At 51.1% G+C, this 57,088-nt stretch carries 65 protein-coding genes, 5 tRNA genes and 1 rRNA gene (1 of these 71 cut by a window edge); 7 read left to right on the top strand and 64 right to left on the bottom strand.

What is annotated here, in order from left to right:
- The 3 genes in view from AB4876_RS18415 to lpxL are tightly spaced (at most 4 nt apart) and all read right to left on the bottom strand, a layout consistent with a single transcriptional unit that may run on beyond the window.
- On the bottom strand, positions 1–67 hold the 5' end (the start) of the coding sequence (locus tag AB4876_RS18415) for a glycosyltransferase family 4 protein (RefSeq protein ID WP_368383160.1). The gene continues 1,055 nt to the left of window position 1, outside the view; the window shows 67 of its 1,122 coding nt (coding positions 1–67); it begins with the start codon at positions 65–67; its stop codon lies beyond the left edge, outside the window.
- Between the two features lie 4 nt (positions 68–71).
- Entirely contained in the window at positions 72–983 is a 912-nt protein-coding gene (locus AB4876_RS18410; protein WP_368383159.1) for a mitochondrial fission ELM1 family protein, read from the bottom strand.
- Complete coding sequence (lpxL, locus tag AB4876_RS18405; RefSeq protein WP_368383158.1) at positions 983–1,879, bottom strand: LpxL/LpxP family Kdo(2)-lipid IV(A) lauroyl/palmitoleoyl acyltransferase; 897 nt, start codon at positions 1,877–1,879, stop codon at positions 983–985. The genes AB4876_RS18410 and lpxL overlap by 1 nt, the downstream gene beginning before the upstream one ends.
- A 168-nt stretch (positions 1,880–2,047) precedes the next feature.
- Here lpxL and AB4876_RS18400 point away from each other — a divergent pair, with 168 nt between their 5' ends.
- Positions 2,048–2,422: a diacylglycerol kinase gene (locus AB4876_RS18400; protein ID WP_438273424.1), complete on the top strand. Its 375-nt coding sequence runs from the start codon at positions 2,048–2,050 to the stop codon at positions 2,420–2,422.
- 116 nt (positions 2,423–2,538) lie between these two features.
- Positions 2,539–2,811: a 30S ribosomal protein S20 gene (gene rpsT / locus AB4876_RS18395; RefSeq protein ID WP_184464405.1), complete on the top strand. Its 273-nt coding sequence runs from the start codon at positions 2,539–2,541 to the stop codon at positions 2,809–2,811.
- 152 nt (positions 2,812–2,963) lie between these two features.
- On the opposite strand, the gene proB is transcribed toward rpsT, so the two are convergent.
- The 4 genes from proB to rplU form a co-directional block, all read right to left on the bottom strand.
- On the bottom strand, positions 2,964–4,091 hold the full coding sequence (gene proB, locus AB4876_RS18390; RefSeq protein ID WP_368383157.1) for a glutamate 5-kinase: 1,128 nt from the start codon (positions 4,089–4,091) through the stop codon (positions 2,964–2,966).
- An 11-nt stretch (positions 4,092–4,102) separates the two neighbouring features.
- Positions 4,103–5,305: an Obg family GTPase CgtA gene (cgtA, locus tag AB4876_RS18385; protein ID WP_368383156.1), complete on the bottom strand. Its 1,203-nt coding sequence runs from the start codon at positions 5,303–5,305 to the stop codon at positions 4,103–4,105.
- Between the two features lie 98 nt (positions 5,306–5,403).
- Positions 5,404–5,661 (bottom strand): 50S ribosomal protein L27, encoded by a 258-nt coding sequence (rpmA, locus tag AB4876_RS18380; protein WP_008248239.1) that lies wholly within the window; start codon positions 5,659–5,661, stop codon positions 5,404–5,406.
- 18 nt (positions 5,662–5,679) lie between these two features.
- On the bottom strand, positions 5,680–5,991 hold the full coding sequence (gene rplU / locus AB4876_RS18375; RefSeq protein ID WP_008248242.1) for a 50S ribosomal protein L21: 312 nt from the start codon (positions 5,989–5,991) through the stop codon (positions 5,680–5,682).
- 285 nt (positions 5,992–6,276) lie between these two features.
- Between rplU and AB4876_RS18370 the strand changes: the two genes are divergently transcribed.
- Positions 6,277–7,236, top strand: coding sequence for a polyprenyl synthetase family protein (locus AB4876_RS18370; RefSeq protein ID WP_368383155.1), 960 nt, complete (start codon positions 6,277–6,279; stop codon positions 7,234–7,236).
- Positions 7,237–7,395: 159 nt separating this feature from the next.
- Positions 7,396–9,063 (top strand): glucose-6-phosphate isomerase, encoded by a 1,668-nt coding sequence (gene pgi / locus AB4876_RS18365; RefSeq protein ID WP_368383154.1) that lies wholly within the window; start codon positions 7,396–7,398, stop codon positions 9,061–9,063.
- 73 nt (positions 9,064–9,136) lie between these two features.
- Here the strand turns inward: pgi and AB4876_RS18360 are convergent, their stop codons facing one another.
- Positions 9,137–10,486, bottom strand: a complete 1,350-nt coding sequence (locus tag AB4876_RS18360) for a phosphohexomutase domain-containing protein (RefSeq protein WP_368383153.1) — start codon at positions 10,484–10,486, stop codon at positions 9,137–9,139.
- Positions 10,483–11,319 (bottom strand): UTP--glucose-1-phosphate uridylyltransferase GalU, encoded by an 837-nt coding sequence (gene galU / locus AB4876_RS18355; protein WP_368383152.1) that lies wholly within the window; start codon positions 11,317–11,319, stop codon positions 10,483–10,485. Before galU ends, AB4876_RS18360 begins: the two co-directional genes overlap by 4 nt.
- 228 nt (positions 11,320–11,547) lie before the next feature.
- On the opposite strand from galU, the gene fabA reads away from it, so the two are divergent.
- A complete protein-coding gene (gene fabA / locus AB4876_RS18350) occupies positions 11,548–12,069 on the top strand; it encodes a bifunctional 3-hydroxydecanoyl-ACP dehydratase/trans-2-decenoyl-ACP isomerase (RefSeq protein ID WP_368383151.1) in 522 nt (173 codons plus the stop codon).
- A gap of 53 nt (positions 12,070–12,122) precedes the next feature.
- Positions 12,123–13,346 carry a beta-ketoacyl-ACP synthase I gene (gene fabB, locus AB4876_RS18345; RefSeq protein WP_368383150.1) on the top strand — a complete coding sequence of 408 codons (1,224 nt, stop codon included), beginning with the start codon at positions 12,123–12,125 and terminating at the stop codon, positions 13,344–13,346.
- Between the two features lie 80 nt (positions 13,347–13,426).
- Here fabB and AB4876_RS18340 read toward each other — a convergent pair whose 3' ends face one another.
- The 5 genes from AB4876_RS18340 to AB4876_RS18320 form a co-directional block, all read right to left on the bottom strand.
- Positions 13,427–14,626, bottom strand: a complete 1,200-nt coding sequence (locus tag AB4876_RS18340) for a molybdopterin molybdotransferase MoeA (RefSeq protein WP_368383149.1) — start codon at positions 14,624–14,626, stop codon at positions 13,427–13,429.
- A 2-nt stretch (positions 14,627–14,628) separates the two neighbouring features.
- On the bottom strand, positions 14,629–15,156 hold the full coding sequence (gene moaB / locus AB4876_RS18335; protein ID WP_368383148.1) for a molybdenum cofactor biosynthesis protein B: 528 nt from the start codon (positions 15,154–15,156) through the stop codon (positions 14,629–14,631).
- Positions 15,153–16,007 (bottom strand): sugar nucleotide-binding protein, encoded by an 855-nt coding sequence (locus AB4876_RS18330; RefSeq protein WP_368383147.1) that lies wholly within the window; start codon positions 16,005–16,007, stop codon positions 15,153–15,155. Before AB4876_RS18330 ends, moaB begins: the two co-directional genes overlap by 4 nt.
- Positions 16,008–16,232: 225 nt before the next feature.
- Positions 16,233–16,769, bottom strand: a complete 537-nt coding sequence (ssb, locus tag AB4876_RS18325; protein ID WP_368383146.1) for a single-stranded DNA-binding protein — start codon at positions 16,767–16,769, stop codon at positions 16,233–16,235.
- An 84-nt stretch (positions 16,770–16,853) separates the two neighbouring features.
- Positions 16,854–18,218, bottom strand: a complete 1,365-nt coding sequence (locus AB4876_RS18320; RefSeq protein WP_368383145.1) for an MFS transporter — start codon at positions 18,216–18,218, stop codon at positions 16,854–16,856.
- 152 nt (positions 18,219–18,370) lie between these two features.
- On the opposite strand from AB4876_RS18320, the gene uvrA reads away from it, so the two are divergent.
- Complete coding sequence (gene uvrA / locus AB4876_RS18315; RefSeq protein ID WP_368383144.1) at positions 18,371–21,217, top strand: excinuclease ABC subunit UvrA; 2,847 nt, start codon at positions 18,371–18,373, stop codon at positions 21,215–21,217.
- Positions 21,218–21,337: 120 nt separating this feature from the next.
- Here uvrA and rplQ read toward each other — a convergent pair whose 3' ends face one another.
- The 50 genes from rplQ to rrf all read right to left on the bottom strand — a co-directional run bounded on the left by rplQ (position 21,338) and on the right by rrf (position 57,005).
- A complete protein-coding gene (gene rplQ / locus AB4876_RS18310) occupies positions 21,338–21,721 on the bottom strand; it encodes a 50S ribosomal protein L17 (RefSeq protein WP_301030158.1) in 384 nt (127 codons plus the stop codon).
- A gap of 63 nt (positions 21,722–21,784) precedes the next feature.
- Complete coding sequence (locus AB4876_RS18305) at positions 21,785–22,786, bottom strand: DNA-directed RNA polymerase subunit alpha (RefSeq protein WP_368383143.1); 1,002 nt, start codon at positions 22,784–22,786, stop codon at positions 21,785–21,787.
- Positions 22,787–22,819: 33 nt separating this feature from the next.
- Positions 22,820–23,440 carry a 30S ribosomal protein S4 gene (gene rpsD, locus AB4876_RS18300; RefSeq protein WP_368383142.1) on the bottom strand — a complete coding sequence of 207 codons (621 nt, stop codon included), beginning with the start codon at positions 23,438–23,440 and terminating at the stop codon, positions 22,820–22,822.
- Positions 23,441–23,463: 23 nt separating this feature from the next.
- Entirely contained in the window at positions 23,464–23,859 is a 396-nt protein-coding gene (rpsK, locus tag AB4876_RS18295) for a 30S ribosomal protein S11 (protein WP_008248301.1), read from the bottom strand.
- Between the two features lie 72 nt (positions 23,860–23,931).
- Positions 23,932–24,288, bottom strand: a complete 357-nt coding sequence (gene rpsM, locus AB4876_RS18290) for a 30S ribosomal protein S13 (RefSeq protein ID WP_368383141.1) — start codon at positions 24,286–24,288, stop codon at positions 23,932–23,934.
- 126 nt (positions 24,289–24,414) lie between these two features.
- Complete coding sequence (rpmJ, locus tag AB4876_RS18285; RefSeq protein WP_219045114.1) at positions 24,415–24,531, bottom strand: 50S ribosomal protein L36; 117 nt, start codon at positions 24,529–24,531, stop codon at positions 24,415–24,417.
- Between the two features lie 36 nt (positions 24,532–24,567).
- Entirely contained in the window at positions 24,568–25,896 is a 1,329-nt protein-coding gene (secY, locus tag AB4876_RS18280; protein ID WP_368383140.1) for a preprotein translocase subunit SecY, read from the bottom strand.
- Positions 25,897–25,908: 12 nt separating this feature from the next.
- Positions 25,909–26,343: a 50S ribosomal protein L15 gene (gene rplO, locus AB4876_RS18275; RefSeq protein WP_008248315.1), complete on the bottom strand. Its 435-nt coding sequence runs from the start codon at positions 26,341–26,343 to the stop codon at positions 25,909–25,911.
- 12 nt (positions 26,344–26,355) lie between these two features.
- Positions 26,356–26,532, bottom strand: coding sequence for a 50S ribosomal protein L30 (gene rpmD, locus AB4876_RS18270; protein WP_008248318.1), 177 nt, complete (start codon positions 26,530–26,532; stop codon positions 26,356–26,358).
- Positions 26,533–26,551: 19 nt separating this feature from the next.
- Entirely contained in the window at positions 26,552–27,064 is a 513-nt protein-coding gene (rpsE, locus tag AB4876_RS18265; protein WP_008248319.1) for a 30S ribosomal protein S5, read from the bottom strand.
- Between the two features lie 11 nt (positions 27,065–27,075).
- The gene (gene rplR / locus AB4876_RS18260; protein ID WP_368383139.1) at positions 27,076–27,426 is read right to left on the bottom strand and encodes a 50S ribosomal protein L18; all 351 of its coding nucleotides are present in this window, start codon (positions 27,424–27,426) and stop codon (positions 27,076–27,078) included.
- A 10-nt stretch (positions 27,427–27,436) separates the two neighbouring features.
- The gene (gene rplF, locus AB4876_RS18255) at positions 27,437–27,970 is read right to left on the bottom strand and encodes a 50S ribosomal protein L6 (RefSeq protein ID WP_368383138.1); all 534 of its coding nucleotides are present in this window, start codon (positions 27,968–27,970) and stop codon (positions 27,437–27,439) included.
- 25 nt (positions 27,971–27,995) lie between these two features.
- Complete coding sequence (gene rpsH, locus AB4876_RS18250) at positions 27,996–28,391, bottom strand: 30S ribosomal protein S8 (protein WP_008248322.1); 396 nt, start codon at positions 28,389–28,391, stop codon at positions 27,996–27,998.
- Positions 28,392–28,446: 55 nt separating this feature from the next.
- Entirely contained in the window at positions 28,447–28,752 is a 306-nt protein-coding gene (gene rpsN, locus AB4876_RS18245) for a 30S ribosomal protein S14 (RefSeq protein WP_368383137.1), read from the bottom strand.
- 14 nt (positions 28,753–28,766) lie between these two features.
- Positions 28,767–29,306, bottom strand: coding sequence for a 50S ribosomal protein L5 (gene rplE / locus AB4876_RS18240; protein WP_301030165.1), 540 nt, complete (start codon positions 29,304–29,306; stop codon positions 28,767–28,769).
- A gap of 13 nt (positions 29,307–29,319) precedes the next feature.
- A complete protein-coding gene (gene rplX, locus AB4876_RS18235; RefSeq protein WP_301030166.1) occupies positions 29,320–29,637 on the bottom strand; it encodes a 50S ribosomal protein L24 in 318 nt (105 codons plus the stop codon).
- Positions 29,638–29,670: 33 nt separating this feature from the next.
- The gene (gene rplN / locus AB4876_RS18230) at positions 29,671–30,039 is read right to left on the bottom strand and encodes a 50S ribosomal protein L14 (protein WP_008248339.1); all 369 of its coding nucleotides are present in this window, start codon (positions 30,037–30,039) and stop codon (positions 29,671–29,673) included.
- A 59-nt stretch (positions 30,040–30,098) separates the two neighbouring features.
- The gene (gene rpsQ, locus AB4876_RS18225) at positions 30,099–30,365 is read right to left on the bottom strand and encodes a 30S ribosomal protein S17 (RefSeq protein ID WP_008248341.1); all 267 of its coding nucleotides are present in this window, start codon (positions 30,363–30,365) and stop codon (positions 30,099–30,101) included.
- A gap of 2 nt (positions 30,366–30,367) precedes the next feature.
- Entirely contained in the window at positions 30,368–30,559 is a 192-nt protein-coding gene (gene rpmC, locus AB4876_RS18220; protein ID WP_008248343.1) for a 50S ribosomal protein L29, read from the bottom strand.
- Complete coding sequence (gene rplP, locus AB4876_RS18215; protein WP_344936708.1) at positions 30,559–30,972, bottom strand: 50S ribosomal protein L16; 414 nt, start codon at positions 30,970–30,972, stop codon at positions 30,559–30,561. Before rplP ends, rpmC begins: the two co-directional genes overlap by 1 nt.
- 11 nt (positions 30,973–30,983) lie before the next feature.
- Positions 30,984–31,658 (bottom strand): 30S ribosomal protein S3, encoded by a 675-nt coding sequence (gene rpsC, locus AB4876_RS18210; RefSeq protein ID WP_368383136.1) that lies wholly within the window; start codon positions 31,656–31,658, stop codon positions 30,984–30,986.
- Positions 31,659–31,672: 14 nt separating this feature from the next.
- A complete protein-coding gene (gene rplV / locus AB4876_RS18205; RefSeq protein WP_008248347.1) occupies positions 31,673–32,011 on the bottom strand; it encodes a 50S ribosomal protein L22 in 339 nt (112 codons plus the stop codon).
- A gap of 25 nt (positions 32,012–32,036) precedes the next feature.
- Complete coding sequence (gene rpsS, locus AB4876_RS18200) at positions 32,037–32,312, bottom strand: 30S ribosomal protein S19 (protein WP_008248348.1); 276 nt, start codon at positions 32,310–32,312, stop codon at positions 32,037–32,039.
- A 37-nt stretch (positions 32,313–32,349) separates the two neighbouring features.
- Positions 32,350–33,174: a 50S ribosomal protein L2 gene (rplB, locus tag AB4876_RS18195; RefSeq protein ID WP_301030169.1), complete on the bottom strand. Its 825-nt coding sequence runs from the start codon at positions 33,172–33,174 to the stop codon at positions 32,350–32,352.
- A 17-nt stretch (positions 33,175–33,191) separates the two neighbouring features.
- Positions 33,192–33,488 (bottom strand): 50S ribosomal protein L23, encoded by a 297-nt coding sequence (rplW, locus tag AB4876_RS18190; protein WP_368383135.1) that lies wholly within the window; start codon positions 33,486–33,488, stop codon positions 33,192–33,194.
- Positions 33,485–34,102 (bottom strand): 50S ribosomal protein L4, encoded by a 618-nt coding sequence (rplD, locus tag AB4876_RS18185; protein ID WP_301030171.1) that lies wholly within the window; start codon positions 34,100–34,102, stop codon positions 33,485–33,487. The genes rplW and rplD overlap by 4 nt, the downstream gene beginning before the upstream one ends.
- Before the next feature lie 11 nt (positions 34,103–34,113).
- Entirely contained in the window at positions 34,114–34,758 is a 645-nt protein-coding gene (gene rplC, locus AB4876_RS18180; RefSeq protein ID WP_368383134.1) for a 50S ribosomal protein L3, read from the bottom strand.
- Positions 34,759–34,878: 120 nt separating this feature from the next.
- Complete coding sequence (rpsJ, locus tag AB4876_RS18175) at positions 34,879–35,190, bottom strand: 30S ribosomal protein S10 (RefSeq protein ID WP_008248372.1); 312 nt, start codon at positions 35,188–35,190, stop codon at positions 34,879–34,881.
- Between the two features lie 233 nt (positions 35,191–35,423).
- Positions 35,424–36,647, bottom strand: a complete 1,224-nt coding sequence (gene tuf / locus AB4876_RS18170; protein WP_368383126.1) for an elongation factor Tu — start codon at positions 36,645–36,647, stop codon at positions 35,424–35,426.
- 30 nt (positions 36,648–36,677) lie between these two features.
- Positions 36,678–38,786, bottom strand: coding sequence for an elongation factor G (fusA, locus tag AB4876_RS18165; protein ID WP_368383133.1), 2,109 nt, complete (start codon positions 38,784–38,786; stop codon positions 36,678–36,680).
- A gap of 33 nt (positions 38,787–38,819) precedes the next feature.
- Entirely contained in the window at positions 38,820–39,290 is a 471-nt protein-coding gene (rpsG, locus tag AB4876_RS18160; protein WP_008248375.1) for a 30S ribosomal protein S7, read from the bottom strand.
- A gap of 109 nt (positions 39,291–39,399) precedes the next feature.
- Positions 39,400–39,774 carry a 30S ribosomal protein S12 gene (gene rpsL / locus AB4876_RS18155; RefSeq protein ID WP_008248376.1) on the bottom strand — a complete coding sequence of 125 codons (375 nt, stop codon included), beginning with the start codon at positions 39,772–39,774 and terminating at the stop codon, positions 39,400–39,402.
- 136 nt (positions 39,775–39,910) lie between these two features.
- On the bottom strand, positions 39,911–44,122 hold the full coding sequence (gene rpoC, locus AB4876_RS18150; RefSeq protein WP_368383132.1) for a DNA-directed RNA polymerase subunit beta': 4,212 nt from the start codon (positions 44,120–44,122) through the stop codon (positions 39,911–39,913).
- 80 nt (positions 44,123–44,202) lie between these two features.
- On the bottom strand, positions 44,203–48,279 hold the full coding sequence (rpoB, locus tag AB4876_RS18145) for a DNA-directed RNA polymerase subunit beta (RefSeq protein ID WP_368383131.1): 4,077 nt from the start codon (positions 48,277–48,279) through the stop codon (positions 44,203–44,205).
- Between the two features lie 193 nt (positions 48,280–48,472).
- Positions 48,473–48,850, bottom strand: coding sequence for a 50S ribosomal protein L7/L12 (gene rplL / locus AB4876_RS18140; protein ID WP_368383130.1), 378 nt, complete (start codon positions 48,848–48,850; stop codon positions 48,473–48,475).
- A gap of 54 nt (positions 48,851–48,904) precedes the next feature.
- Complete coding sequence (gene rplJ / locus AB4876_RS18135; RefSeq protein WP_368383129.1) at positions 48,905–49,432, bottom strand: 50S ribosomal protein L10; 528 nt, start codon at positions 49,430–49,432, stop codon at positions 48,905–48,907.
- Positions 49,433–49,718: 286 nt separating this feature from the next.
- The gene (rplA, locus tag AB4876_RS18130; RefSeq protein WP_368383128.1) at positions 49,719–50,417 is read right to left on the bottom strand and encodes a 50S ribosomal protein L1; all 699 of its coding nucleotides are present in this window, start codon (positions 50,415–50,417) and stop codon (positions 49,719–49,721) included.
- A 2-nt stretch (positions 50,418–50,419) separates the two neighbouring features.
- Positions 50,420–50,851 (bottom strand): 50S ribosomal protein L11, encoded by a 432-nt coding sequence (gene rplK, locus AB4876_RS18125; protein ID WP_184464460.1) that lies wholly within the window; start codon positions 50,849–50,851, stop codon positions 50,420–50,422.
- Positions 50,852–50,990: 139 nt separating this feature from the next.
- Positions 50,991–51,521, bottom strand: a complete 531-nt coding sequence (gene nusG, locus AB4876_RS18120) for a transcription termination/antitermination protein NusG (protein WP_301030181.1) — start codon at positions 51,519–51,521, stop codon at positions 50,991–50,993.
- Positions 51,522–51,530: 9 nt separating this feature from the next.
- A complete protein-coding gene (gene secE / locus AB4876_RS18115) occupies positions 51,531–51,896 on the bottom strand; it encodes a preprotein translocase subunit SecE (RefSeq protein WP_368383127.1) in 366 nt (121 codons plus the stop codon).
- Between the two features lie 71 nt (positions 51,897–51,967).
- Positions 51,968–52,043: transfer RNA gene (locus AB4876_RS18110), tRNA-Trp, on the bottom strand.
- Between the two features lie 49 nt (positions 52,044–52,092).
- Complete coding sequence (gene tuf / locus AB4876_RS18105) at positions 52,093–53,316, bottom strand: elongation factor Tu (RefSeq protein WP_368383126.1); 1,224 nt, start codon at positions 53,314–53,316, stop codon at positions 52,093–52,095.
- An 82-nt stretch (positions 53,317–53,398) separates the two neighbouring features.
- A tRNA-Thr gene (locus AB4876_RS18100) sits at positions 53,399–53,474 on the bottom strand.
- A 30-nt stretch (positions 53,475–53,504) separates the two neighbouring features.
- A tRNA-Gly gene (locus tag AB4876_RS18095) sits at positions 53,505–53,578 on the bottom strand.
- Positions 53,579–53,613: 35 nt separating this feature from the next.
- Positions 53,614–53,697: transfer RNA gene (locus AB4876_RS18090), tRNA-Tyr, on the bottom strand.
- Between the two features lie 92 nt (positions 53,698–53,789).
- Positions 53,790–53,865 (bottom strand) — tRNA-Thr (locus AB4876_RS18085).
- A gap of 35 nt (positions 53,866–53,900) precedes the next feature.
- Positions 53,901–54,605: a hypothetical protein gene (locus AB4876_RS18080; protein WP_368383125.1), complete on the bottom strand. Its 705-nt coding sequence runs from the start codon at positions 54,603–54,605 to the stop codon at positions 53,901–53,903.
- Between the two features lie 13 nt (positions 54,606–54,618).
- On the bottom strand, positions 54,619–55,389 hold the full coding sequence (locus AB4876_RS18075) for a type III pantothenate kinase (protein WP_368383124.1): 771 nt from the start codon (positions 55,387–55,389) through the stop codon (positions 54,619–54,621).
- Entirely contained in the window at positions 55,361–56,329 is a 969-nt protein-coding gene (gene birA / locus AB4876_RS18070) for a bifunctional biotin--[acetyl-CoA-carboxylase] ligase/biotin operon repressor BirA (protein WP_368383123.1), read from the bottom strand. Before birA ends, AB4876_RS18075 begins: the two co-directional genes overlap by 29 nt.
- 560 nt (positions 56,330–56,889) lie before the next feature.
- A 5S ribosomal RNA gene (rrf, locus tag AB4876_RS18065) occupies positions 56,890–57,005 on the bottom strand.
- Positions 57,006–57,088 lie beyond the last annotated feature (83 nt).

The raw sequence follows: 57,088 nt of genomic DNA, 5'->3' as shown, positions 1-57,088 counted from the left end.
CTACTCCACCGGAGTTTAGCGCCGGCAAAACTTGCACAATTTTTAAGGGCAGACTTTTATCGGCCATGCGCTCAGACGCTCCCATTCAATTTCAATAACCAATCCGCAGCGCGATCTGCTTCCCACAGGGGGTAGGCCGCTTCGGGCAAAGGCTGACTTAAATTTGCCGCGGCAAAGCCCGTTGCCAAGCCTTCGGCAAGTACATTAGCCATGCTCTTGGTCACCCGCGATTCGCGCAACGGCGCCAGTGCCAACAAACCGGTGCGTGCGCCAGAACTAATGCTTTCATAAACCATCGACACGCTGTCGCAGCTCACCCACGCCTGCCCCACTGCCGTCAAATTAGCTTGTAACCAACCCGCTCCAGCTTGCTGGTAAGCAATGGTCTGCACATTAGGCAGGCCTAAAGCGGCAATACGGTTGAGCAAACTGGCGGGGGTTCGCGGCGAATCAGACACCAACCAAGCCACATCAACCGACGCCTGAGCGACGGCCTGCACTTGCCGCAATACCGCGTCGTCATCCCAGCTAAAGTGTTTGTTTAATCCACCCAGCAAAATCAAACCTCGGCCCGCATCGCGGCCAGCGCCAACCGGCACTATATGATTTATCACCCCTTGGGTGGCAAGTACATTGGGCCGAACTGGCGGCGAGTCGTGGTGAGGCATACACACCGCATCAAACAAAAATAACGGCAAACTAGGGCGCATCAACACCAGCGCCCGCCCACCCGTGAGGCACTTAGTCCACAACAGCGGCATATGGCTGCGACTGCCTGCGCCAATAATCCAGTGAGGTAACTGCTCACAGGCAAATTGTGCTTTTAAACCATTGCGGCCGGTATAGGCAAAACTTTGCTCGGCAATATTGAGCCAAGCCACATTGCACTCGACCTTTGCTTGCAGGCGCGCCACCAAACCCCTGAGCTGATTGAGGTGCCCAAGCCGACCGTCGGTAATAATCCACAGCTGCAAAACCGCCATCAATACACCCTGGCCTCGCCCTCTGGGCGAGTTTTAAAGCGGCGATGCACCCACATATACTGATCTGGCACCATGCGAATATTATCTTCAAGTAGGGCATTGATCGCCCTAGCGTCAGCGGCGGGATCACCGCTGGGAAAATTATCCATAGGAATTATTTCCACCCGATAGCCTTCGCCATGGGGCAGGCGCTGCTGCTGGGCAAACACTACCCGCGCGCGCCCGCCTTTTGCCAAGGTACTGGTGCCGATTGTCGTCGCGGCTAGCACCCCAAAGAAAGGCACAAACTCCGCCGACTTGCGGCCATAATCTTGGTCGGGCAAATAATAGAGCCTCCGCCCCTCGCGCAAGCGACGCAGAGCACGTTTGATGTCGCGGCGATGAATCGGTTCGCCGTAGCGTCCCCGCGAGCGACTGAGAATATATTCAAAAACCGGATTTTTGTGCTTGCGATAAAACGAGTCTGCCGGATAGCGAAAACCAATTAAGGTGCCGCACACATCCAGCGAAGTGAAGTGGGTACCCAGCACAATGATACCTTTACCATCGTCGCCGACCTCTAGATGCTCACTGCCCACTAGCTCAAAGCCAACATCGAGTTTGTCTGGGGCCAAAAACCAAACGCGCAAGGTCTCCATAAGACCAACGCCCTGATTGCGCATGGTTTTGCGAGTTAAGGCATCGCGCTCCGCGTCGTTTAATTCTGGAAAGCACAGACGAAAGTTGGTTTCACAAATATGACGACGATCCTTGGCGAAGTGATAAAACACATTGCCAACCCCCGCGCCCAGCGCGTAGCTCAGTCGCCGCGGCAAATGGGCCAGCAGCCATAGCAAAGCAATAGCCAACCACGCAGGCCAGTGCCGAGGGTAAATTAACTGTCTCTCAATTGTCATGGTCGGGCATTACACTATTATTACAATACGCATTACAGCAAGGCCCCGCGATCGAACCATGGCCTCGCAAAATTTTCAGGCTAATTCAAGCCCGATTAGAGTGCCGCATTGTACACTGATTAGCCGCGCTGATTGCCATTCAGCCCAGACAGAGATCCACAAATCGCCATGATGAACAAACCTGGCCGCACCGGCCCCGCCCGCATACTAGACGCATCCAAGTATTCTCTTAAAGGCCTGCGTGCCGCATGGCGCTACGAAGAAGCCTTTCGGCAGGAGAGCACATTAGCGCTGATAATGCTTCCCGCTGCGCTCTGGCTAGGCACCAATGCGGTAGAACGCTCGGTATTAATTGCCACGGTCGTCATTGTTATTATTGTGGAGCTAATCAACTCCGCCATCGAGGCAGTTGTCGACCGCATTAGCACCGACCACCACCCACTTTCCGGCCAAGCCAAAGACATTGGCTCGGCCGCGGTAATGCTAAGCCTGCTGCTGTGCATCAGTTGCTGGAGCATGATTGCCGCACAGCGCTTTCTCTAGACACCATCGCCGCGAAATAATCACACTTTCGCCTTACACAGTATTGACAAGCGGGCGCCAAACAGGAATAATTCCCGGCCTAAATTTTCGGTACTAGGTTTCAAGGAGTTATAAGGGTGGCGAATTCTCCACAAGCTAAAAAACGCGCACGTCAGGCGGAAAAAAGTCGTACGCATAACGCCAGCCTGCGCTCAATGGTACGCACGTACTTGAAGAAAGTGTTGGCCGCAATCGCTTCTGGCGATCAAGATGCCGCCAAGACTGCTTACGTATCTGCAGTTTCTGTTATTGACCGCATGGCGGACAAAGGCATTCTGCACAAGAACAAAGCTGCTCGCCACAAGAGCCGCTTGAACAGCAAAATCAAAGCAATGAGCGCAACCGCTTAATTCGCTTTTTATTTTGCCAATAAAAAACCCGCCAAGTGCGGGTTTTTTATTGGCTGCGATTTAAGCCTCAACGACCTGAGCCAAACGAGCACCCTCTACGCCAGTCACCCGCCCTTTTATTTTAGCGCCCCCATCAAGCATCTTGCGGCATTTTAACTAATCAATAAATTATCGCGATGTATCAATTCAGGCTCAGCGATATAACCCAGCGCCTCAGCAATCCGCGCACTAGACAAACCCAGCACCTTGCGCGCGTCTTCGGCACTATAGTTAACCAAACCCCGCGCCACCTCACTGCCATCAGCACCAACACACATAACAAGGTCGCCACGAGCAAACTGGCCACTTACCGCCACCACCCCCACGGGTAGCAAGCTACGCCCCTGCTGACGCAACACACGCACAGCGCCGTCATCGAGCTGAAGCTTGCCACGCAACTGCAGTTGCCCGGCCAACCACTTTTTACGCGCAGCAATAGGCCGCTGCCCAGACAACAGCAAGGTACCCAAATCTTCACCGGCAAACACCCGATCCAACACGCAATCTTCGCGACCACCGACAATAACCGTATTGGCACCTGAGCGCGAAGCTAAGCGCGCCGCGCGCAACTTGGTCAGCATACCGCCACGCCCCAGCGCACCAGCACTACCACCAACCATCACATCGAGCTTGCCGTCAGCCACTTCGGCCACCGAAATTAATTCAGCTGCGGGATTTTTGCGAGGATCTTCGGCAAACAAGCCGCGCTGATCCGTTAAGATCACCAAGGTGTCGGCATCAATTAAATTGGCCACTAGCGCGGCAAGAGTATCGTTATCGCCAAAGCGAATCTCGTCGGTAACCACGGTATCGTTTTCATTAACAACCGGCACCACACCCAACTCAAGCAGGGTTAACAGTGTGCCACGGGCATTGAGATAGCGGTCGCGAGCGGAGATATCGTCGTGACCCAAAAGGATTTGCGCGGTTTGCAGATTATGGGTACGAAAGCGCTGCTCATAGGCTTGAACCAAACCCATTTGCCCCACCGCAGCAGCCGCCTGCAATTTATGAAGATCATCAGGCCGCTCTTTCCAGCCAAGGCGAGTCATACCCTCTGCCACCGCGCCAGAGGACACCAACACTACCTCTCGACCGTCAGCACGCAGGGCGGCGATCTGCGCCACCCAAGCATCCAAACCCTCTACACAGAGGCCGCGACCATCATTGGTGAGCAGGGCCGAACCAATCTTAACCACGACGCGCTTACAAGCGCGTAAACTTTGCCGCTTATCAGACAAGCTTCTTCACCTCAGGGCCGGTAAACCACTTCAACATCGTGATCGTCATCGTCATCGTCGTCGTAATCGTCGGTATCGCCAGCAGCGCGACGCTCAGAGCGGCGCTTATCCGCCAATGCCTGAATACGATCCCGCGCCTCAGACTGCATTGCATCCTGAATATCGCGCTCGCGCTCAGCCGCCTCAGTATCAGTGGCCAGCAACTCGGCCTGCGCCTCGACAAATTGCAGAATATCTTGGCATAACTCTTTAGTGTTCGCGCCAGTTATGGCCGATACCTTATACACCGGCCCAGCCCAGCCCAGCGCATCTACCACTTCCTGGCAGCGCGCCTCGCGCTCTTCCTCAGGAATCAAATCTAATTTATTTAATACCAACCAGCGCTCACGATTTGCCAAGGTCGGACTAAAACGAGCCAATTCTTTAGCAATAATTGCCACCGCGTCTTGCGGCAAGGTCTCGTCATAAGGCGCCATGTCCACCAAATGCAACAACAGGCGGGTGCGGGTTAAATGCTTAAGAAAGCGAATACCCAAGCCAGCGCCTTCAGCCGCACCCTCAACAAGCCCCGGAATATCGGCAATAACAAAACTCTGGTGTTGTTGCACCCGCACCACGCCCAAATTGGGCACCAAGGTGGTAAATGGATAGTCCGCCACCTTGGGCTTGGCCGAAGACACCGCGCGAATAAATGTCGATTTACCCGCATTAGGCATACCCAGCAAGCCGACATCCGCCAGCACTTTTAGCTCTAGACGCAGATTACGAATCTCGCCATCGCTACCCCGGGTGAACTGGCGCGGGGCGCGGTTAGTGCTCGACTTAAAACGAGTATTACCCAGACCGTGGAAACCACCCTGCACGACTTTAATCTCATCACCGGCAGCGACCAGATCGCCCAACACCTCCAGAGTATCTTCATCGACGATGGTAGTCCCCACCGGCACATCCAAGATCAAATCCTCAGCGCTGCGGCCACGACAGTTGGCACCACGACCACCCTCGCCAGGACGAGCGGTATAGGATTTCACGAAGCGGAAGTCAACCAAGGTGTTCATTGACGCATTGGCGCGCAGAATAACACTGCCGCCGTCGCCGCCATCGCCACCATCGGGACCACCCCAGGGAATATATTTTTCTCGACGAAAACTGAGACAGCCGTTGCCACCGCGGCCTGCTTCAACTCGAATTACTGCCTCATCTACAAATTTCATTACCGCGCCAACCAAATAAAATGAATATACCGAAAAACCTGTCTACAGAAACAAAAAAGCCCCGTCAATAGACGAGGCCTTCAAGATCACCGCGAGGTTTACGCTGCAACTATACTAATATACTTGCGGCTCTTGGGACCTTTAACCTCAAACTTTACTACACCATCTGCCTTAGCAAACAGAGTGTGATCAGTACCACAACCAACATTTTCACCGGCGTGGAAACGAGTTCCGCGCTGACGAATAATAATGCTACCTGCACTTACAACCTGACCACCAAAACGTTTAACGCCCAGACGCTTACTCTGCGAGTCGCGTCCGTTACGAGTACTACCACCAGCTTTCTTGTGAGCCATGAGTCTCTCCTAAATTCCTTAAGCACTGATACCAGTGATTTTCACTTCGGTGAACCACTGACGGTGACCAGCTTGCTTCATGCTGTGCTTCCGACGGCGAAACTTAACGATTTTCACCTTGGCGTGACGACCTTGCGCGATCACTTCCGCAGTCACTTTACCGCCCTCAACATAAGGCGCGCCAATTTTAAGATCATCACCGGTCTTAACCATCAACACTTTGTCGAAGGTCAGGCTTTCACCAGTGGCGACTTCAATTTTTTCTAGCTTGAGGGTTTCACCCTCGATAACACGGTGCTGCTTACCACCGCTTTCAATCACTGCGTACATGTTTATATCTCCAAGAGCCTGCTTGCAATAGTTTGTTTCGGCCGAGCGGTCACATCAAAACCAGTATCGAAATAAGGCTAGACACAACTCACCGGGACAAGTCCAGGCACCGTCACCACCACTTAACCATTAAGGGGCCGTACGGTTTTGCTTCAGGGGCGCGAATTGTACGCAGTTTTTGAAAAATACACAATACCCGCAACCACAAGTGACGCGTAGACCTTGACAGCTCGCAGCTGCACTCATACGATGCCAGCCGACTCCGCCAGACGACTCTTCGCTACCATGCAACAGATTAGACAGGTCGTGGACAGCGAATTCGCCGCCGTCAACGATTTCATCATCGAACAACTGCATTCCAATGTGCCCCTCGTGGAAAACATCGGCCACTATATCGTCGATGCTGGCGGCAAGCGCCTGCGCCCACTACTTACCCTGTTATGTGCAGGCGCCATTGGCAAAATTGAAGAGAAACATCTGCAGCTAGCCGCGGTTATCGAATTCATCCACACCGCCACCCTGCTCCACGATGACGTTGTCGACATTTCCGCCCTGCGCCGCGGCCGCCCCACCGCCAACGCCAATTGGGGCAACGCCCCGAGCGTACTGGTCGGCGACTTCCTTTACTCCCGCGCATTCCAGATATTAGTCAACATCGGCAACTTCCCACTAATGGGCCTGCTGTCAGACACCACCAATACTGTGGCCGAAGGTGAAGTGCTGCAGCTGACCCGCGCCGGCAACCCCGACACCAGCGAAGCCACCTACTTTGAAGTTATCCGCAGCAAAACCGCGGTATTATTTGGCGCAGCCTGCAGCGGCGCAGCCATCCTCAGCCGCAGCACCGAACACCAGCACGCCCTGCATCAGTACGGCACCAATCTCGGCATCGCCTTTCAATTAATAGACGACATCCTAGATTATGAAGGCGACCCTGCCGAAACCGGCAAAAATGTCGGCGACGACCTCGCCGAGGGCAAGCCAACCTTGCCGCTAATTTACCTGCTAGAAAACGGCAGCGACGAGCACAAAAAATTAGTGCACAACGCCATTAGCAATAAATCTGCGGAGCAGCTCGACGCAATCGTCGATGCAGTCAAGCACTGCGGCGCACTAGACTATTGCCACGCCGCCGCCGAGCGCTACACCCAAGCGGCGCTCACCGCGCTTGAGAGCCTGGTGCCCAGCCCCTATCGCAGCGCCCTAGAAAAACTCACCGAAATCGCACTATCTCGCCGCAGCTAAGCCTCACCTCGAAACGGAAGCTTCTCGTAAATGTGAAGTTTCTCGCCAAAGGGAAGCCCCCACAGATTACATTGCCAGCGATAAATCGTTACAATTTCAACACTTATCGCTGGGATGGAAAGACTGGCGCCCACCTAAACGGATATTTAAGGAGTGGCCGTGAGCCCCACTGTAAACCAAGCACCAGCCCTATTATGCGACCTTGATTTACAAGCCACCTTGCACTCACTCGCAAAAAAAGCAGCATGCACGCCTTTAAAATCTCGCTTCAGTCTCGAACCCAACCGCGCAACTCGCTTTAGTGGCGAACTCGGCCCACTTTTTGTCGACTACGCAAAACATCACATCGATACGGGCATTATCACCAACCTCTGCGAACTAGCGCGCCAGCGCGGTCTTGCGCAGCAATTCAACGCCCTGCGCGCGGGCGCAAAACTGAATAACACCGAAGGCCGCAGCGCCAACTACCCAAGCCTGCGACGCTGGGCAAGCGACGAGGCAAGCACAAGCCCGCAAGATCAAACCATTGCTGCAATGTTTGCAACCATGGAAAACTTAACGGCAGAAATCCATAACGGCGCGCACCGCAGCAGTACCGGCAAAGTCTTTACTGATGTCGTCAATATTGGCATTGGCGGCTCGGACTTTGGCCCACGACTTGTTTGCGACGCGCTAGCCAACCAAGGACTCGGCACTTTGCGGCCGCATTTTGCCGCCAATATCGACCCCAGCGTAATGACCGAAATACTGGCGACCGTGCCCGCCGAAACCACCTTATTTGTGGTTGCCTCCAAATCCTTTGGCACCCAGGAAACACGCTGTAATGCTCAAGCCGCGCGCGCATGGCTACAAGCTAGCCTCGGCCTTGAGGATGTTAGCGACCACTTTATGGCAGTGAGCTCAAAACCCGAAGCCGCCATGGCCTTTGGCGTTCGCGAGCAATATATTTTGGCCGTACCCGAGTGGATCGGCGGACGCTTTTCGGTGTGGTCAGGCTTTGGCTTGACGGTAGCGCTATGCGCCGGAATGAACAGCTTCCGCGCCCTACTCAAAGGCGGCTACGCGGTTGACCAGCACGTAGAAAAGCAGCCATTGGAAAGCAATATCCCAGTGATCCTCGGCATGCTCGACCTGTGGTATCGCAACGCCTGGGGCATGACCTCGCAAGCCGTACTGCCCTATGAGCACCACCTCAAATTACTGCCCATTTACTTGCAGCAATTATTTATGGAAAGCGCAGGCAAATCCGTTAAAGCGGATGGCAGCCCCCTCAACAACGCCACTGGCGGTGTTATCTGGGGCACCGAGGGCACCAATGGCCAACACTCGTTCCATCAGCTACTCCACCAAGGCAGCGACGCCATTCCCTGCGATTTTATTGCCAGCCTCAGCTCTCACAACCCCATTGGTGAGCAGCACCAAGCCTTGCTTGCCAACTGCTTCGGCCAAAGTTTGACCTTAATGCAGGGCCAATCTGCTGCAGATATTGAACAGGATTTGATCGCCAACGGCATGGACGCTAACGCAGCTGCGCAACTTGCCCAACACAAAGCCATGCCCGGCAACCGGCCCAGCACCACCATCTTAATGGACAAACTCGACGCCGAGAGCCTCGGCGCGCTTATCGCGCTCTACGAATACCGCCTATTCGCCTCAAGTTTTGTATGGGGCATAAACCCCTTCGACCAATGGGGCGTTGAATTGGGCAAACAGATCAGCCAGACCTTGATGGGCACACTCGGCAACCCTAACGACAACAGTCTTTCCGAGCTGGACTCATCCACCACGCAACTCGTTACGCGCTATCGGCAAGCCCAAAACAAATAATTCTCACCAAACTCCACATACAATAAAGGCGCCATGAGGCGCCTTTATTGTATTGATTATCGCTAAACGCTAATTACAGCATCGCCAATAATTCAGCAGTTTTCGCTTCCATCAAAGGTATATCACCATCACTTTCAACATTGAGGCGAACCACCGGCTCGGTATTGGACATGCGCACATTAAAGCGCCAACCATCGAAACTCATGCTTAAACCATCTGTAAAATCTATCGCCGCCGCCAAAGGCGTGTAATGCGCCTGAATCGCAGCAATAACCGTTTTAGCATCGGCAACTTCACGGTTTATTTCGCCACTACAAGGAAATAAAGCAACTCGCTGCTCAACCAGTGACGACAAGCTTGCCGACTTAACTGACATCAACTGCGTCACCAACAACCAGGGAATCATACCGCTGTCACAAAAAGCGAAATCGCGGAAATAATGGTGGGCACTCATCTCGCCACCATATACAGCATTCTCAATCCGCATCCGCTCTTTAATAAAAGCGTGACCGGTTTTACACTGCACCGCTTCACCGCCAGCGCCTTCAACAATGGCAATGGTATTCCAGGTTAGGCGCGGGTCATGCACTATTTTTTCGCCAGGATTTTTCAGCAAAAAAGCTTCCGCCAACAAACCAACTACGTAGTAACCTTCGATAAAGTCGCCAGTCTCATCAAAGAAAAAGCAGCGATCAAAATCCCCATCCCACGCAATACCAAGATCAGCGCCATGCTCTTTAATTGCGCCGATACTGGGCTGGCGATTTTCAATCAGCAGGGGATTAGGCACGCCATTAGGGAAGTTACCATCTGCTTCGTGATGCACCCGAATAAACTCAAAGGGCAAATAGGGCTCGAGTAAGTCCACGACCCGACCCGCACCGCCGTTGCCGGCATTAACCACTATTTTCAGGGGCTTTAAGGATTCAACATCGATATAGCTCAGCAAATGCTCAACATAGGCACCCGAGGTATCCAAGGCTTGCAAGCTGCCCCGTGTTGCAACTGGCGCAAATTCGTTTTTCTCGGCAAGAGCCTTAATATCAAACAAACCCGTGTCGCCGCTGATGGGCTTAGAGCCCTCACGGACAAACTTCATGCCGTTATAGTCTTTAGGGTTATGGCTGGCGGTAACCGCGATACCGCCGTCCATACCCGCATGGGATGTAGCGAAGTAAATTTCTTCGGTGCCACACAGGCCAATATCGTAAACATCCACACCCGCATCACGCAGACCGTCACTTAAAGCGCCCTTAATAGACTCACTGCTCAAGCGAATATCGTGACCAACAACCACTTTCTTAGGCTGAATAACTTCAGCGAAAGCGCGGCCGATACGGTAGGCAATATCTTCGTTTAATTGATCGGGAATACGACCGCGAACGTCATAGGCTTTAAAACAGGTTATTTCACTACTGCTCACGACGAAGCCTCGCTATAAATATTCTCGTAAACATAGTTAGTCGCCTCAATAAAGCCTGGCACACTGCCGCAATCAAAACGCTTGCCCCGGAATTTATAGGCCAGCACGCAGCCGTTCTGAGCTTGGGTCATCAGCGCATCGGTAAGCTGCACTTCACCATTTTTACCGGGCGGGGTGTCACGCAGAATATCAAAAATATCTGGCGTTAAGATGTAACGGCCAATGACCGCCATATTGGTAGGTGCATCTTCAGGCTTAGGCTTTTCAACCATATTACTTACCCGGTACAAACCATCGCCCATATCTTCGCCGGCAATAACACCGTATTTTTCAATCTCTTCCATGGGCACTTCTTGAATCGCGACAATGCTGCAACGAAACTGCTTATAAAGCGCAACCATTTGCGCCATAACGCCGTCGTCTTCCTGATTCAGACATAAATCGTCTGACAATATAACGCCAAAGGCCTCATCACCAATCAAGCACTCACCGGTGAGGATGGCGTGACCAAGACCTTTCATCTCACGCTGACGCGTCATCATGAACGTGCCCTCATTGAGCACATTGCGAATACAGTCGAGATAGCGCTCTTTGCTCGTGCCGGCAATCTGATTTTCCAATTCATAGCTAATGTCAAAATGATCAGCTATGGCGCGCTTGCCGCGGCCAGTTACCAATGCTATTTCCTTTAAACCAGCCTGAATGGCTTCTTCAACGCCGTACTGCACTAGCGGCTTATTAACTATCGGCAGCATTTCTTTGGGCATAGACTTGGTTGCCGGAAGAAAGCGAGTGCCGTAGCCGGCGACGGGGAACAGACATTTTCTGATCATAGTATTTCCTGAGTTGCTGTCGGGAATCATCCCGAATCCTTTTTACGAATGGTAACGCTGCGAGCATTCTCCCAACAGCGACAGCGCTTGGCAAGCACTGCTCTTTTACCGACGAGATATGACAAAGTAATGACAGCAAGCATCACGCCAATGTTGACATTTTGATGTGCCATCCAAAACCTTCGTGCTAAGATAAGCGCAACATTTTCAAACTGATAATATGGCCTCATGTCTTTAATTCATCAAAATAGCTTTAACAAACAAGAACTCATCGACTGCGGACACGGCAAACTATTTGGCCCTGGCAACCCGAAACTTCCTACCGACAATATGCTGATGGTGGACCGCATCACCCATATCAGCACCGAGGGCGGCAGCTTCGATAAAGGCGTTTTAGTGGCCGAACTGGATATTAATCCAGACCTATGGTTCTTCGACTGTCACTTTAAAGGCGACCCAGTTATGCCAGGCTGCCTAGGCCTAGATGCTATGTGGCAGCTTGTTGGTTTTTATCTTGGCTGGCGCGGCAATAGCGGCAAGGGCCGCGCACTAGGAGCTGGCGAGGTGAAGTTTACCGGTCAAATCCTGCCCGATTCAAAGCTCGTTACCTACACCCTGAACTACAAGCGTCTTATTGAACGCAAACTAATTTTGGGCATCGCCGATGGCGAAGTCGCGGTTGATGGCAAAGTCATCTATACCGCCAAAGATCTGCGTGTTGGTCTATTCAAAGACGACGCCAGCTTCTAAAGCTCACCAAACACCCCTTAAATTAAAACCACAGCTTACAAACGAGGTATCCGATGAAACGTGTTGTCGTAACCGGTATGGGAATAGTTTCCAGCATCGGCAATGACTTGTCAGAAGTGCTGACGTCACTGCAAGAGGGTAAGTCGGGAATCGCGTTCAACGAGAAATACAAGGAGATGGGGTTTCGCAGCCAGATTTCAGGCTCCATCAAAAACCTTGATATCAAAGAACGCATTGACCGCAAGCAACTCCGCTTTATGGGCGATGCCGCGGCCTACGCCTATATTGCCATGCAAGAAGCCATTACCGACTCTGGACTAGAAGAGCATCAAGTCAGCAATGAGCGCACTGGCATTATCGCCGGCTCTGGCGGCGCGTCTTCAGCCAACCTGATTGAGTCTGCCGACACGCTCCGCGAGCGCGGCGTAAAACGCATTGGACCCTACCGCGTTACCCAGACCATGGGCAGCACGGTTTCTGCTTGCCTGGCCACACCCTTTAAAATCAAAGGTGTGAACTACTCAATTTCCTCGGCTTGCGCGACCAGCGCACACTGCATTGGCAACGCCATGGAGCTAATTCAGCTTGGCAAGCAAGACGTGGTTTTTGCCGGCGGTGGCGAAGAAGAGCACTGGTCTTTGAGCTGCTTGTTTGATGCCATGGGCGCTTTGTCGACCAAGTATAACGACACCCCCGAGCAAGCCTCTCGCCCTTACGACGCCAACCGCGACGGCTTTGTTATTGCCGGCGGCGCGGGCATGGTCGTACTCGAAGAGTTAGAACACGCTATAGCGCGCGGCGCCACCATTTACGGTGAGCTGGTGGGCTACGGCGCGACCTCTGATGGCTATGACATGGTTGCCCCAAGCGGCGAAGGCGCGGCGCGCTGCATGCGCCAAGCGCTGCAGGGTGTTAATGCCGACGTGGATTACATCAACTCCCACGGCACTTCGACTCCTGCTGGCGACATGCAAGAGCTAAAAGCCGTTAAGCAAGCTTATGAGGGCAAAACTATCCCCGCGATTGGCTCGACCAAATCACTGGCTGGTCACTCACTGGGCGCAACTGGCGTGCAAGAAGCGATATTCTCACTATTAATGATGAAGCATAATTTTATTGCGGCATCAGCCAATATTGAGACCCTAGACGACGAAGCAGCCGGTGTACCGATTGTGCTAACACGCCAAGACAACGTTACTCTTAATACAGTAATGTCGAATAGCTTCGGCTTTGGCGGCACCAACGCCAGCTTGGTATTTCAGCGCTATCAGGCGTAATACCGCCTAATAACACTTGTAGCGCTGCGCGCTGCAAGTGTTCGCTTTTCCGTACACGACAAACAAAACCCGCCTTTATTTCAGTTCAAATCCCGCACAAAAATCACATCAACGCTATCGCCGCGCGCCACGGTTTTGCCAACCGGAATAATCGCCAAGGCATTACACCAAGACACCGAAGACAGCGCCCCCGAGCTTTGCTGAGGGTGAATATCAACCGTCATCCCATCGGCGCTAGGCACGACCCGCGCACGCAAATACTCCTGACGCGAACCCGCCCGCGGCCAGTCAAATAAAGCCTTAGCAGACCACTGCACTGGCAATACTTGCTCTGCTCCCAGCATTTTCAACAGGTATGGCCGAACTAATATGCAAAACGTAACGAAGCCAGACACCGGATTACCAGGCAAGCCAAAAAACGGCACCCCCGCAACACGACCATAGGCCAGCGGCTTACCCGGCTTAATGGCGAGCTTCCACAAATCTAGCGAACCCATAGCCTCGACCTGAGCCTTGACGTGATCCTCTTCACCGACCGACACACCACCACTGGAAATAACCACGTCGGCACTGGCGCTAGCCTGCTGCAAAGCAGCGCGAGTCGCTTCCGGCGTATCGACAACAATGCCAATATCGATTACCTCCACGCCCAGCTCGCTCAATAGCGCAGCCAGCATTGGTCGATTGGAATTATAAATTTGACCTGCAGCCAAGACTTCGCCTGGCTCGCGCAACTCATCACCGGTCGACATTACGGCAACTCGCAGCTGCCGCCCAACGTCGACAGCGGCAAACCCCAGCGAGGCCAGCAGACCGAGATCCGCCGCCCGCAGCCGGTGGCCCTTGCTGAGAATTAGCTGCCCCTTGGCAATATCCTGCCCCTGAGGGCGAACATGCTGACCAGTGCGCGGCACAATATTGACCTTTAGCTCACCGCCGACCAATTCACAGTCTTCCTGCGCCACCACGGCATCGGCGCCCGGCGGAACAAATGCACCGGTAAAAATACGCGCCGCACTGCCCGCTTGCAGCGCACTGCCAAGTACGCCAGCTGGAATACGCTGAGTAATAGGCAGCGTTCGATCACCATTAACATCTGCTGCGCGCAGTGCATAGCCATCCATTGCACTATTGGCGGCGGGTGGCACATCGATTTCGGCATAGATATCGACGGCAAGGACCGCGCCCAAAGCCTGTTCCAAACCTTGCGACTCGACGCCCCATATTGGAGCGTCTGTTAATAATTGGTGCAAAACTTCATCTACAGACCGCAGAGCCATGATCACGTTACCGTGTTAGCGCGAACTTTAAGCACCCCAACAAAATTACAGGGACGGTGCCGACTGTCGAGCTGATCCCGGATGACTTGCTGCCACGCAGTTTTACACGCGCCGGTTGAGCCTGGCATACAAAAGATAACCGTGTTATTTGCCAAGCCAGCAACAGCGCGGGACTGAATTGTCGAAGAGCCGATTTCGGTTAACGAGACCGCCCTAAACACTTCGCCAAAACCTTCAATAACCTTATCGAATAACACCGACACCGCCTCTGGAGTTGAGTCCCTCCCGGAGAATCCCGTACCGCCAGTAATTACTACCACCTCAATATCCGCATCGGCGATCCACGCCGACACTGTAGCGCGAATCTGGTAGATATCGTCTTTCACTATCTGCTTGGCCACCAAGCGATGCCCCTCATCAGCCAAGGCCCCAGCTAAATACTGACCAGAACTGTCGTTACTCTCATCGCGGGTATCCGATACCGTTAATACCGCCATCCCCAGCGGAGTAAACTCTGTACTACTGCTCATTTGGCAGCCTCCTCGCAAACCGATTTAATCATCCGCGGCAAATAAGCTCGCCACGGCAAACGCTTAATACCGAAATCTTGCAGTATGCGATCACAACTCAAAACCGGCACGGCTGGGCGCCAGCCTTCGCCGCCGTCATCAACCTCAATATCGGCAATCGGCGCCACAAACTGTGAGGCAAACGCACACGCCACTTCCGCAAATTCGTAAGCACTGGCGGCGCCACTACTGGCATAGTGATATACCCCGCGGCAGGGAGTGCCACAGCTTATCTGATCTACCAAACCAGAAATCACTCGAGCTAAATCAGCCACCGGTGTTGGGCACGCCATCCTTGTGTCGTTCAAACGCAACACTTTTCCGCCGCGCATGGTTGCCAAACAGTCACCGAGGAAATTATCGCCCTGCACCGCAATCAACGGCCCAGTGCGTAGCACCATACCCTGCTCGCCAGCCGCGCACAGCAATTGCTCAAGCTCCGCTAGCTGAAACCCCGCCACATCACTCGGGGCGAGTTCGTCACCCTCGGCGTACTCCACCTCTTCGGCGGCGGCGCCAAACAGGCGACCGTCACTTAATAACAAATAGGGCACCGCCAACGCATCACAGCGCGCCTTAAAATCTTGACGCAATGCCAGCAGGCGCTGAAGCTCTGTCGCATCGCAACTGTCCTTGCACTGTAAAGACACCAAGGCGTCGGCATCGACAACCATCGCGCCGCGCAGCTGATCCACACCCAAGGCGTGCACGTCGTCGAGCGGCAACGCAATACTGGCTCGCGATCGAGAGGCAAACTGACTTTGCAAAGCAGCGCTCAAGGCACTGCTGCGAGAAATCACAACAACATTCACAGAAGGTTCACAGAATTAAGTAGTAAGGCAAGTTATTAGAACTTGCAGAAAAGGCAGTAGCCCCCGACACCCAGCTTAATCAACACAAAAACAAGGGACTCAACATTACTCAATGCTAAGGCGATGCGCAAGATTGTATAAAGCCACAGCGCAATTCACTTGCTATATATAAAAATACCCGCCGAGGCGGGTATTAGATTTTCACACTACTTCCGAAGGTAACCATCAGAATGGAATATCATCATCAAAATCATCAAAACCTGCCGGCGGATTTTGTGCAGGCTGCGGTGCTGGCGCGCGATTCTGCTGTTGCGGCGCAGACTGAGCTGGCGGCGCGCGGCGTGGAGCGGCCGCTTGCGGCGCCTGTTGAGATCCATAGCCATCATCGCCGTAGCTCTCGCCAGCAGAACCGCCACCTGAGCCTCCCCGACTATCGAGCATTTGCATTTCTGCCGCTACGATTTCGGTAGTGTACTGATCAACGCCTTCTTTGTTCTGCCACTTACGAGTTCGCAGCGATCCCTCTACATAGACCTTCGAGCCTTTTTTCAAATACTCGCCGGCGATTTCGGCCAAGCGATTAAAAAACACCACTCGATGCCACTCTGTGCGCTCTTGGGCCTGACCGCTCTGCTTGTCCTTCCAAGTTTCGCTTGTTGCAATGGTGACATTGGTCACTGCACCGCCGGAAGGCATGTAACGGGTCTCGGGATCTTGGCCCAAATTGCCGACCAAAATAACTTTATTTATACCACGCGCCATGCGTTCTCTCCTGTTTTTCTATGAATGCGAACCAACGTCCGCAACAGATACTGCACTATACCGGATTCCGCTGATAGCAGCCATTTAGCTGCTTAGCTGCAAGCCTTCGGGCAAGCTCGCTGGATCAAAATTACCATCTACCCGCAAATATGCAACGCGCTCACTTTCAAGTACGGTGACATCAATAGTACCGGGCAGAGCCAACACTTCGCGGCGAATATCCGCAACATCCCAAACACCAAACTGCCAGCATAGAATAAGGCTTTCTGATTTAGCCGGTACCAACATTCCCCAAGCCACCAGCAACCACGCTCCTGCGAGCACCGCCGCGCCGACAAAAACTGAACTAGCACCCCAGCGCCCAAATAGGCCACCGCCAATTGCGCCGCCACAAAAGGCACCAAAGAATTGGAATGTTGAGTAAACACCCATCGCCGTGCCCTTGCCCCCAGCATAAACGGTCTTGCTTACCAGCGACGGCAGCGACGCCTCTAGCAAATTAAAGGCAACAAAAAACAAAGTCATAATTCCGAGCAGCGGTATTAGCGACTGACCAAAATAAATAGCGACGATTACTGACAATAGAATTCCGCAAATACCGAGCAAAAAAATCTCGCGCATTTTACTGCGCGTTTCGGCAATAATAATCAGCGGCACCATACCGATAAACGCCACCACCATCATTGGCAAATACACCTGCCAATGATCACTACGCGCTAAACCCTGATTTTCTAGAATGCCTGGCACGGCGATAAATATCGCCATTAAAATAGCGTGTAAGCTAAAAATACCCAAATTGAGACGCATCAAATTACGGTCGCGAAGACAGCGCCCCAGCAAACTCCCCAGCGATTGATTGTTTGCATCAAGACTTTGAATATTCGGTGTTGGCACCACAAATAAAGTAATTGCAATGCCTACCGCCGCCATTATGGAAGTTAGCAAAAACAAACCCGACACGCCGAACCATGAGGCGGTTAAAGGCCCAAGTACCATTGCAACCGCAAAGGACACGCCAATACTCATGCCAATTGCCGCCATTGCTTTGGTGCGATGCTGTTCACGAGTGAGATCTGCAAGCAAGGCAGTTAAGGTACTCGCAATTGCCCCGGCGCCCTGCAGCAGCCGGCCCGCAATAATACCAAATATGCTTTCCGCGCCCGCCGCGACCAAGCCGCCAGCAACAAACAGCAACAGCCCTGCGATAATGACAGGCTTACGACCTATGCGGTCTGACAGCATGCCCAGCGGAACTTGCAGCGCCGCCTGCCCCAAACCGTAAATTCCCAGTGCCAAACCGACCAATACTGGCGTACTGAATTCATACTCGGCTGCGTATAAACTTAATACCGGCAGCAGCATAAACAAGCCGAGCATACGGGATGCATACAAGCTGGCCAGCGACACGACCGCACGGCGCTCAGTTGCACTCATCGATTGATGATTCAAAGGCGGAAAGATCCTGAAAAATAAAGGTATTTAGCGCGCCATTCTAGCAGCTATACCCCCGCCAAAAAACCATACATATTAGCAACGAGCTTATTTTGCGCCGCACTCCTTAGCCGTCGTATAATGACCGGTTTATCAGGCCGAGAAATTATATGGATCGGATTATCGTTCGCGGTGCCCGCACCCACAATCTAAAGAATATCGATCTTGATATACCCCGCGACAAATTAGTCGTGATTACCGGACTGTCCGGTTCCGGTAAGTCATCATTAGCGTTTGACACACTCTACGCCGAAGGTCAGCGCCGCTACGTCGAATCACTATCGACCTACGCTAGGCAATTTTTGTCAATGATGGAAAAACCCGACGTTGACCATATCGAAGGCCTATCACCTGCCATTTCGATTGAACAAAAATCCACATCGCACAACCCCCGCTCCACAGTGGGCACTATTACAGAAATATACGATTATCTGCGCCTGCTATTCGCTCGCGCCGGCGAGCCTCGCTGCCCAGATCATAACGCCGCGCTTTCTGCGCAAACCGTCAGCCAAATGGTCGACACCGTATTGGCGCTACCCGAGGGTAGCAAGCTAATGATGCTGGCGCCCATTGTACAAAATCGCAAAGGCGAACATATTCACACCTTTGAGAAATTGCGCAGCCAGGGCTTTGTCCGGGCCAGGATTAATGGCCTAGTCACCGATCTCGACGATTTGCCCGCGCTGGATAAAAATAAAAAGCACACCATCGAAGTCGTCGTAGACCGCTTCAAAGTGCGTGAAGACCTCACCCAGCGCCTAGCGGAATCCTTTGAAACCGCACTTGAACTCACCGACGGCATCGCAAGCATTGCCGACATGGATGATCCTAAAGCAGCAGAGCTTACTTTTTCGTCCAAGTTCGCCTGCCCACACTGCGGTTACAGCCTGTCAGAGTTAGAGCCCCGACTCTTCTCCTTCAACAGCCCGCTTGGCGCTTGCAGCAGCTGCGATGGCTTGGGTGTAAAACAGTTTTTTGATTCCTCCCGCATCGTGCAACATCCCGACGTAAGCTTGTCCACAGGTGCAATTCGCGGCTGGGACCGGCGCAGCGTTTACTACTTCCACATGCTTACCTCACTGGCCGAGCATTATGGTTTTGATATTGACGCACCTTTTGAAGAACTCAGTGACGAGCACCGTCAAAAAATCTTATTTGGCAGCGGCGATGAAGAAATAAGCTTTACCTATATCAATGACCGCGGCGACAATTTCCAGCGTAAACACCCTTTCGAGGGCGTAATTCCCAATATGGATCGCCGCTACAAAGAAACCGAGTCGCAAACTGTACGCGAAGAGCTGAGCAAGTTCTTAAACTCCCAATCTTGCCCAGACTGTGCCGGCACCCGTTTGCGCAAAGAAGCACGCAATGTATTTATCTTAGATAACACCCTGCCCGAAATTACGGCTATGCCGGTGGGCGCTGCACGAGAGTATTTCACTAAACTTGAACTTAGTGGCCGTCGCGCTCAAATTGCGGAAAAAATTCTCAAAGAAATTAACGACCGCCTGCGCTTTCTGGTAGATGTCGGCCTTAATTACCTAACCCTAGATCGCAGTGCAGACACGTTATCTGGCGGTGAAGCCCAACGTATTCGCCTTGCCAGCCAAATAGGCGCCGGCCTAGTGGGCGTTATGTATATTCTGGACGAGCCCTCTATCGGTCTTCACCAGCGCGACAACGAGCGACTGCTAAAAACGCTGCGCCATCTTCGCGACATTGGCAACACCGTTATTGTGGTCGAACACGACGAAGACGCCATTCGCACCGCCGACCATATTATTGATATCGGTCCCGGTGCCGGAGTACACGGCGGCAGGGTCATCGCCGAAGGTAAAATAGAAGATATTTTAAGTAGCCCCGAGTCACTTACCGGCCAGTACCTGTCGGGTAAGCGGGCCATCGCGATACCAGCAATACGCAACCCTGTTAACCCAGATAAATGCCTGCGAGTAGAAGGCGCCACGGGTAATAATTTACGAGATGTTGACCTCACCATTCCGCTTGGATTGATGACCTGTATTACCGGCGTTTCTGGCTCCGGAAAGTCTACCCTTATCAATCACACACTTTACCCAGTGGCGGCAACAGTACTCAACGGCGCGACCACTCTAACGCCAGCAGCCCACCGCGCAGTGACCGGCTTGGATCAGGTTGATAAATGTATCGATATCGACCAAAGCCCGATAGGCCGCACCCCGCGCTCCAATCCTGCGACGTACACGGGTATATTCACACCAATTCGCGAGCTCTTTGCGGGCACCCAAGAAGCCCGCTCACGCGGCTATAAAGTTGGTCGCTTCAGCTTTAACGTAAAGGGTGGACGCTGCGAGGCGTGTCAGGGCGACGGCGTCACTAAAGTAGAAATGCATTTTCTACCCGACATCTACGTTGCCTGCGAAGTGTGCCGCAGCCAGCGCTATAACCGGGAAACCTTGGAAATATTATACAAGGGCAAAAATATTCACGAGGTTTTAGACATGACCGTTGAAGACGCCAACACCTTCTTTGAGAATGTGCCGTCGATCAGCAAGAAATTACAAACATTGATGGATGTGGGACTAAGCTATATTCGCCTTGGTCAAGCTGCTACAACGCTATCTGGCGGTGAAGCGCAGCGGGTAAAGCTAGCGAAAGAGCTGTCGAAGCGTGATACCGGCAAAACTTTGTATATTCTCGACGAGCCCACAACTGGCCTGCACTTTGAAGACATCCAATTATTACTAACGGTACTGCACCGCTTGCGTGATCACGGCAACACCGTGGTGGTGATTGAACACAACCTCGATGTCATAAAAACCGCGGACTGGATCGTCGACCTCGGCCCCGAGGGCGGCAGCGGCGGCGGCATGATAATCGCTGAAGGCACACCAGAAGAGATCGCCACGATGGCGCAATCTCATACTGGGCACTTTTTAAATGAGGTGTTAAAACTCGCCAAACAGCGCAGCGCTTAATAGCGAACACCACTTGGGCCTGCCTTCGGCAAGCCCAATAAAGCCTACCTCAAACTAAAAACAATTAATTTAGACAAAAAAAAGCCGACCCTAAGGTCGGCTTTTTTGCTACAACAAGATTTACTCGTCGTCAGCTTCTTCTGCTACCGGGCGATCAACCAATTCTACGTAAGCCATTGGTGCCTTATCACCAGCGCGGAGACCACACTTCATGATACGGATATAACCACCTGGACGACCTTCGTAACGAGGGCCCAAGTCAGTGAACAACTTACCTACAACAGCACTGCAACGCAATCTGGCAAACGCCAAACGACGGTTAGCAACACTATCAACCTTAGAAAGGGTGATCAAAGGCTCTGCATAACCGCGCAGTTCCTTTGCCTTTGGCAAGGTAGTTTTGATCATTTCGTGCTCGAGCAACGACGCCGTCATGTTGCGGAACATCGCTTTACGATGAGAGCTATTACGGTTTAATTGACGGCCACTATGACGATGACGCATGGCTTTTTCCTTTAATAAACGTTGCTATCTCAGCAAAAAATATTCGAAAGTTTAGCGTTAGAATTACGCTAAAACTCGGTCGTCGTTTCTAAGACTTGCTGGCGGCCAGTTATCTAGGCGCAGACCCAGAGACAAACCACGTGACGCCAATACGTCTTTAATTTCTGTCAGTGACTTCTTACCAAGGTTAGGCGTTTTGAGAAGTTCAACTTCTGTACGCTGCACCAAATCACCGATGTAGTAGATATTTTCCGCTTTCAAGCAGTTGGCAGAGCGCACTGTCAGCTCTAAATCATCTACTGGACGCAACAAAATAGGATCTACTTCACTTTCTTCGCGTGAAGGCTCACTTTCGCCTTCGCTTTCCAGATCAACAAACACCGCCAGCTGCTGCTGAAGGATGGTTGCCGCACGACGGATCGCCTCTTCTGGGTCGATAGTACCGTTGGTTTCCAAATCGAGAACCAATTTGTCCAAGTCGGTACGCTGCTCAACACGTGCGCTCTCTACCACATAGCTCACCCGGCTAATCGGGCTGTAGCTGGCATCAAGCTGAAGACGACCGATAGAGCGAGTTTCTTCTTCGCCGTTATCGTGCGCATCTGCCGGCACATAACCACGACCGCGAGCGATAGTCAGGCGCATATTAATTTCGCCATCATCGTTCAGGTTAGCAATTACGTGATCGGTATTAACAATTTCAATTTCGTGATCTGTCTGGATATCACCAGCAGTAACAACACCTGGGCCTTTTTTGCTCAAGCTAAGAATCGCTTGATCTTTGCCGTGCATGATTACCGCAACTTCTTTCAGGTTAAGCAGGATTTCAATAACATCTTCCTGCACACCTTCCATAGCACTGTACTCATGCAATACACCGTCGATTTCAACTTCGGTGATTGCACAGCCCGGCATAGAAGACAGCAAAATACGGCGCAAGGCATTACCCAGGGTATGACCAAATCCCCGCTCCAGCGGTTCCAAGGTCACTTTCGCGCGAGTCTGACCAAATTCTTCAACTTGGATGACACGCGGGGTTAAAAATTCATTGACAGCACTTTGCATAATTCACCTGTAGTGATTTGTCCGGAGGTTAACTTACTTCGAGTAAAGCTCAACGATCAATTGTTCGTTGATCTCAGAAGACAAGTCGCTACGATCTGGCACGCTCTTAAAAACGCCTTCCATCTTAGCGGCGTTAATGTCGATCCATGCGCAATCACCGCGCTGAGCTGCTAGAGCGATTGCAGATTGAATCCGCAACTGAGCCTTAGCTTTCTCACGAACACTAACTACATCACCGGCTTGAACTTGGTAAGACGGCACGTTTACCGTTTTGCCATTTACAAGTACAGATTTGTGAGATACCAACTGACGTGATTCGGCGCGTGTAGAACCAAAACCAATGCGGTATACCACGTTATCTAAGCGGCCTTCCAAAAGCTGAAGCAGGTTTTCGCCTGTAGCGCCTTTACGACGGGCAGCTTTTGTATAATAAGCGCGGAATTGCTTTTCAAGAACACCGTACATACGACGTACTTTTTGCTTTTCACGCAGCTGAACACCGTAGTCAGAAAGACGACCACGACGCGCACCATGCATACCAGGTGCTGTTTCAGCTTTACATTTTGAATCCAGCGGACGAACACCACTCTTCAGGAACAGGTCGGTACCTTCCCGTCTGGATAATTTACAGCTCGGGCCTAAATATCTAGCCATTTTCTGTATTCCTCAACTGTTAATTAAACGCGACGTTTCTTGGGAGGACGGCAACCATTGTGCGGGATAGGCGTCACGTCGGTGATGTTAGTAATCTTGTAGCCACAGTTATTCAAGGCACGGACCGCAGATTCACGACCTGGACCAGGACCTTTAACTTGTACATCAAGATTTTTTAAACCGTAGTCTTTCGCAGCATTGCCGGCGCGCTCTGCAGCAACCTGAGCAGCGAAAGGAGTACTTTTACGAGAGCCACGGAAACCACTGCCGCCAGCCGTAGCCCAGCTCAGTGCATTACCTTGACGGTCTGTAATGGTAACAATCGTATTGTTAAATGACGCATGTATGTGTGCGACACCGTCCACGACGGTCTTTTTGACCTTTTTCCGTGGAGCTTGTTGCTTGCCTGGTTTGGCCATTATCTATTTCCATCTCTAATATCAACACTACACAAGTGGTGTAGCTACACTAAAGGAATCACTGCCTTTAAATTACTTACGAATCGGCTTACGTGGACCTTTACGCGTACGCGCATTAGTCTTAGTACGCTGACCGCGAAGCGGCAGGCCTTTACGATGACGCAGACCGCGGTAGCAGCCTAAGTCCAGCAGACGCTTAATGTTCATAGATACGGTACGACGCAAGTCGCCCTCTACAGACATTTTTGCAATCTCGCCACGAAGCGCATCTAGTTGCTCTTCAGATAAATCGCCGATCTTTGCATCTTCAGCGATAGTGGTTTTGGCACACAGTGCTTTTGCAGTTGTGCGGCCAATGCCAAATATATAGGTCAACGAAATAACAGCATGCTTGTTATCTGGTATGTTGACACCTGCAATACGAGCCATTCAGGTTACTCCAATTAAGCCTAATTCTTCCAACGCCTAGCAATGACCGGTAAACGGAAAACCACCGCACGAAAGGCGCAGTAGTCTATCCGCATTGGGATTGAAAATCAACCCCGACCGCATTGCTTAGCCCTGCCGCTGCTTGTGACGAGGTTCAACGCTACAGATAACGCGAACAACACCCTTGCGACGAACAATTTTACAGTTGCGGCATATAGCCTTTACTGATGCGCGTACTTTCATTGTTACACTCCAAACAAGCTATCAGGTTAGTGCGCCTTAGCGCACACCACCGCCGTAATTTTTCAAATTGGCCTTTTTCAAGACCGAGTCGTATTGCTGAGACATAAGGTGCGATTGAACCTGCGCCATAAAATCCATCACTACAACCACTACGATCAGTAACGATGTGCCACCGAGATAAAACGGTACGTTCCACATCACCACTAAGAACTGCGGTAATAAACACACGCCGGCTATATACAGCGAGCCAAACATGGTCAATCTGGTTAACACACCATCGATGTAGTTAGCCGTTTGCTTACCAGGACGAATCCCAGGTAAAAATGCACCCGAGCGCTTTAAATTATCCGCCACTTCATCGGGGTTAAACATCAACGCCGTATAGAAGAAGCAGAAAAACACGATCAAGGCTGTAAACATAATAATGTTCAGAGGCTGTCCGGGGCCGATCGCCAGAGCAAGCTCCTGCAACCATTCCATACCTTCGCCGCTCTGGCCGACCCACTGCGCAATCGACGCAGGGAACAGCAGAATAGAGCTGGCGAAAATCGCCGGAATAACACCCGCCATATTTACCTTCATCGGCAAATGGCTGGATTGCGCCTGATACATTTTATTGCCGCGCTGCTGCTTAGCGTAGTTTACCGTGATACGGCGCTGACCGCGTTCGATAAAGACCACTAAATACACCACCGCTACCGCCAGAACTAATACCGCCAGCAGCACTAATACATTGAGCTCACCCTGTCGCGCCTGCTCCAGAGACTGCCCTACCGCTGAGGGCAAGCCCGCAACGATACCTGCGAAGATCAACATGGAGATGCCGTTACCAACACCGCGCTCGGTTAACTGCTCACCAAGCCACATCATGAAAATCGCCCCTGTTACCAGTGACACCACGGCAACAAAGAAAAAACTAAAATCAGCACTATAAGCTAGACCCTGATTGGCCAAGCCTACCGTCATACCCGTGGCCTGCAGCAACGCTAGCAGCACAGCCAAATAGCGAGTGTACTGACTTATTTGCCGGCGACCAGCTTCACCTTCTTTCTTCAAGGCTTCTAGCTGCGGACTTACTGCCGACATCAGCTGCATAATAATAGATGCAGAGATATACGGCATAATGCCCAAAGCCAAGATACTCATACGCTCCAAGGCACCGCCCGAAAACATATTAAATAAACCGAGTACCGTGCCCTGATTCTGATTAAACAGCACGGCGAGTTGATCCGGGTTAATACCCGGAACCGGAATGTGAGTACCGATGCGATAAACAATTATCGCCAGCAGTAGAAAACGAAGGCGAGCCATCAGCTCGCCTACTCCGGATTGACTTCCAGTTGATAATGGACTGGATTTCGCCATGGGGATCTCGCCTTATTCCTCGACTTTGCCGCCCGCTTTTTCAATAGCTTCGCGCGCGCCTTTTGTTACCGCCAAACCTTTAACAGTAACTGCCTTATTCAGATCACCCGACAGGAAGATCTTTGCACGCTCGATGTTACGGCCAACTAAGTCAGCGCGCTTCAGAGCATCCAGATCAATAACGCCATCACCAGCAGCTGCTAGTTCAGCGGTACGGATTTGTGCAGTCACACGTGACAGCCGCGAAGTAAAACCATACTTCGGCAGACGCTTTTGCAAAGGCATCTGACCGCCTTCGAAACCCGGACGTACACTACCGCCGGAACGCGACTTAAGACCTTTGTGACCACGACCTGCGGTTTTACCCAAGCCACTACCGATACCACGACCTACCCGTTTACTATCTTTAACTCGACCGGGAGCCGGGCTCAGCGTGTTTAAACGCATATCGCTCATCACTTATCCCTCAACACGTACTAAATAGTTGACCTTATTGATCATACCGCGTACTGATGGAGTGTCTTCCACTTCAACAGTGTGGCGAATACGACGCAAGCCAAGACCCGCAACGCAGGCCTTGTGCGACTTTAGCCGTCCTGTAACAGAACGAACTAGTGTGACTTTAATCTTGCTCATTGCAAATCCTGCCTATTTCTTAGCCCAAGATCTCTTCAACAGTCTTGCCGCGCTTAGTTGCGACCTCTTCTGGAGAAGAAACGCTTACCAGTGCCTTAACAGTTGCACGAACCACGTTTACCGGGTTGGTAGAACCATAGCACTTGGCCAGTACGTTATGAATGCCAGCAATTTCCAGCACCGAGCGCATTGCACCACCGGCAATAACACCAGTACCTTCAGATGCGGGCTGCATGTAAACCTTGGATGCACCGTGACGGCCTTTGACAGCGTACTGGATGGTATCACCCTTTACGTCTACCTGAACCATATTACGGCGGGCAGCTTCCATCGCCTTTTGGATCGCAACCGGCACTTCACGCGCCTTGCCGCGGCCAAAGCCGACTTTACCATTGCCATCACCAACTACAGTCAGAGCAGTGAAGCTGAAAATACGGCCACCCTTGACCACCTTGGCAACACGGTTTACTTGCACTAATTTCTCTTGCAAGCCTTCAGTGTTTGCTTTGTCTTTCTGATCGTTATACGCCATCGCCTAAAACCTTAGAATTCCAAACCACCTTCACGGGCAGCATCTGCCAGCGCCTTGACACGGCCGTGGAACTTAAATCCACTGCGGTCAAAGGCGACCTTTGTCACGCCTGCGGCTTTCGCGCGGTCGGCGATCAACTTGCCCACACTAGCGGCTGCGGCAACATTACCAGTAACACCAGCACGCAACTCTTTATCTAGTGTAGAGGCACTCGCCAACACGACATCGCCTGTAGCAGCAATAAGCTGTGCATACATGTGACGCGGTGTGCGGTGAATGCTAAGACGTACGGCGCGGAGCTCACGCATTTTAAAGCGAGCACGGCGGGCACGACGTAATCTTGATACTTTCTTATCGCTCATAACCTAGCCTTTACTTTTTCTTCGCTTCTTTACGACGGACGTTTTCGTCTGCGTAGCGAACACCCTTACCTTTGTACGGCTCTGGTGGACGGAACGCGCGAATTTCGGCCGCTACCTTACCCAGTATTTGCTTGTCGGTACCGCTCAAGACAATCTCTGTCTGAGTAGGGGTATCAACAGTTACGCCTTCTGGCAACGCATAATCAATGGGGTGGGAAAAACCCAACACCAAGTTAATGCTGCTACCAGTGGCCTTAGCACGGTAACCAACACCGTTGAGGATCAGCTTGCGCTGAAAGCCTTCGCTAACGCCAACACACATATTGTTAGTCAAAGACCGAGTAGTACCGGCCATTGCCCAACCATTTTTCGCGCCTTCACGCGCTGAGAACACTAAACGCCCGTCTTCTTGCTTCACTTCAACAGACTGGTGCAAAGGCAGTACTAAACTACCTTTTTTACCTTTGACTGCGATGCTGCTGGCGTCGAGCTTGACTTCAACCCCTGCGGGGATAGTCACTGGACTTTTCGCTACTCTTGACATGTTAAGAACTCTTTAAACTGTCGCGTTAGAAAACAGTGCAAAGCACTTCGCCGCCCACACCGGCCGCTCGCGCTGCACGATCAGTCATCACACCATTACTGGTAGATACAATCGCGATGCCCAAACCGGCACGCACTGATGGCAATTCGTCTTTACCAGCGTAAGCGCGCAGACCTGGACGGCTTACCCGATGAATCTCAGCGATTACCGGCTTACCCTGATAGTACTTCAACTCAACTGTCAGCTGCGCTTTGCCACCATCGGCTTCAACGCGCGAACTAGCGATATAACCTTCGTCTTCCAGTACCTTTGCAACCGATACCTTAAGTTTTGAAGAAGGCATCTGAACAGCAGTTTTACCTGCCATCTGAGCGTTGCGGATACGTGTAAGCATATCCGCTAAAGGATCTTGCATGCTCATGTTTTGCTCCCATTAAACGCCGCGGCCATGGCCAGCGACAGCAAAATTCCCACTATTACCAGCTAGCCTTAACTAAGCCGGGGACATCACCGCGCATAGCGGCTTGACGAAGCTGGTTACGGCAAAGACCGAACTTGCGGTATACACCGTGCGGACGACCCGTGATCTGACAACGACGACGCTGACGTGATGGACTTGCATCACGCGGAAGCTTTTGCAGCTTAACCTGCGCATCCCACTTTTCTTCATCGCTAGAACTTACGCTGGCGAAAATCGCTTTAAGCTCAGCGCGCTTTGCAGCGAATTTTTCGACAGTTTGGGCACGTTTCAATTCGCGCGCTTTCATTGACTGCTTTGCCATGTCCCCTGAACCCCTTAACCTTTAAACGGAAAGTTAAACGCTTTTAACAGCGCGCGACCTTCGTCGTCATTACGAGCAGTAGTCGTGATCGTAATATCCATACCGCGTAGTGTATCAATTTTATCGTAATCAATTTCCGGAAAGATAATCTGTTCCGTTACGCCCATCGCGAAGTTACCGCGACCGTCGAATGATTTCGGGCTGATACCGCGGAAGTCACGCACGCGAGGAATAGCGATGCTAACTAGGCGATCCAGAAATTCATACATGTTTTCGCCGCGCAGAGTTACTTTGCAGCCAATTGGCCAACCATCACGGATTTTAAAACCTGCGATTGATTTGCGCGCCTTAGTCACCACTGGCTTCTGACCTGCAATCTTTGTCAGGTCGGACAGTGCTGCCTCAAGAACTTTTTTATCTCCAGCCGCTTCACCAACGCCCATGTTCAGGGTGATTTTGGTGATGCGCGGAACTTCCATAGGGTTAGCTAAAGACAGCTCTTCAATCAGCTTAGCCTTTAACTCGGTTTGGTATAGTTCACCTAATCGTGCCATTTTTCACTAACCCCTACGCGTTGATCGCATCGCCGCTTGATTTAAAAATACGGGTCTTGCTGCCGTCTTCGGCTACTTTAAAGCCCACGCGATCCGCCTGCTTAGTAGACGGGTTGTAAATTGCAACATTAGAAACCTGGATCGCTGCTTCTTTCTCAACGATACCACCGGCCACACCCAGCTGCGGGTTTGGACGCTGATGTTTCTTAATCATATTAATGCCGGAGACCAGCACCTTGTTGTTATCCAAAACCTTCTGGACAACACCGCGCTTACCTTTGTCTTTACCGGTTAAGACGATAACTTCGTCTTCACGCTTAATCTTACGCATAACCTGACCTCAGCCTTCTCTCCACACCTGGAACTACAGTACTTCCGGTGCCAAAGAGATTATCTTCATGAACTTCTCGCCACGCAATTCACGCGTTACTGGCCCAAAAATACGAGTGCCAATAGGTGCGTTGTTATTGTTTAGCAACACTGCAGCGTTATCGTCAAACTTGATCAGTGAACCGTCTGGACGACGAACACCTTTCTTAGTACGAACTACAACAGCTGTCATTACCTGACCTTTTTTCACTTTGCCGCGAGGTATAGCCTCTTTGACTGTGACTTTGATCAGATCACCGACTCGTGCATAGCGACGATGAGAGCCGCCAAGCACCTTGATGCACATAACGCGACGTGCGCCACTGTTATCTGCAACTTCCAAATAGCTTTCTGTTTGAATCATTTCTTACTCCAAACCAGTCAACAGTGCATCAAGCGATTGCACACAGGCCGCCGGCCAAATTAAACCTGGGTAGCCGTTACATCAACGCTCAACAACGCCCAAGTTTTCAACTTGGACACTGGACGCGTTTCGCAAACTGTCACTACATCACCAATTTTGCACTCATTGTTTTCATCATGAGCGTGAACTTTCGATGAGCGCGTTATGTACTTACCGTACATCGGGTGCTTTACCCGACGCTCAATCAGTACCGTAATGGTTTTATCCATTTTGTCACTGACCACTTTACCGGTGGCTGTACGAGCACTTTTTGCTACTTCTGACATTTTTAGTTACCTGCCTTTTCCTGGAGCACAGTTTTAACGCGTGCTATTTCCTGACGAGTTTTCTTCAGCAAATGCGTTTGCGCTAACTGGCCGGTACTCTTTTGCATGCGAAGCTTGAACTGATCTTCAAGCAGCTGCAACAGTTGGGCATTAAGATCTTCAACTGATTTATCGCGTAACTCTAAAGCATTCATCACATCACCACCCGTCTAACAAAAGCGGTCGGCACAGGAATCTTTGCTGACGCCAAGGCGAATGCTTCACGCGCTAATTCTTCAGACACGCCTTCTACTTCGTACAAAACCTTGCCCGGCTGAATCTGTGCGACCCAGTATTCAACATTACCTTTACCCTTACCCTGACGAACTTCGAGAGGCTTTTGGGTAATTGGCTTATCTGGGAACACACGAATCCAGATTTTACCACCACGCTTGATGTGGCGCGTCATTGCACGACGTGCCGCCTCAATTTGGCGAGCTGTAATACGACCGCGACCGACTGCTTTAAGGCCAAACTCGCCAAAGCTGACCCGGCTACCGCGTTCTGCCAGACCGCGGTTGCGACCTTTGTGTTGCTTGCGAAACTTTGTGCGCTTCGGCTGTAACATTTGCGTAACCCTTACTCTGAACCTTTCTTAGCCTTAGCTTCGACCGCTTCTTTTCTGGTTCCAAGGATTTCACCCTTAAAGATCCAGACTTTGACACCAATGATGCCGTAAGTCGTAGCTGCTTCGTGTGTCGCGTAGTCAATATCTGCGCGCAGTGTGTGCAACGGCACACGCCCTTCGCGATACCACTCGGTACGAGCAATCTCTGCACCGCCGACACGCCCACTAACCTGTACCTTAATGCCTTCTGCACCCTGGCGCATTGCATTCTGTACCACACGCTTCATAGCGCGACGGAACATAACGCGGCGTTCAAGCTGCTGAGCGACGTTCATGGCTACCAACTTCGCTTCCATATCCGGCTTGCGGATCTCTTCGATGTTGATATGAACTGGCACACCCATCTTCACTGACAGCTCTTTACGAAGCTTGTCGACATCCTCACCCTTTTTACCGATAACGATACCGGGGCGCGCTGTGTGAATCGTGATGCGTGCAGTTTGTGCCGGACGCTCAATAACAATACGGCTTACTGAAGCATGAGAGAGCTTTTTCTCAAGCATCTCACGTACTTCCAAATCCATTACAAGGTGCGCTGCGTAGTTTTTGCCACTCGCGTACCAAACAGAATTATGTTCTTTTACGATTCCCAGCCGGATGCCGGTCGGGTGTACTTTCTGACCCATGTGGTCTCTCCTACCTAGCCTTCGCCGTCTGCAACTTTAATCGTGATATGACAAGATCTTTTCAGAATACGATCCGCACGACCCTTTGCACGAGGACGAAGACGTTTCATCGTCGTACCTTCATCTACAAAGATTGTCGAAACTTTCAATTCGTCAACATCTGCGCCTTCGTTATGCTCAGCATTGGCGATTGCGGAGTTAAGCACTTTCTTAATAATGCTCGCCGCTTTCTTAGAGCTGAACGTCAGCAGATCAAGCGATTCTTCTACACCCTTTCCGCGAATTTGGTCAGCAACCAAACGCGCCTTCTGGGCAGAGATTCGTGCGCCTTTTAAACGTGCTGCTACTTCCATCTTAAAAGCCTCTCCCGGCCCAAGCTTAACGCTTGGCCTTTTTATCGGCCACGTGACCCTTATAGGTCCTAGTCGCGGCAAATTCACCCAATTTGTGACCAACCATGTCTTCGGAAATAATAACCGGAACATGCTGACGACCGTTGTGAACAGCGATTGTCAGAGCCACCATTTCAGGCAGAATCATGGAGCGACGCGACCACGTTTTAATGGGGCGACGATCGTTTTTTTCTACCGCTACTTCAACCTTCTTCAACAAATGAAGATCGACAAACGGACCTTTCTTTAATGAACGTGGCACAAGCTAATCCTCTTTACTCTAATTGACGTCTGATCGATTATTTATCGCGACGACGTACAATTAGTTTGTCTGTACGCTTATTTTTACGGGTCTTATACCCTTTGGTCGGCATACCCCAAGGAGATACAGGGTGACGACCACCAGAAGTACGACCTTCACCACCACCATGTGGGTGATCTACCGGGTTCATCGCCACACCGCGAACGGTAGGACGAACACCACGCCAACGCGAGGCACCGGCTTTACCCAACTTACGCAAGCTGTGCTCGCTGTTGGATACTTCACCCAATGTTGCTCTGCACTCTGACAACACCTTACGCGTCTCACCACTACGCAGACGAATCGTTGCGTACTGGCCATCACGAGCAACCAACTGAGCTGAAGTACCGGCACTACGCGCGATCTGCGCGCCTTTACCAGGCTTCATTTCCACACAGTGAACTGTGCTTCCCAGCGGAATGTTGCGAATAGGCAAGGTATTACCAGGCTTAATCGGCGATGCATCACCAGAGACAATTTGATCTCCAGCAGAAACACCTTTTGGCGCAATAATGTAGCGACGCTCACCGTCTGCATACATCACCAAGGCGATGAATGCGGTGCGGTTAGGATCATACTCCAAACGCTCGACGCGTGCAGGAATACCGTCTTTATTACGCTTAAAATCTATTAAACGGTAATGTTGCTTATGACCACCGCCAACGTGACGAGTGGTAATACGACCGTTATTGTTACGGCCGCCATTGCGCGACTGACTCTCAAGCAGCGGCTTGTGCGGTGCACCTTTGTGTAGATCGGGGTTAACCACCCGAACAACAAAGCGACGGCCGGGAGAAGTCGGTTTACTTTTAACAATTGCCATTTGACTAAACTCCAGACTTATTCAGCGACCGCAAAGTCGATGTCTTGACCCTGCGCAAGGCTTACATACGCTTTCTTCCAGTTTGACTTCTTACTCAAACCAAAGCGATTGCGCTTAACCTTACCTTTAACATTCACGGTACGAACATCCAATACACTGACTTTAAAAAGCTTTTCTACTGCTTTTTTAACTTCCAGCTTTGTGGCGCTAGGCAGAACCCGGAATACCACTTGGTTGTTCAACTCTGTGCTCGCTGCACTTTTTTCAGAAACGTGCGGGCCGAGCAGTACCTTATAGATGCGCTCTGTATTCATCCCAACAGCTCCTCAAACTTTTTCAATGCAGCTACAGTAATAACCACTTTTTCGTAGCCAATAAGGCTAACTGGGTCAACACCACTCACATCGCGAACATCAACATTGTGTAAATTGCGAGCAGCAAGATATAAATTGCCATTCACTTCTTCAGTCACGACTAACGCACCTTCAAGACCATACTCGCCAAGCGACTGAACCAACAGCTTAGTTTTAGGCGACTCAAGCGCAAAATCTTCAACCACTACCAAGCGCTCCTGACGAGCCAGCTCAGACAGAATCGTGCACAGTGCAGCACGATACATCTTGCGATTAACTTTCTGACTGTGATCCTGTGGACGCGCAGCAAATGTCACGCCGCCCCCACGCCAAATTGGCGAACGGATTGTACCGGCACGTGCGCGGCCAGTACCCTTTTGACGCCATGGCTTCTTACCGCCACCACGAACATCAGAGCGTGTCTTCTGAGCACGAGTACCCTGACGCGCACCAGCCATATAGGCCACAACTACTTGGTGCACGAGATCTTCGTTAAACTCGCGCGCAAACGTGACGTCAGATACCTGAACCGTCCCCGCTGCCCCGTTACCGGGTTTCGCAATACTTAATTCCATTGCATCGCCCCCTAGGATTTTTTAGCTTTTACAGCGGGACGTACGAATACATCACCACCTGGAGCACCTGGAACCGCACCCTTGACCAAAATCAAGTTGCGCTCAGCGTCCACACGAACAACCTCAAGAGTCTGAACTGTTACGCGCTCAGCACCCATGTGACCAGACATCTTCTTACCCTTAAAAACTCGACCAGGCGTTTGGCACTGACCGATAGAGCCGTTAGAACGATGCGACAGCGAGTTGCCGTGAGTTGCGTCTTGCATGGAAAAGTTCCAGCGCTTAATACCGCCCTGAAAACCCTTACCTTTAGACTGACCAGTGACATCAACCTTTTGGCCCGCTTCGAATGCAGCAACAGTCAGCTCAGCACCGACTTCTGGCGCATCTTCGCCCTGCTCCAAACGAAACTCCCACAAACCACGCCCAGCCTCAACTCCGGCTTTTGCAAAGTGGCCTGCTTCCGCTTTAGGGATACGTGATGCTTTCCGAGCGCCAGCAGTAATCTGGATTGCCCGATAGCCATCGACATCATCTGCCTTGACACGAGTAACACGATTGGGTTCTACCTCAATCACCGTTACCGGAATAGAAATACCGTCTTCTGTAAAAACGCGCGTCATGCCGCTTTTACGACCGACCAAACCTATAGTCATTGCTCCAACCTCTCAGTGTACGGGGCTAACACCCTCTATGGCCGCGCTCTAACACGCGTTACACAACCCAGGGCCAGCCCCCGAGCGGGTCTGAAAAAAATATTCAGTGTTTACTTGTTTTTAGCCGAGGCTAATTTGAACTTCTACACCAGCCGCCAAATCTAACTTCATCAGCGCGTCTACAGTTTTTTCTGTAGGCTCTACGATGTCCAACATGCGCTTATGGGTGCGGATCTCATACTGATCACGCGCATCCTTGTTTACATGTGGAGAGACCAGGATTGTAAAACGCTCTTTGCGCGTAGGCAGAGGAATTGGACCTCTAACCTGAGCACCAGTACGTTTTGCAGTGTCCACAATCTCTTGCGTAGACGCATCAATGAGGCGGTGATCAAAAGCTTTTAAACGAATTCTTATCCGTTGGTTCTGCACCTGATCAAACTCCCATCCCGAATAAATCCGGATCCTCGCCATTTGTCGCCGAGGTAACCCGAAAAAAGGAAGCGGAATGTTAAAGATATACCGAGGCATTGTCAACACAATATCCAAGGATTTCTTCAGCAAACCACAACTAAATATAAAGCCGGAAAAATTACCGACCAACAATCAAGAAAGGGAGGCCCAAACCTCCCTCTCCCAAACAAATACCGCCTTAGCGGTAATGCTTATTCTACGATTTTAGCAACAACGCCGGCGCCAACAGTACGGCCACCTTCACGAATTGCAAAACGCAGACCTTCTTCCATCGCGATTGGCGCAATCAAAGTTACGTCCATTTTCACGTTGTCGCCAGGCATAACCATTTCAGTACCTTCCGGCAGTTCACACGCACCAGTTACATCCGTGGTACGGAAGTAGAACTGTGGACGGTAGCCTTTAAAGAATGGAGTGTGACGACCACCCTCTTCTTTGGACAGTACGTATACTTCACCCTCGAAACGAGTGTGAGGCGTGATTGAACCAGGCTTAGCCAGTACCTGACCACGCTCTACGTCGTCGCGCTTAGTACCACGCAACAACACACCTACGTTCTCACCAGCGCGACCTTCGTCAAGCAGCTTGCGGAACATTTCAACACCAGTACATACAGTCTTGGTGGTGTCGTGAATACCAATGATTGCAATCTCATCGCCAGTGCGCAAAATACCACGCTCAACACGACCAGTTACAACAGTACCGCGACCAGAGATAGAGAACACATCTTCGATTGGCATCAGGAACGGCAGATCAACCGCACGCTCAGGCTGCGGAATGTAAGAATCCAGCGCCTCAATCAATTTCTTAACAGCAGTGGTACCCAACTCGTTATCATCTTCGCCGTTCAATGCCATCAAGGCAGAACCAGCAATGATAGGCGTGTCGTCGCCCGGGAAATCATACAAATCAAGCAGCTCACGCAGCTCCATTTCTACCAATTCCAGCATCTCATTATATTCTTCGCTGCCCACGCCGCCGCAATCTTCAGCCAGCAAGTCAGCTTTGTTCAGGAACACAACGATGTAAGGTACACCAACCTGACGTGACAGCAGGATGTGCTCGCGAGTCTGCGGCATTGGGCCGTCAGTTGCGCCACACACCAGAATCGCACCATCCATCTGCGCCGCACCGGTGATCATGTTTTTTACATAATCAGCGTGACCTGGGCAGTCAACGTGCGCGTAGTGACGAACAGACGAATCGTATTCGACGTGAGAGGTCGCAATGGTGATACCACGTGCACGCTCTTCAGGTGCATTATCGATACCATCAAACGCCACTGCCTTACCGCCATACACTTCCGCACATACACGGGTCAGCGCTGCAGTCAGCGTGGTTTTACCATGGTCAACGTGACCGATGGTGCCCACGTTCAAGTGGGGCTTATTACGTTCAAACTTTTCCTTAGCCACAATATATTCCTCGCATAAAGGTTTTAAAAATTAAGCTCTGTTTTTAGCCATGATTTCTTCAGTAACGTTACGCGGCGCTTCAAAATACTTTTCGAATTCCATCGTAAATGTCGCACGCCCTTGGGTCGCACTGCGCAAATCAGTTGCATAACCGAACATCTCCGCCAGCGGTACCTCGGCATTAATAACCTTGCCAGACATACATTCATCCATGCCCAAGATTATGCCGCGACGACGGTTAAGGTCGCCGACGACGTCACCCATATTTGCCTCTGGGGTAACAATCTCTACTTTCATAATGGGTTCAAGCAAGACCGCACCGCCTTCTTGAGCGAGCCGCTTTGTTGCCATAGAGGCAGCAACCTTAAACGCCATTTCGTTAGAGTCTACGTCGTGGTAAGAGCCGTCAAATGCAGTTGCCTTAAGCCCCAACAAAGGATAGCCAGCCAACACACCATTCTGCATCTGCTCAGCAATACCCTTTTCAATCGCTGGAATGTATTCCTTGGGAACCACACCACCAACAATCTCACTGACAAACTCTAAGCCTTCGGCATTCGAATCCTCGCCCGGTTCAAAACGAATCCAAACATGACCGAATTGACCACGACCACCAGACTGCCGTACAAACTTACCCTCAATCTCACAGGTATTGCGAATTGCCTCGCGGTAGGCCACCTGCGGCTTACCAATATTGGCCTCAACACTAAACTCGCGACGCATACGGTCGACAAGGATATCGAGGTGCAACTCACCCATACCAGAGATAATACACTGACCGGTTTCTTCGTCAGTCTTGACCCGGAAAGAAGGATCCTCCTGGGCCAATTTACCCAGAGCAATACCCATTTTTTCCTGATCTGCCTGAGACCGCGGCTCCACCGCCACCGATATTACCGGCTCCGGAAACTCCATGCGCTCCAGCACAATGACATTATTTGGATCACACAAAGTGTCGCCCGTAGTAACGTCTTTTAAGCCGATGGCAGCGGCAATATCACCCGCCCAAACTTCTTTTATTTCTTGACGGTCATTAGCGTGCATTTGCACCATACGACCGACACGCTCTTTTTTGCCCTTTACTGAATTAATAATCGCAGTACCACTTTCCAGCTTACCGGAATAAACCCGGAAGAAAGTCAGGGTACCCACGAAAGGGTCTGTCGCGATTTTAAATGCCAATGCCGAAAAAGGCGCATTATCATCCGCTTCGCGAGTAGCGAGCGTTTCATTCTTATCGTCTAGAGTACCTTCAATAGCCTTAACTTCGGTCGGCGACGGCATATATTCAATCACGGCATCAAGCATCGCCTGAACACCTTTATTCTTAAATGCCGAACCACCAAACACCGGAATAATCTCATTAGCCAAGGTACGCTTACGAATACCCGCCTTGATCTCTTCCTCGCTCAGCTCCTCGCCCTCAAGGTACTTCTCCATCATCTCGTCAGTAGCTTCGGCCGCCGCCTCCACCATGTACTCGCGCATTTTTTCGCAAGCAGCAAGCATGTCAGCAGGAATTTCTTCGTATTCGAAGGTCATTCCCTGATCCACTTCATTCCAGATAATGGCTTTCATTTTTATGAGATCAACTACGCCGCGAAACTGCTCCTCGCTGCCAATAGTCATCTGCATAGGCACAGCTACCGCACCCAAGCGGGTGCGAAGCTGCTCAATTACACGCTGGAAATTTGCACCCATTCGGTCCATTTTATTTACGAAGACCAATCGCGGCACTTCGTATTTATTGGCCTGGCGCCACACTGTTTCAGTTTGAGGCTGCACCCCAGACGAACCACACAAGACCACCACAGCACCATCAAGCACTCGCAGCGATCGCTCAACTTCAATAGTGAAGTCGACGTGCCCCGGGGTGTCGATAATGTTGATACGGTGCTGTTCAAACTGCTGCTGCATGCCCGCCCAAAAACAGGTGGTCGCAGCGGAGGTGATAGTAATACCACGCTCCTGCTCTTGGGCCATCCAGTCCATGGTCGCAGCACCATCGTGAACTTCGCCGATCTTGTGCGACATACCGGTATAGAACAACACCCGCTCTGTCGTCGTCGTCTTGCCCGCGTCAACGTGGGCACAGATACCAATATTGCGATATCTTGAGATAGGCGTTTTACGTGCCACTATGCTTCCCCAATTAAACTCTGGTGTATTTTCTTAGAAGCGGTAATGGGAGAACGCTTTGTTCGCTTCAGCCATGCGATGCACGTCTTCACGCTTTTTAACCGCAGAGCCCTTGCCCTGTGATGCATCGATGATTTCACCAGCCAAACGCTGACGCATAGACTTCTCGCCACGACCACGTGAGTAATCTACCAACCAACGCATTGCCAAAGCAGTACGACGGCTTGGACGCACCTCTACAGGCACCTGATACGTTGCACCACCAACACGGCGAGACTTAACCTCAACCATAGGTGCAATATTTTCTAGGGCAGTATCGAAAGCCTCTAGGGGATCGGTGTTCAGGCGCTCTTTAACCAAGTCCAGAGCTCCATATACGATGCGCTCTGCAACTGATTTTTTACCACTAACCATCACGTGGTTCATGAACTTAGCTAGGGTCAGGTTTCCAAACTTTGGATCTGGGAGTATTTCCCGCTTTGCGGCGACGCGTCTTCTTGGCATATCTCTATCTTCCTTTGTCTTCAGGTAAATCCAAACACCGAGTCGCCCTACAGCGATGAGACGATGGTTTGGCCTTACTTAAGGTCTGTTTAAGTAGCGTTAAATCGAATTACGACTTAGGACGCTTGGTACCGTATTTAGAACGAGCTTGCTTACGGTTGTTTACACCGGATGTATCAAGGCTGCCGCGAACAGTGTGGTAACGCACACCTGGCAAATCCTTTACACGACCACCGCGGATCAGCACTACACTGTGTTCCTGCAGATTGTGGCCTTCACCACCAATGTAAGATGAAACTTCAAAACCGTTAGTCAAACGCACACGACATACTTTACGCAGTGCCGAGTTTGGCTTTTTAGGGGTAGTGGTGTAAACACGAGTACAAACGCCGCGACGCTGTGGACATGCCTGCAATGCAGGAACGTCACTTTTAGCCGCTTTGCGTTTTCTCGGCTGACGAACCAACTGGTTAATCGTTGCCATTCATAAACTCCAAAAACTAAAGGTCAGCACACCAATGCACTGACCGACCAACTGCCGAAACCACCGGCAGCTTATAAAAAAAGTGGAGCGCGAATTCTAAAGATGCGCTCCACTCCCGTCAAGTAGCCAAATTTACTCAGCTGTTATCGCTGAGCGCCTCTGACAGAGCCGCTTCGACATCTTGCGCCGACACGGTTTTACTTAGCTCGTCTTTCTTGATCTTGCGATCACGGTGGTACGCCAAGCCCGTTCCCGCAGGAATCAAGCGGCCTACAACCACGTTTTCTTTCAAACCACGAAGATGATCGCGCTTGCCGGTAACCGCTGCTTCGGTCAGAACCCGCGTGGTTTCCTGGAAGGAAGCCGCAGAAATAAAGGATTCCGTCGCTAGCGAGGCCTTGGTAATACCCAATAATTCACGCTCATAACTGGCGCAAATCTTGTCGGTATTATGCAGCACTTCATTTTCTTCGATAACGCGAACAAATTCAGCCTGCTCACCTTTGATAAAGGTAGAGTCGCCTGAGGTCAGAATATTTACTTTACGGAGCATCTGACGAACGATAACTTCGATGTGCTTATCGTTGATCTTTACGCCCTGCAGACGGTAAACGTCCTGAATTTCGTTAACGATATACTTGGCCAATTCTTCAACGCCCTTCAGGCGTAAAATATCGTGCGGGCTCAATGGACCTTCAGATACGATCTCGCCCTTCTCAACCTGCTCACCCTCGAACACGGTTAAGGTACGCCATTTCGGAATCAGTACTTCGTAGTAATCTGAGCCATCAGCTAACGGTTTGCCGTCTGCTGGAGTAATAATCAGACGACGCTTGCCCTTGGTTTCTTTACCGAAGCTCACAGTACCGGAGATTTCCGCCAGAATAGCCGGCTCTTTCGGCTTACGCGCCTCGAACAAGTCGGCAACCCGTGGCAAACCACCGGTAATATCTCGTGTCTTCGAGCTTTCTTGCGGAATACGTGCAACAACGTCACCGACTTTCACGGTAGCGCCATTCTCCAAAGAGACAATCGCGTTTTCCGTCAAGAAGTAGTGAGCCGGTACATTAGTACCTGCCAAGCACAGCTCGTCACCATTAGGTGCCACCAGCGTTACCGCAGGACGCATATCTTTACCCGCTGCAGGACGCTCGCCTTGGTCCATAACCGATATACTAGTCAAACCAGTTAATTCATCAGTTTGACGCTTAACGGTAATGCCTTCTTCCATACCGGACATCTTCACGATACCCGCTACTTCAGTAATAATTGGGTGAGTGTGCGGATCCCAAGTAGCAACGATATCGCCCGCCGCCACTTCGGCGCGGTCGGCAACCTTAATCAAGGCACCGTAAGGTAGCTTATAACGCTCACGCTCACGACCGCTCTTATCGGTAATAGCCAGCTCACCAGAACGACTAACCGCTACTAGGAAACCATCTTCACGCTCAACGTATTTCAGATTGTGCAAACGGGCCTTACCGTCTTGTTTAACCTGAATATTATCGACTGCAGTTGCCCGCGATGCCGCACCACCAATGTGGAAGGTACGCATGGTCAACTGGGTACCCGGCTCACCGATAGACTGAGCAGCGATAACACCGACTGCCTCACCACGGTTAACCAAGTGACCTCGAGCAAGGTCGCGACCGTAACAAGCAGAGCAAACGCCGTGACGGGTTTCGCAGGTGATTGGCGAGCGCACATCGATCTCGTCAATACCCATTTCTTCCAGTGCGATAACGCCTTTCTCGTCGAGCATCACGCCCGCCTCAACAGCTATTTCATCGGTGCCAGGAATAAATACATCGCGAACAACCAAACGACCCAGTACGCGGTCACCCAAGGTCTCGATGATGTCACCACCTTCGATAACGGGGGTCATGGTCAGACCTTCAGTAGCGCCGCAATCGTCTTCGGTAATAACCAAATCCTGAGCAACGTCAACCAGACGGCGAGTCAAGTAACCAGAGTTAGCCGTCTTCAATGCCGTATCGGCCAAACCTTTACGCGCACCGTGAGTCGAGATGAAGTACTGAAGTACACTCAAACCTTCGCGGAAGTTTGCGGTGATCGGCGTCTCGATGATCGAGCCGTCTGGCTTAGCCATCAGACCACGCATACCAGCTAACTGACGAATCTGGGCTGGCGAACCACGAGCACCGGAGTCAGCGTAGATATAAACCGAGTTGAAAGAGTCTTGCATCTCTTCCTCACCCTTGCGGTTTATAACTGGCTCTTTAGACAGACCTTCCATCATCGCCTTGGAAACCATGTCGTTCGCACGGGACCAAATGTCGATAACTTTGTTGTATTTCTCACCCTGGGTTACCAGACCAGAAGCATATTGCTTCTCGATCTCAACCACTTCAGCGTCGGCAGCAGCAACAATGCGCGCCTTGGCTTCTGGGATTTCAAAATCGTTAACACCAATCGATGAACCAGAGCGAGTAGAGTACTCAAAACCGGTGTACATCAGTTGGTCGCCAAGAATTACCGTGGCTTTTAGGCCAACGCGACGGTAGCACTCGTTAAGGATACGAGAGATCGCCTTCTTGGTCATCGCATGGTTAACCATGTCGAAGGGCAGACCTTCAGGCACAATCCGCCACAACAGCACACGACCAACAGTCGTCTCTACAATAGAGCGATTTTCAGTGCGCTCGCCGTTTTCGCCGAAGCTTACTTGCGTCAAGCGGCACTTAATCCGCGCCTGCAAGTGCGCCAAGCCAGTAACATAAGCACGATGCACTTCTTCTGGATTGGCAAATACCGTTCCCTCACCAGCGCCGTTTACGCGGTCGCGGGTCATCCAGTACAAACCCAATACAACGTCCTGCGAAGGTACAATGATCGGCTCACCGTTAGCGGGCGACAGTATATTATTGGTAGACATCATCAGCGCGCGAGATTCCAGCTGCGCCTCAATTGTCAGCGGTACGTGTACCGCCATTTGGTCACCGTCAAAGTCGGCGTTATAAGCCGCACAAACCAAGGGATGCAACTGAATTGCCTTACCTTCGATCAGTACTGGCTCAAAAGCCTGAATACCCAAACGGTGAAGAGTTGGTGCACGGTTCAGCAGTACCGGATGCTCGCGAATAACGTCGGCGAGAATATCCCATACTTCTGGCGGCTCGCGCTCTACCATTTTCTTAGCGGCTTTAATCGTGGTTGCTAAACCACGTGCTTCAAGTTTGCCGAAAATGAATGGCTTGAACAGCTCGAGGGCCATTTTTTTAGGTAGGCCGCACTGGTGCAGTCGCAAAGTAGGGCCAACCACGATAACCGAACGACCAGAGTAATCGACTCGCTTACCCAAAAGGTTTTGACGGAAACGACCCTGCTTACCTTTGATCATATCGGCCAAAGATTTCAGCGGGCGCTTATTAGAGCCAGTGATGGCACGACCGCGACGACCGTTATCCAACAGCGCATCAACCGATTCCTGCAACATCCGCTTTTCGTTGCGCACGATAATGTCAGGCGCATTCAGGTCGAGCAGACGCTTCAAACGGTTGTTACGGTTAATAACACGGCGATACAGATCGTTCAGATCCGAAGTCGCGAAACGACCACCATCTAGCGGTACCAATGGGCGCAAATCAGGCGGCAATACTGGCAGCACCTTCATGACCATCCACTCAGGCTTGTTGCCAGAGTCAGCTAAGGCTTCGATCAGCTTCAATCGCTTAGACAGCTTCTTAATCTTAGTTTCTGAGTTAGTCGCAGGAATCTCTTCGCGCAGACGCTCAATCTCAACCGGCAGGTCAAGTTCCATCAACAGGTGCATGATGGCTTCGGCGCCCATTTTGGCCACGAAGTCATCACCGAACTCTTCCATTGCCTCAAAGAATTGCTCATCGCTCAGCAACTGGCCTTTCTCGAGGGTAGTCATACCCGGATCAGTCACCACGTAGGATTCGAAGTACAAAATACGCTCGATATCACGCAGAGTCATGTCCAGCAGCAAACCAATCCGGCTTGGCAATGACTTTAGAAACCAGATGTGAGCAACTGGGCTAGCCAGCTCAATGTGACCCATGCGCTCGCGACGCACTTTTGCCAGCGCAACTTCAACGCCACACTTCTCACAAATAACGCCGCGGTGCTTCAGGCGCTTATATTTACCGCACAGACATTCATAGTCTTTGACGGGTCCAAAAATTTTGGCACAGAACAAGCCATCACGCTCAGGCTTGAAAGTACGGTAGTTAATGGTTTCTGGCTTTTTTACTTCGCCAAAAGACCACGAACGAATTAGCTCCGGTGACGCCAAACCGATACGAATAGAGTCAAACTCATCGTTCGGTTGTCCCTGTTTTAATAGACTTAATAAATCTTTCAAGGCCGTTCCTCCGCAAGGGTATTCAACAGGTGCCCGCTACAAAGCTGTAGCGGCACCCCTTGCCATCTCGTTGTTGATACTTATTCCGTGTCCAGCTCGATATTAATACCGAGTGAGCGGATCTCTTTGACCAATACATTGAAAGACTCGGGCATACCCGGTTCCATGCTCTGATCACCATCAACAATATTTTTGTACATCTTGGTACGACCGTTAACGTCGTCCGATTTCACTGTCAGCATTTCCTGCAGGGTATAAGCCGCACCATAAGCTTCTAGTGCCCACACCTCCATCTCCCCGAAGCGCTGACCACCGAACTGGGCCTTACCACCCAGCGGCTGCTGGGTTACCAAGCTGTACGAACCGGTAGAACGCGCGTGCATCTTGTCATCTACCAAGTGGTTCAACTTCAGCATGTACATATAACCGACAGTTACCGGACGATCGAACTCCAGACCGGTACGGCCGTCACACAGTTTCAACTGACCGCTGTCTGGCAGACCGGCCAAGCGTAGCAGACTCTTAATTTCTGCTTCGTTGGCGCCATCAAATACCTGGGTTGCCATTGGCACACCACCGCGCAGGTTCTTAGCCAGATCCATAATGGCTTCGTCGCTGAAGCTGTCGAGATCTTCGTGACGACCAGCGCCATCGTTATAAATCTCGCCAAGGAACTTACGCACATCAGCAATTTGACGCTGTTCGCGAATCATTGCGTCAATCTTGCTACCCAAACCTTTCGCCGCAAGGCCAAGGTGGGTTTCTAAAACCTGACCTACGTTCATCCGCGACGGTACACCCAGCGGGTTCAAGACGATATCAACCGGCTCGCCGTTCTCGTCAAAAGGCATGTCTTCAACGGGCATAATGACCGAGATAACACCCTTGTTACCGTGACGACCAGCCATTTTATCACCAGGCTGAATGCGACGTTTGATTGCTAAGTAAACCTTAACGATCTTCAGTACGCCCGGCGCCAGATCGTCGCCAGTCGTCAGCTTGCGGCGCTTGTCTTCAAAACGCTCTTCCAAGGTTTTGCGGTGCGCAACGAGCTGCTTGTCAGCATCTTCTAATGCAGCATTCAAGGCCTCATCAGATAAGCGCAATTTGAACCAGTCGTCTTTCTTAACTTCAGCCAAGCCAGCAGCAGAAAGAACATCGCCTTTCTTCATACCAGGGCCAGAAAGAATCGCCTGACCGTCTAATGCTGTAGACAGACGCGCAAACGTAGCTTCTTCAACAATACGGTACTCTTCGTTCAGATCCTTGCGGAACTGGTCGAGCTGCATCTTTTCAATTTCCAGCGCGCGCTTGTCTTTTTCAAGACCGTCGCGGGTGAATACTTGAACGTCGATAACTGTACCCTTGGTGCTGGTAGGCACGCGCAGGGAAGTATCTTTAACGTCAGACGCTTTCTCACCGAAGATGGCTCGTAGCAGCTTTTCTTCTGGGGTTAACTGGGTTTCGCCTTTAGGCGTTACCTTGCCAACCAGAATATCGCCGGGGCCAACTTCAGCACCAATATAAACAATGCCGGACTCATCAAGGTTAGCCAGCGCGCCTTCGCCAACATTGGGAATATCCGCAGAGATTTCCTCTGAACCCAATTTGGTATCACGTGCGATACAGGTCAGCTCCTGAATATGGATAGTAGTGAAACGATCTTCTTTCACCACACGCTCAGAAACCAGGATCGAATCCTCGAAGTTGTAACCATTCCAAGGCATAAACGCGATACGCATGTTCTGGCCAAGTGCCAATTCACCCATATCAACAGACGGGCCGTCGGCCAGAATGTCGCCACGCACAACGTCGTGACCTTCGCTTACGATTGGACGCTGATTAATACAGGTGTTCTGGTTAGAACGGGTGTATTTTGTCAGGTTATAAATATCTACCGGTGGCTGACCAGACTGGACTTCATCGTTGTTTACACGGACAACAATACGCGAAGAGTCAACGCTATCGATAACACCACCGCGACGAGCAACCACACACACACCGGAGTCCGATGCCACATAGCGCTCAAAACCAGTACCGACCAAAGGCTTGTCGGCCTTGAGCGTTGGCACCGCCTGACGCTGCATGTTCGAACCCATCAATGCGCGGTTAGCGTCATCGTGTTCCAGGAACGGAATCAATGACGCAGCTACCGAAACAACCTGTTTGGGCGAAACGTCCATGTAGGTTACTTTTTCCGGCGGCATTACCGTAAATTCGTTCATGTGACGAACAGCAACCATTTCATCGGTCAGCTCGCCTTTTTCGTTCATAACCGCAGAGGCCTGAGCGATAACTTCTTCAGCTTCGTTGATCGCCGACAAATACTCGATGTCGTCACTTACCTTGCCGTCTTTAACTTTGCGGTAAGGGCTCTCAAGGAAACCGTACTCATTGGTACGCGCATACGTTGCCAAGGAGTTGATCAGACCGATGTTTGGTCCCTCAGGTGTTTCTATCGGACATACCCGACCATAGTGCGTCGGGTGAACGTCGCGGACTTCAAAGCCTGCGCGCTCACGGGTCAGACCACCAGGCCCAAGCGCAGAAACACGACGCTTGTGAGTGATTTCCGACAGCGGGTTGTTTTGGTCCATAAACTGCGACAGCTGCGAAGAGCCGAAGAACTCTTTAACCGCTGCAGCAACAGGCTTAGCATTGATCAGATCCTGAGGCATCAGGCCTTCACTTTCGGCCATAGACAGACGCTCTTTAACTGCGCGCTCTACCCGTACCAAACCAACACGGAATTGGTTTTCAGCCATTTCACCAACAGAACGAATACGACGGTTACCGAGATGATCGATATCGTCGACGATACCCTTACCGTTACGAATGCCAACCAGCATTTTCATAACCGCAATGATGTCGCTTTGGTCCAAAGTACCGGAACCCAATATTTCTTCACGACCGACGCGGCGGTTAAATTTCATCCGGCCAACGGTAGACAGGTCGTAACGCTCCGGAGAGAAGAATAAGTTCTGGAACAAATTCTCGGCTGACTCTTTAGTCGGCGGCTCACCCGGACGCATCATGCGGTAGATTTCGACCAATGCTTCCAATTGAGTATTGGTCGGGTCAGCGCGCAAGGTATCGCTAACATATGGACCACAATCCAATTCGTTGGTATAGAGCGTGTCGATCTCAGTTACACCGGCTTCTTCCAGTGCAGTGAGAATCTCTGCCGTAATCAAGGCATTACAAGGGAATAGCACTTCACCAGTCTTTTTATCGACGATGTCTTTTGCCAAGGCACGACCTACCAAGTACTCAACCGGTACTTCCAGCTCGCGCAATTCAGCCTTTTCAATTTGGCGAATGTGGCGTGCGGTGATACGACGACCGGTCTCAACGATGACTTCACCGTTCTTGGCGCAAATATCAAAGGTGGCTACTTCACCGCGCAGACGCTCGGCGATCAACTCAATGGTAAAGCCGCCTTTTTTAGCAACTTTAAAGGTGTTAACGTCGTAGAAGAGGTCGAGGATCTCTTCAGCCGTCATACCCAGTGAGCGCAGTAAAATTGTGGCCGGTAATTTACGACGGCGATCGATGCGCACAAACACCATGTCTTTAGGGTCGAATTCAAAATCCAACCAAGAACCACGGTAGGGAATAATCCGCGCAGAGTACAACAACTTACCGGAAGAGTGGGTTTTGCCGCGATCGTGATCAAAGAACACACCAGGTGAACGGTGTAGCTGGGAAACGATAACCCGCTCAGTACCATTGATAACGAAAGTACCGTTTTCCGTCATCAGCGGGATTTCGCCCATGTAGACTTCTTGTTCTTTAATATCTTTGATGCTTTTGTTAGCCGATTCACGATCATAAATAATCAAGCGAACCTTAACCCGCAGTGGCACCGAATAAGTGACGCCGCGTAGCTGGCACTCATTCACATCAAAGGCCGGCACGCCAAGTACGTAATCGACATACTCAAGTGCAGCATTGCCGGAATAACTGACAATCGGGAATATTGATTTAAATGCGGCGTGCAAACCATACTCGCCGCGCTCACCGGCAGGAACACCCTGCTGAGTGAACTTCTTGTAAGAATCCAGCTGAATCGCAAGGAGATAGGGCACGTCCATGACGTGCGGCATCTTGCCAAAATCCTTACGGATACGTTTTTTCTCAGTGTACGAGTAAGCCATCAGTACTCCCCAGCATCATTTCTTGACCCCGTCGCGACCGGCGACGGCATCGTTAGTACGGCAGTTTTTCATCTGCCGCTGGCCAGCTCCCAACAGGAAACCGACTGTAATGTCTCAAACAACAGCAAAAGGCCGGCGGGATTAACCCACCAGCCTCGCTTGAGATTGACCTGCTAGCAGGCCAACAAGCAACTTACTTAAGCTCGACGCTAGCGCCAGCTTCTTCAAGTTCCTTTTTAGCAGATTCTGCATCTGCTTTAGAAGCTGCTTCTTTAATAGTAGAAGGCGCGCCGTCTACCATTTCTTTAGCTTCTTTCAGACCCAAACCAGTGATAGTGCGAACTGCTTTGATAACGTTAACCTTCTTCTCGCCAACAGCGGTCAGAACTACGTCAAACTCAGTCTGCTCTTCAGCGGCAGCGCCAGCTTCAGCAGCGGCAGCTGGTGCAGCAGCAACAGCCGCAGCAGCAGAAACGCCAAACTTCTCTTCCATCGCTTCGATTAGACCAACTACGTCCATTACGCTCATTTCAGCGATTGCATTCAAAATATCGTCTTGTGACAGAGCCATGTGAAACTCCCTACTGTGTCAATTACTTAAAGAAAAACCATTAAAACGCTGCGCTTACGCAGCTTCTTTCTGCTCGCGAACTGCAGCTAGAGTACGAACCAATTTTCCGGGCACTTCGTTCAGTGTACGTACCAGTTTCGTTGCCGGTGCTTGCATAACGCTCATCAACATTGATAGCGCTTGGTCGCGGGTCGGCAATTTCGCCAGTACATCTAACTGATCTGGACCCATCAATTGGCCACTGACTGCCAGTGCTTTTACTTCAAACTTAGCATTTGCTTTCGCAAAATCTTTGAAGATACGAGCCGCCGCACCAGGATCTTCCATCGAGAAAGCTAACAGGGATGGACCTTTAAAGGCCGTCTCTGCGCACTCGAAATCAGTTCCCTTCAGCGCTCGAATCGCAAGGGTGTTACGCACTACACGCACACTTACATTCGATTCACGCGCCAATTTGCGGAGCTCAGTCATTTGGCCTACTGAACACCCACGGGCGTCAGCAACAACTAATGACAATGCACTCGCAGCAGTCTCGTTAACATCAGCTACTATCGCTTTCTTGTCGTCGAGTCTTAATGCCACTTGGATAACTCCTGGATTTGTCAGTTATTTACCGTAGACTTAAAACACAAGGTTTCAAGTCATTTGCTGGAGAACAAATCCACTCCACCATCTGCGTAGGCCAATGCCGGTAAACGTTGACGAATCAACACATCGATTAAGGGGAAAGTCTAAATAACCCAAACCCCGCCTACGGTCTTTGATGGTCTCTGTCTTTTGACACAGTAGGTCAGCTGTCAAAGACCACAAAGCCTTTAAAACGACCTCCGAAAAGGTCGCCTCATTCAAGACGACTAGCGCCTTAAAATTATTTAGCCGACAAGCTCGCCATATCAATTACGAGACCGGGGCCCATCGTAGAAGAAAGGGTAACTTTCTTCATATAAACACCTTTAGCAGAAGACGGCTTAGCTTTACGCAAGTCGCTCAACAGTGCCTCAAGATTGTCCTTTAGCACATTGGCATCAAAGCTAATGCTACCAATTGCACCGTGAATGATGCCGTTTTTATCTGTACGGTAGCGAACCTGACCTGCTTTAGCATTTTTAACCGCAGTTTCAACGTCTGCCGTTACAGTGCCCGTCTTGGGGTTAGGCATCAGACCGCGCGGACCAAGTACCTGACCCAACTGACCAACAACGCGCATTGCATCTGGAGAAGCAACAACCACGTCAAAGTCCATCATGCCACCTTTAACTTCGGCTGCAAGATCGTCCATACCAACAAAATCTGCACCGGCTGCCTTCGCTTTCTCAGCATTTTCACCTTGGGTGAAAACCGCGACGCGAACAGTTTTTCCTGTACCGTGGGGCAGAGTAGTTGCACCGCGAACCGCTTGATCAGATTTACGCGCATCAACACCAAGATTGATTGCAACATCAATTGCTTCGGGGAATTTAATTACAGACACGTCTTTAAGAAGCGCTACCGCATCTTCAAAGCTGTACTGCTTACCAGCGACTACTTTTTCGTTAATCGCTTTTTGACGTTTTGTGAGCTTAGCCATGATTACAGACCCTCAACTTCAATACCGGCGGCACGGGCGCTGCCCGCAATAGTGCGCACTGCTGCATCCATATCAGAAGCAGTTAAATCAGCCATTTTAATAGTGGCGATTTCTTCCAGCTGTGCGCGAGTCACTTTACCGACTTTCTTAGAGTTGGGAGTACCAGAACCACTAGTAACGCCAGCCGCTTTCTTCAACAAGAACGACGCTGGTGGAGTTTTAGTTACGAAGGTAAAGCTACGATCCGAATAAACTGTGATCACAACTGGAATCGGCATACCAGCTTCAAGGCTCTGGGTTTGAGCGTTAAAGGCTTTACAGAATTCCATGATGTTAACGCCGTGCTGACCCAGTGCAGGACCAACTGGCGGACTTGGGTTGGCCTTACCGGCAGCAACCTGAAGCTTAATATAAGCCTGTACTTTCTTAGCCATAACTTCCTCCTAGTGGGTACAAACGCCACGCGATCTTGCAATCGCTTACTGGCTCCCCGGTTTAAACTGCCCGCCGGCCAAACAATTAATCTGACAGCCGGGCAACATTTCTTCAGTCCCACAAGCGTGAAACCGAATATTAAGCTTTCTCTACCTGACCAAAATCCAATTCAACTGGTGTAGACCGGCCGAAGATCAGGACCGCAACATGCAGGCGGTTTTTCTCGTAATTTACTTCTTCGACAACACCGTTAAAATCGTTAAACGGTCCATCGATAACCCGTACCATTTCACCCGGTTCAAACAAGGTTTTAGGCTTGGGCTTATCACCACTTTCAACGCGCTGCAAAATAGCCTGCGCTTCTTTCTCGGTAATTGGCGCCGGCTTATCTGCCTTGCCACCGATAAACCCCATAACACGGGGCGTTTCTTTAACCAAATGCCAAGTATCGTCACCGAGTTCCATTTGAATCAGTACGTAACCTGGGAAAAACTTTCGTTCACTCTTGCGCTTTTGACCACCGCGCATTTCAATTACTTCTTCGGTGGGCACCAACACATCGCCAAAGCGATCTGCAAATCCAGAGAGCTCAATACGCTCTTTTAGTGCCAGAGCGACTTTCTTTTCATAACCCGAATAGGCGTGTACAACATACCAGCGCTTTGTCATGCCCTACCTCTAGCCGATAACCATGGATGCCAACCAACCCAACAGAGTGTCTAAGCCCCACAGAATCAATGCCGCAACAACTACAAACGCCACCACAATCAGCGTTGTTTGGGTGCTCTCCTGACGCGATGGCCAGACAACTTTACGAATTTCAGTACGCGCGCCTTTTAGCAGCTCAAAAAATGCAGCTCCCTTTGCCGTACTGTATGCGATAAACCCTGCGATCAGCGCCAACACCAACAAGGCGATGACGCGATAAAGCAGAGACTCACCAGAGAAATATATATTGCCGCCAACGCCGCCAGCCACTATCAGGGTCACAAGCACCCATTTCAGACCGTCGAGGCGACCAGCGTCTTCCGCCTTAGCACTCATTGTTAAAACATTTCCCTTTTTCGCTAAGCGCAAAACACCACTACGCATTCGCGAAGCGGTGTTAACGTAAATGGCAGGCCAGGAGGGACTCGAACCCCCAACAGCCGGTTTTGGAGACCGGTGCTCTACCAATTGAACTACTGGCCTACAAGTGCCGGGCTAAATCACCCGGACTTTCAACCCAATCTTACCGGGCTTATTCTACGATTTTAGCAACAACGCCGGCGCCAACAGTACGGCCACCTTCACGAATTGCAAAACGCAGACCTTCTTCCATCGCGATTGGCGCAATCAAAGTTACGTCCATTTTCACGTTGTCGCCAGGCATAACCATTTCAGTACCTTCCGGCAGTTCACACGCACCAGTTACATCCGTGGTACGGAAGTAGAACTGTGGACGGTAGCCTTTAAAGAATGGAGTGTGACGACCACCCTCTTCTTTGGACAGTACGTATACTTCACCCTCGAAACGAGTGTGAGGCGTGATTGAACCAGGCTTAGCCAGTACCTGACCACGCTCTACGTCGTCGCGCTTAGTACCACGCAACAACACACCTACGTTCTCACCAGCGCGACCTTCGTCAAGCAGCTTGCGGAACATTTCAACACCAGTACATACAGTCTTGGTGGTGTCGTGAATACCAATGATTGCAATCTCATCGCCAGTGCGCAAAATACCACGCTCAACACGACCAGTTACAACAGTACCGCGACCAGAGATAGAGAACACATCTTCGATTGGCATCAGGAACGGCAGATCAACCGCACGCTCAGGCTGCGGAATGTAAGAATCCAGCGCCTCAATCAATTTCTTAACAGCAGTGGTACCCAACTCGTTATCATCTTCGCCGTTCAATGCCATCAAGGCAGAACCAGCAATGATAGGCGTGTCGTCGCCCGGGAAATCATACAAATCAAGCAGCTCACGCAGCTCCATTTCTACCAATTCCAGCATCTCATTATATTCTTCGCTGCCCACGCCGCCGCAATCTTCAGCCAGCAAGTCAGCTTTGTTCAGGAACACAACGATGTAAGGTACACCAACCTGACGTGACAGCAGGATGTGCTCGCGAGTCTGCGGCATTGGGCCGTCAGTTGCGCCACACACCAGAATCGCACCATCCATCTGCGCCGCACCGGTGATCATGTTTTTTACATAATCAGCGTGACCTGGGCAGTCAACGTGCGCGTAGTGACGAACAGACGAATCGTATTCGACGTGAGAGGTCGCAATGGTGATACCACGTGCACGCTCTTCAGGTGCATTATCGATACCATCAAACGCCACTGCCTTACCGCCATACACTTCCGCACATACACGGGTCAGCGCTGCAGTCAGCGTGGTTTTACCATGGTCAACGTGACCGATGGTGCCCACGTTCAAGTGGGGCTTATTACGTTCAAACTTTTCCTTTGCCATTGCGACAGTCTCCTAGCGGACCTTTCGTCTAGTCACTACAAAAAGACAAAAGCCGACCAATCAGCTTTTGCCGCCAAATTAATGGAGCTCATAAGCGGATTCGAACCGCTGACCTCTTCCTTACCAAGGAAGTGCTCTACCGACTGAGCTATATGAGCACCGCAATACACCCTTAAACCTGCCCACCATGGAGCGGGTAGCGGGAATCGAACCCGCACCATCAGCTTGGAAGGCTGAGGTTCTACCATTGAACCATACCCGCTGAAACAGCAGTTTTCTGGCAAGTTTAGCAATTAATGGTGGAGGGGGGTGGATTCGAACCACCGAAGCTCGCGCGTCAGATTTACAGTCTGATCCCTTTAGCCACTCGGGAACCCCTCCCCAAGAAAGTGGAATAATTTGCTTTAGTTCAAATACCTATCAACCAAACCTCTGGCCGAATGATCAATACTTAAGCCGCAACAAAAAATATGTGGAGCTGGCGAGAGGAGTCGAACCCCCGACCGGCTGATTACAAGTCAGCTGCTCTACCAACTGAGCTACGCCAGCAAGCTACCACGTCGCTTCCAAACGAGGCCGGCATTCTAGTCTAACTGTTTGTAAGACGCAATCAGATTACAGCTTTTTTTCCTAAGCTTTTTATTATCATCAGCAATACCCGCCATCAAAGCTTCGATTTGAGTATAGTCAACATCGCTATTCCCGCCCTCCAATACGAGCCAATACCTTGTCGCCATCTTGGCAATACGCCTTATTTCCGCCGCATAGCGCTTCTTTATTAAACCTTTAGCGTGAGTGGCGGCACGCTCTGCATCAGTAAACACCCCCAGCGACACCGCATCTTTTAGTTCGCCCTTACGTATCACAAAATTATCAATACGCTTCGCCCGAAGCTCACTACTAACTTTACTTGCAACACCAAAAGAGGAATAAGGGCCAAGATAAACCCAGTAATCAGCACCACGCTCATACTCTTCGCTATAGGCCGTGATCGCAGTATTTTTTTCCTGCGCGCCTCTAATAAACGACACATCCATAACCGGGCCTAGAACCAGACACTGCCCCTTGATCAGCGCAGGCAACTCCGATTTTGATACTATCCCTGACTGCACCTCAACCTCAGCCTCATCACCAGCTAGACTTTCGCCTAATTCAGAAAGCAGCTGAATATTACCAGTCGACTCCGTGGACGCCACCCGCTCAGCAAGCGTATCAAACCCTTTTTCGGATTTACCCGCGAGATAGACAATCCCGTTAAGGAGCAATAATAACAACAAAATCCAACGCACCAAGCTCTCCCTTTTAGGATGCCGTCATCACGACCGCAAGCCCATCTAGCACTAGTTCTTCACGATATTGCCAGCCCGCACCCTGAGCTCCAGCTAAGCTGATTAGCGCCGGAGCGTCGCCACCAGTTATATAAACCTCAGCGGTCGAGCCAATAGCGACCTCAGCCTGCTGTAGCGCAGCCATAACCGCGCCGAGCTGCGCCAACCATTTGCCGTGATGCACGCACCCTTCGGTATCTACGCCCGGCACAAGACTAACCCGATCCTCGCCCGCAAACCTAACTCGACCAGTGTGGTCGGCCAGCGCCTTCGCCGATAATCCCGCCCCTGCGATAATGTAACCACCTAAATGCGCACCCGTACCGCTCACAACATCAATAGTAAGCGCGGTACCAGCATCAACCACCACGCAGGGCCCACCGCAATCTGCAAACGCAGCAACCATTACCAGCCAGCGGTCAACGCCCATTTTTTCAATATCAGCATAGCTATTGGTAACCCCGGCACACTCGCGCTGGCTACGAGCAAAACTAAATGGCACACCCGCGAGCACAAAAGTATCAATTAACTCTTGATTCCGCTCTTCAGACCGCACCGAGGCGATGTGAACCACAGTAGGACCTGCACCCAGCAATTCGACTAACGCTGCAGGTGAGTCCGCTAGTCGACCACCACCAAGCCGCTGGGCGCCGCTCATAAGCCGCCATTTTAACGAAGAATTACCAACATCCAGCTCAAGACGGAAGGTGCTCACCTCATGCTCCCCGCAAACTGACTTCGCCACCGCGAAACACTCTTTTTCCTTCTGGCGTATCCACCACTAGGCCGCCACCGCTATCAACGCCCCGTGCCTGTCCCTCGATGAATTTATCACCGAGCTGGACCCGCACCGGTTTTCCAGCAAAAACATCATAACCGCACCACTCTTGCCGCAAAAACTCAAAGCCATCGCGAGTAAATTCACCCTGCACCGCATAAAGCTCCGCAATCAAGGTAGCGGCCAATACATTGCGATCTACGGGCCCCACGATCGTACGCAAATCAGTCCACGGCTGAGTAATCGAATCTGTGTTGCAAGACGTTAAATCGACGTTTAAACCGACACCAACTATAACCTGACATAAGCCCGCCGGATCCCCCTGCATTTCGAGCAAAATGCCCGCCAGTTTTTTATTTTCATGCAAGACATCATTTGGCCACTTCAAACCAGCGCCAGAAATACCCAAAGCAATCAATGCTCGAACTACCGCCAAGCCTACCGACAGACTTAAACCCTCAAGCGCCGCCGCACCAGATTGAAATTCCCAGACCATTGACATATAGATATTGCGACCAAACGGACTCTGCCAATCGCGACCGCGACGACCACGACCTGCTGCTTGCTGCTCCGCCATGCAGCAATAATTACGCCCACGGCCGTTGCGAATGGCCTCTGCAGCCGCATCATTCGTCGAATCGATAAGTGGGAACACATCAAAATCCCCCAAGTTCGATATCGCAGCCTCCGGCAATAAACCGCGAATTTTATCAACAGACAACAGATCCAAACCGCCGGCAATACGATAACCCCGCCCCTTTACCGACTCTATAGGCAGCTCGAGCCCTTCAAGCTTATGTAATTGCTTCCATACCGCCGCACGACTAATCCCCAGACGAAGGCCTACCTCCTCGCCAGAGTGGTAATCGCCGTCTGCCAAAATAGTTAATAATGCTGAATTATCCACGCACAAAACCCGCCATTGAATCGCCTCGGATAATAGCAGACATAGCTGAACTAGCCCACGGTAAGCCGTAAACATGCTTAGTGGCGCGGCGGCGGAGACGTTTAACGCAGAGTGATCGGGAAACGCTCGACGGGAGACTGTGGACGCCAAGTGCCTGGGAGGCGCTTGACGGTAGACGGGAGACGCTAAGACTAAAAAGCCCCAGCAGGTCTTCCTGCTGGGGCTTTTTAATGAGATTGTCAGATGGCTGCGGCTTGGTTTTGGTTTTATCTTTTGCGTTCACCGCCTCCCGTCTAGCGTGGCGCTGCTCGGGGTACTGCGGGTTATAAAAAGGCTTAGGGCAGACTGCTGTTCTCAATACGTGTAGCGCGCGTAGATGACCTACTTTGTGTTGCGAGCAGTGCTGAGCCTGCCCCAGGAGCGCAGCGACTGTTTTGGGTCTGACCGTTGGTACCCAAAGCGCTTCGCGGGGCAGGCTCTCGTCGCCAGTTGCCCAACTATTTAGATTCCACAAAGTAAAATGCCCCAACCGAATTCGGCTGGGGCATTTTGATTTAGAAGCCTGGCGATGACCTACTCTCGCATGGGGAAACCCCAAACTACCATCGGCGATGACACGTTTCACTTCTGAGTTCGGTATGGGATCAGGTGGTACCATGTCTCTATGGTCGCCAGGCAAACTGGCTTGGTTGAATGCATGTCTTACGTGCCTAAGCACTGCGTCATTCAATCCAAATAAGGTGGTAAATAAGCTGATAT

Origin of the sequence: Zhongshania guokunii (assembly GCF_040892635.1) — a bacterium.
GTDB classification, from domain to species: domain Bacteria; phylum Pseudomonadota; class Gammaproteobacteria; order Pseudomonadales; family Spongiibacteraceae; genus Spongiibacter; species Spongiibacter guokunii.
This window is presented reverse-complemented; position numbering and strand designations above follow the sequence as displayed.

Bases quoted from the DNA above. Each gene is read 5' to 3' on its own strand.
- AB4876_RS18410 (WP_368383159.1), bottom strand. From the start codon at position 983: ATGGCGGTTTTGCAGCTGTGGATTATTACCGACGGTCGGCTTGGGCAC.
- lpxL (WP_368383158.1), bottom strand. From the start codon at position 1,879: ATGACAATTGAGAGACAGTTAATTTACCCTCGGCACTGGCCTGCGTGG.
- AB4876_RS18400 (WP_438273424.1), top strand. From the start codon at position 2,048: ATGATGAACAAACCTGGCCGCACCGGCCCCGCCCGCATACTAGACGCA.
- cgtA (WP_368383156.1), bottom strand. From the start codon at position 5,305: ATGAAATTTGTAGATGAGGCAGTAATTCGAGTTGAAGCAGGCCGCGGT.
- rpmA (WP_008248239.1), bottom strand. From the start codon at position 5,661: ATGGCTCACAAGAAAGCTGGTGGTAGTACTCGTAACGGACGCGACTCG.
- rplU (WP_008248242.1), bottom strand. From the start codon at position 5,991: ATGTACGCAGTGATTGAAAGCGGTGGTAAGCAGCACCGTGTTATCGAG.
- AB4876_RS18370 (WP_368383155.1), top strand. From the start codon at position 6,277: ATGCAACAGATTAGACAGGTCGTGGACAGCGAATTCGCCGCCGTCAAC.
- galU (WP_368383152.1), bottom strand. From the start codon at position 11,319: ATGATCAGAAAATGTCTGTTCCCCGTCGCCGGCTACGGCACTCGCTTT.
- fabA (WP_368383151.1), top strand. From the start codon at position 11,548: ATGTCTTTAATTCATCAAAATAGCTTTAACAAACAAGAACTCATCGAC.
- fabB (WP_368383150.1), top strand. From the start codon at position 12,123: ATGAAACGTGTTGTCGTAACCGGTATGGGAATAGTTTCCAGCATCGGC.
- AB4876_RS18340 (WP_368383149.1), bottom strand. From the start codon at position 14,626: ATGGCTCTGCGGTCTGTAGATGAAGTTTTGCACCAATTATTAACAGAC.
- moaB (WP_368383148.1), bottom strand. From the start codon at position 15,156: ATGAGCAGTAGTACAGAGTTTACTCCGCTGGGGATGGCGGTATTAACG.
- ssb (WP_368383146.1), bottom strand. From the start codon at position 16,769: ATGGCGCGTGGTATAAATAAAGTTATTTTGGTCGGCAATTTGGGCCAA.
- uvrA (WP_368383144.1), top strand. From the start codon at position 18,371: ATGGATCGGATTATCGTTCGCGGTGCCCGCACCCACAATCTAAAGAAT.
- rplQ (WP_301030158.1), bottom strand. From the start codon at position 21,721: ATGCGTCATCGTCATAGTGGCCGTCAATTAAACCGTAATAGCTCTCAT.
- AB4876_RS18305 (WP_368383143.1), bottom strand. From the start codon at position 22,786: ATGCAAAGTGCTGTCAATGAATTTTTAACCCCGCGTGTCATCCAAGTT.
- rpsD (WP_368383142.1), bottom strand. From the start codon at position 23,440: ATGGCTAGATATTTAGGCCCGAGCTGTAAATTATCCAGACGGGAAGGT.
- rpsK (WP_008248301.1), bottom strand. From the start codon at position 23,859: ATGGCCAAACCAGGCAAGCAACAAGCTCCACGGAAAAAGGTCAAAAAG.
- rpsM (WP_368383141.1), bottom strand. From the start codon at position 24,288: ATGGCTCGTATTGCAGGTGTCAACATACCAGATAACAAGCATGCTGTT.
- rpmJ (WP_219045114.1), bottom strand. From the start codon at position 24,531: ATGAAAGTACGCGCATCAGTAAAGGCTATATGCCGCAACTGTAAAATT.
- secY (WP_368383140.1), bottom strand. From the start codon at position 25,896: ATGGCGAAATCCAGTCCATTATCAACTGGAAGTCAATCCGGAGTAGGC.
- rplO (WP_008248315.1), bottom strand. From the start codon at position 26,343: ATGCGTTTAAACACGCTGAGCCCGGCTCCCGGTCGAGTTAAAGATAGT.
- rpmD (WP_008248318.1), bottom strand. From the start codon at position 26,532: ATGAGCAAGATTAAAGTCACACTAGTTCGTTCTGTTACAGGACGGCTA.
- rpsE (WP_008248319.1), bottom strand. From the start codon at position 27,064: ATGGCGTATAACGATCAGAAAGACAAAGCAAACACTGAAGGCTTGCAA.
- rplR (WP_368383139.1), bottom strand. From the start codon at position 27,426: ATGAGCGATAAGAAAGTATCAAGATTACGTCGTGCCCGCCGTGCTCGC.
- rplF (WP_368383138.1), bottom strand. From the start codon at position 27,970: ATGTCAAGAGTAGCGAAAAGTCCAGTGACTATCCCCGCAGGGGTTGAA.
- rpsH (WP_008248322.1), bottom strand. From the start codon at position 28,391: ATGAGCATGCAAGATCCTTTAGCGGATATGCTTACACGTATCCGCAAC.
- rpsN (WP_368383137.1), bottom strand. From the start codon at position 28,752: ATGGCAAAGCAGTCAATGAAAGCGCGCGAATTGAAACGTGCCCAAACT.
- rplE (WP_301030165.1), bottom strand. From the start codon at position 29,306: ATGGCACGATTAGGTGAACTATACCAAACCGAGTTAAAGGCTAAGCTG.
- rplX (WP_301030166.1), bottom strand. From the start codon at position 29,637: ATGCGTAAGATTAAGCGTGAAGACGAAGTTATCGTCTTAACCGGTAAA.
- rplN (WP_008248339.1), bottom strand. From the start codon at position 30,039: ATGATTCAAACAGAAAGCTATTTGGAAGTTGCAGATAACAGTGGCGCA.
- rpsQ (WP_008248341.1), bottom strand. From the start codon at position 30,365: ATGTCAGAAGTAGCAAAAAGTGCTCGTACAGCCACCGGTAAAGTGGTC.
- rpmC (WP_008248343.1), bottom strand. From the start codon at position 30,559: ATGAATGCTTTAGAGTTACGCGATAAATCAGTTGAAGATCTTAATGCC.
- rplP (WP_344936708.1), bottom strand. From the start codon at position 30,972: ATGTTACAGCCGAAGCGCACAAAGTTTCGCAAGCAACACAAAGGTCGC.
- rpsC (WP_368383136.1), bottom strand. From the start codon at position 31,658: ATGGGTCAGAAAGTACACCCGACCGGCATCCGGCTGGGAATCGTAAAA.
- rplV (WP_008248347.1), bottom strand. From the start codon at position 32,011: ATGGAAGTAGCAGCACGTTTAAAAGGCGCACGAATCTCTGCCCAGAAG.
- rplB (WP_301030169.1), bottom strand. From the start codon at position 33,174: ATGGCAATTGTTAAAAGTAAACCGACTTCTCCCGGCCGTCGCTTTGTT.
- rplW (WP_368383135.1), bottom strand. From the start codon at position 33,488: ATGAATACAGAGCGCATCTATAAGGTACTGCTCGGCCCGCACGTTTCT.
- rplD (WP_301030171.1), bottom strand. From the start codon at position 34,102: ATGGAATTAAGTATTGCGAAACCCGGTAACGGGGCAGCGGGGACGGTT.
- rplC (WP_368383134.1), bottom strand. From the start codon at position 34,758: ATGACTATAGGTTTGGTCGGTCGTAAAAGCGGCATGACGCGCGTTTTT.
- rpsG (WP_008248375.1), bottom strand. From the start codon at position 39,290: ATGCCAAGAAGACGCGTCGCCGCAAAGCGGGAAATACTCCCAGATCCA.
- rpsL (WP_008248376.1), bottom strand. From the start codon at position 39,774: ATGGCAACGATTAACCAGTTGGTTCGTCAGCCGAGAAAACGCAAAGCG.
- rpoB (WP_368383131.1), bottom strand. From the start codon at position 48,279: ATGGCTTACTCGTACACTGAGAAAAAACGTATCCGTAAGGATTTTGGC.
- rplL (WP_368383130.1), bottom strand. From the start codon at position 48,850: ATGGCTCTGTCACAAGACGATATTTTGAATGCAATCGCTGAAATGAGC.
- rplA (WP_368383128.1), bottom strand. From the start codon at position 50,417: ATGGCTAAGCTCACAAAACGTCAAAAAGCGATTAACGAAAAAGTAGTC.
- rplK (WP_184464460.1), bottom strand. From the start codon at position 50,851: ATGGCTAAGAAAGTACAGGCTTATATTAAGCTTCAGGTTGCTGCCGGT.
- nusG (WP_301030181.1), bottom strand. From the start codon at position 51,521: ATGACAAAGCGCTGGTATGTTGTACACGCCTATTCGGGTTATGAAAAG.
- secE (WP_368383127.1), bottom strand. From the start codon at position 51,896: ATGAGTGCTAAGGCGGAAGACGCTGGTCGCCTCGACGGTCTGAAATGG.
- tuf (WP_368383126.1), bottom strand. From the start codon at position 53,316: ATGGCAAAGGAAAAGTTTGAACGTAATAAGCCCCACTTGAACGTGGGC.